This is a genomic window from Rhodococcus sp. IEGM 1370 (genome assembly GCF_033142325.1).
Lineage (GTDB): Bacteria > Actinomycetota > Actinomycetes > Mycobacteriales > Mycobacteriaceae > Rhodococcoides.
This window is the reverse complement of sequence record NZ_JAWLRY010000012.1, coordinates 1-57,671: the sequence shown is the minus strand read 5'-3', so window position 1 is coordinate 57,671 and position 57,671 is coordinate 1. Positions and strand designations below refer to the sequence as shown.

Annotated in this window: 45 protein-coding genes (1 of these 45 running past the window's edge); 9 read left to right on the top strand and 36 right to left on the bottom strand. The window is 64.4% G+C overall.

Annotated elements, in window-relative coordinates; all coding sequences use genetic code 11:
- Positions 1-5,574: the 3' portion of a MobF family relaxase gene (gene mobF, locus R4P47_RS15770; RefSeq protein ID WP_317785148.1), read on the top strand. The gene continues 636 nt to the left of window position 1, outside the view; the window shows 5,574 of its 6,210 coding nt (coding positions 637-6,210); its start codon lies beyond the left edge, outside the window; the stop codon is at positions 5,572-5,574.
- Positions 5,575-5,694: 120 nt separating this feature from the next.
- Entirely contained in the window at positions 5,695-8,307 is a 2,613-nt protein-coding gene (locus R4P47_RS15765; RefSeq protein ID WP_317785147.1) for a DEAD/DEAH box helicase, read from the top strand.
- 104 nt (positions 8,308-8,411) lie between these two features.
- On the opposite strand, the gene R4P47_RS15760 is transcribed toward R4P47_RS15765, so the two are convergent.
- The 7 genes from R4P47_RS15760 to R4P47_RS15730 form a co-directional block, all read right to left on the bottom strand.
- Positions 8,412-14,468, bottom strand: coding sequence for a helicase-related protein (locus R4P47_RS15760; RefSeq protein ID WP_317785194.1), 6,057 nt, complete (start codon positions 14,466-14,468; stop codon positions 8,412-8,414).
- A 125-nt stretch (positions 14,469-14,593) separates the two neighbouring features.
- Positions 14,594-15,208 (bottom strand): hypothetical protein, encoded by a 615-nt coding sequence (locus tag R4P47_RS15755; protein ID WP_317785146.1) that lies wholly within the window; start codon positions 15,206-15,208, stop codon positions 14,594-14,596.
- 284 nt (positions 15,209-15,492) lie between these two features.
- Complete coding sequence (locus R4P47_RS15750) at positions 15,493-15,969, bottom strand: DUF4913 domain-containing protein (RefSeq protein ID WP_317785145.1); 477 nt, start codon at positions 15,967-15,969, stop codon at positions 15,493-15,495.
- The gene (locus tag R4P47_RS15745; RefSeq protein WP_317785144.1) at positions 15,966-17,861 is read right to left on the bottom strand and encodes a type IV secretory system conjugative DNA transfer family protein; all 1,896 of its coding nucleotides are present in this window, start codon (positions 17,859-17,861) and stop codon (positions 15,966-15,968) included. Before R4P47_RS15745 ends, R4P47_RS15750 begins: the two co-directional genes overlap by 4 nt.
- Positions 17,855-18,517, bottom strand: a complete 663-nt coding sequence (locus R4P47_RS15740) for a TraI DNA relaxase (RefSeq protein ID WP_317785143.1) — start codon at positions 18,515-18,517, stop codon at positions 17,855-17,857. The genes R4P47_RS15745 and R4P47_RS15740 overlap by 7 nt, the downstream gene beginning before the upstream one ends.
- 253 nt (positions 18,518-18,770) lie before the next feature.
- Entirely contained in the window at positions 18,771-19,247 is a 477-nt protein-coding gene (locus R4P47_RS15735; protein ID WP_317785142.1) for a hypothetical protein, read from the bottom strand.
- A gap of 103 nt (positions 19,248-19,350) precedes the next feature.
- Positions 19,351-19,713, bottom strand: coding sequence for a hypothetical protein (locus R4P47_RS15730; protein ID WP_317785141.1), 363 nt, complete (start codon positions 19,711-19,713; stop codon positions 19,351-19,353).
- Positions 19,714-20,290: 577 nt separating this feature from the next.
- Here R4P47_RS15730 and R4P47_RS15725 point away from each other — a divergent pair.
- Positions 20,291-20,581, top strand: coding sequence for a hypothetical protein (locus tag R4P47_RS15725; protein WP_317785140.1), 291 nt, complete (start codon positions 20,291-20,293; stop codon positions 20,579-20,581).
- Positions 20,582-20,926: 345 nt separating this feature from the next.
- Here R4P47_RS15725 and R4P47_RS15720 read toward each other — a convergent pair whose 3' ends face one another.
- Positions 20,927-21,793, bottom strand: coding sequence for a hypothetical protein (locus R4P47_RS15720; protein ID WP_317785139.1), 867 nt, complete (start codon positions 21,791-21,793; stop codon positions 20,927-20,929).
- Between the two features lie 202 nt (positions 21,794-21,995).
- On the opposite strand from R4P47_RS15720, the gene R4P47_RS15715 reads away from it, so the two are divergent.
- On the top strand, positions 21,996-24,812 hold the full coding sequence (locus R4P47_RS15715; protein ID WP_317785138.1) for a DNA methyltransferase: 2,817 nt from the start codon (positions 21,996-21,998) through the stop codon (positions 24,810-24,812).
- Positions 24,813-25,003: 191 nt separating this feature from the next.
- Here the strand turns inward: R4P47_RS15715 and R4P47_RS15710 are convergent, their stop codons facing one another.
- Together R4P47_RS15710 and R4P47_RS15705 are read right to left on the bottom strand one after the other, a co-directional pair.
- Positions 25,004-25,447 carry a hypothetical protein gene (locus R4P47_RS15710; RefSeq protein WP_317785137.1) on the bottom strand — a complete coding sequence of 148 codons (444 nt, stop codon included), beginning with the start codon at positions 25,445-25,447 and terminating at the stop codon, positions 25,004-25,006.
- Between the two features lie 434 nt (positions 25,448-25,881).
- Positions 25,882-26,217, bottom strand: coding sequence for a hypothetical protein (locus R4P47_RS15705; RefSeq protein WP_317785136.1), 336 nt, complete (start codon positions 26,215-26,217; stop codon positions 25,882-25,884).
- Positions 26,218-26,437: 220 nt separating this feature from the next.
- Here R4P47_RS15705 and R4P47_RS15700 point away from each other — a divergent pair, with 220 nt between their 5' ends.
- Positions 26,438-26,806 (top strand): Lsr2 family protein, encoded by a 369-nt coding sequence (locus tag R4P47_RS15700; protein ID WP_317785135.1) that lies wholly within the window; start codon positions 26,438-26,440, stop codon positions 26,804-26,806.
- Between the two features lie 27 nt (positions 26,807-26,833).
- Here the strand turns inward: R4P47_RS15700 and R4P47_RS15695 are convergent, their stop codons facing one another.
- Complete coding sequence (locus R4P47_RS15695; protein ID WP_317785134.1) at positions 26,834-27,784, bottom strand: DUF2971 domain-containing protein; 951 nt, start codon at positions 27,782-27,784, stop codon at positions 26,834-26,836.
- Positions 27,785-27,955: 171 nt separating this feature from the next.
- On the opposite strand from R4P47_RS15695, the gene R4P47_RS15690 reads away from it, so the two are divergent.
- Complete coding sequence (locus tag R4P47_RS15690) at positions 27,956-28,318, top strand: hypothetical protein (protein ID WP_317785133.1); 363 nt, start codon at positions 27,956-27,958, stop codon at positions 28,316-28,318.
- Between the two features lie 70 nt (positions 28,319-28,388).
- On the opposite strand, the gene R4P47_RS15685 is transcribed toward R4P47_RS15690, so the two are convergent.
- The 19 genes from R4P47_RS15685 to R4P47_RS15595 form a co-directional block, all read right to left on the bottom strand.
- Positions 28,389-30,779, bottom strand: coding sequence for a DNA topoisomerase III (locus R4P47_RS15685; RefSeq protein WP_317785132.1), 2,391 nt, complete (start codon positions 30,777-30,779; stop codon positions 28,389-28,391).
- Positions 30,780-30,850: 71 nt separating this feature from the next.
- Positions 30,851-31,423 (bottom strand): hypothetical protein, encoded by a 573-nt coding sequence (locus R4P47_RS15680; protein WP_317785131.1) that lies wholly within the window; start codon positions 31,421-31,423, stop codon positions 30,851-30,853.
- Positions 31,420-31,566 (bottom strand): hypothetical protein, encoded by a 147-nt coding sequence (locus R4P47_RS15675; RefSeq protein ID WP_176460136.1) that lies wholly within the window; start codon positions 31,564-31,566, stop codon positions 31,420-31,422. Before R4P47_RS15675 ends, R4P47_RS15680 begins: the two co-directional genes overlap by 4 nt.
- A 75-nt stretch (positions 31,567-31,641) precedes the next feature.
- Positions 31,642-32,040, bottom strand: coding sequence for a hypothetical protein (locus R4P47_RS15670; protein ID WP_317785130.1), 399 nt, complete (start codon positions 32,038-32,040; stop codon positions 31,642-31,644).
- Between the two features lie 36 nt (positions 32,041-32,076).
- Positions 32,077-33,708 (bottom strand): M23 family metallopeptidase, encoded by a 1,632-nt coding sequence (locus R4P47_RS15665; RefSeq protein ID WP_317785129.1) that lies wholly within the window; start codon positions 33,706-33,708, stop codon positions 32,077-32,079.
- Positions 33,705-34,070, bottom strand: coding sequence for a transposase (locus R4P47_RS15660; protein WP_317785128.1), 366 nt, complete (start codon positions 34,068-34,070; stop codon positions 33,705-33,707). Before R4P47_RS15660 ends, R4P47_RS15665 begins: the two co-directional genes overlap by 4 nt.
- A complete protein-coding gene (locus R4P47_RS15655; protein WP_317785127.1) occupies positions 34,070-35,917 on the bottom strand; it encodes an ATP/GTP-binding protein in 1,848 nt (615 codons plus the stop codon). Before R4P47_RS15655 ends, R4P47_RS15660 begins: the two co-directional genes overlap by 1 nt.
- Before the next feature lie 51 nt (positions 35,918-35,968).
- Complete coding sequence (locus R4P47_RS15650) at positions 35,969-37,474, bottom strand: SCO6880 family protein (protein ID WP_317785126.1); 1,506 nt, start codon at positions 37,472-37,474, stop codon at positions 35,969-35,971.
- On the bottom strand, positions 37,471-37,827 hold the full coding sequence (locus R4P47_RS15645) for a hypothetical protein (protein WP_317785125.1): 357 nt from the start codon (positions 37,825-37,827) through the stop codon (positions 37,471-37,473). Before R4P47_RS15645 ends, R4P47_RS15650 begins: the two co-directional genes overlap by 4 nt.
- Complete coding sequence (locus R4P47_RS15640) at positions 37,824-39,401, bottom strand: hypothetical protein (RefSeq protein ID WP_317785124.1); 1,578 nt, start codon at positions 39,399-39,401, stop codon at positions 37,824-37,826. The genes R4P47_RS15645 and R4P47_RS15640 overlap by 4 nt, the downstream gene beginning before the upstream one ends.
- Positions 39,389-40,225: a hypothetical protein gene (locus tag R4P47_RS15635; protein ID WP_317785123.1), complete on the bottom strand. Its 837-nt coding sequence runs from the start codon at positions 40,223-40,225 to the stop codon at positions 39,389-39,391. The genes R4P47_RS15640 and R4P47_RS15635 overlap by 13 nt, the downstream gene beginning before the upstream one ends.
- Positions 40,222-40,860: a hypothetical protein gene (locus R4P47_RS15630; protein WP_317785122.1), complete on the bottom strand. Its 639-nt coding sequence runs from the start codon at positions 40,858-40,860 to the stop codon at positions 40,222-40,224. The genes R4P47_RS15635 and R4P47_RS15630 overlap by 4 nt, the downstream gene beginning before the upstream one ends.
- Positions 40,861-40,913: 53 nt before the next feature.
- Entirely contained in the window at positions 40,914-41,180 is a 267-nt protein-coding gene (locus R4P47_RS15625; protein ID WP_094721955.1) for a hypothetical protein, read from the bottom strand.
- Positions 41,177-41,368 (bottom strand): hypothetical protein, encoded by a 192-nt coding sequence (locus tag R4P47_RS15620; RefSeq protein WP_317785121.1) that lies wholly within the window; start codon positions 41,366-41,368, stop codon positions 41,177-41,179. Before R4P47_RS15620 ends, R4P47_RS15625 begins: the two co-directional genes overlap by 4 nt.
- Complete coding sequence (locus tag R4P47_RS15615; RefSeq protein WP_094721958.1) at positions 41,365-41,655, bottom strand: hypothetical protein; 291 nt, start codon at positions 41,653-41,655, stop codon at positions 41,365-41,367. Before R4P47_RS15615 ends, R4P47_RS15620 begins: the two co-directional genes overlap by 4 nt.
- A gap of 38 nt (positions 41,656-41,693) precedes the next feature.
- Positions 41,694-42,332 (bottom strand): DUF6668 family protein, encoded by a 639-nt coding sequence (locus tag R4P47_RS15610; RefSeq protein ID WP_094721985.1) that lies wholly within the window; start codon positions 42,330-42,332, stop codon positions 41,694-41,696.
- A gap of 32 nt (positions 42,333-42,364) precedes the next feature.
- Positions 42,365-44,077: a cutinase family protein gene (locus R4P47_RS15605; protein WP_317785120.1), complete on the bottom strand. Its 1,713-nt coding sequence runs from the start codon at positions 44,075-44,077 to the stop codon at positions 42,365-42,367.
- A gap of 5 nt (positions 44,078-44,082) precedes the next feature.
- Positions 44,083-44,982, bottom strand: coding sequence for a hypothetical protein (locus R4P47_RS15600; RefSeq protein ID WP_317785119.1), 900 nt, complete (start codon positions 44,980-44,982; stop codon positions 44,083-44,085).
- A gap of 91 nt (positions 44,983-45,073) precedes the next feature.
- Positions 45,074-46,330, bottom strand: coding sequence for a hypothetical protein (locus tag R4P47_RS15595; protein WP_317785118.1), 1,257 nt, complete (start codon positions 46,328-46,330; stop codon positions 45,074-45,076).
- Positions 46,331-47,395: 1,065 nt separating this feature from the next.
- Between R4P47_RS15595 and R4P47_RS15590 the strand changes: the two genes are divergently transcribed.
- On the top strand, positions 47,396-47,893 hold the full coding sequence (locus R4P47_RS15590) for a helix-turn-helix transcriptional regulator (RefSeq protein WP_094685989.1): 498 nt from the start codon (positions 47,396-47,398) through the stop codon (positions 47,891-47,893).
- A gap of 174 nt (positions 47,894-48,067) precedes the next feature.
- On the opposite strand, the gene R4P47_RS15585 is transcribed toward R4P47_RS15590, so the two are convergent.
- Together R4P47_RS15585 and R4P47_RS15580 are read right to left on the bottom strand one after the other, a co-directional pair.
- Positions 48,068-49,102, bottom strand: a complete 1,035-nt coding sequence (locus R4P47_RS15585) for a GAF domain-containing protein (protein WP_317785117.1) — start codon at positions 49,100-49,102, stop codon at positions 48,068-48,070.
- A 41-nt stretch (positions 49,103-49,143) separates the two neighbouring features.
- Positions 49,144-50,529: a cytochrome P450 gene (locus R4P47_RS15580; RefSeq protein ID WP_317785116.1), complete on the bottom strand. Its 1,386-nt coding sequence runs from the start codon at positions 50,527-50,529 to the stop codon at positions 49,144-49,146.
- Positions 50,530-50,741: 212 nt separating this feature from the next.
- On the opposite strand from R4P47_RS15580, the gene R4P47_RS15575 reads away from it, so the two are divergent.
- Together R4P47_RS15575 and R4P47_RS15570 are read left to right on the top strand one after the other, a co-directional pair.
- A complete protein-coding gene (locus R4P47_RS15575) occupies positions 50,742-50,954 on the top strand; it encodes a hypothetical protein (RefSeq protein WP_032370879.1) in 213 nt (70 codons plus the stop codon).
- Positions 50,955-51,250: 296 nt separating this feature from the next.
- Positions 51,251-52,996: a bifunctional DNA primase/polymerase gene (locus tag R4P47_RS15570; protein ID WP_317785115.1), complete on the top strand. Its 1,746-nt coding sequence runs from the start codon at positions 51,251-51,253 to the stop codon at positions 52,994-52,996.
- Between the two features lie 204 nt (positions 52,997-53,200).
- Here the strand turns inward: R4P47_RS15570 and R4P47_RS15565 are convergent, their stop codons facing one another.
- The 4 genes from R4P47_RS15565 to R4P47_RS15550 form a co-directional block, all read right to left on the bottom strand.
- Positions 53,201-54,373, bottom strand: a complete 1,173-nt coding sequence (locus R4P47_RS15565; protein WP_317785114.1) for an ATP-binding protein — start codon at positions 54,371-54,373, stop codon at positions 53,201-53,203.
- A 379-nt stretch (positions 54,374-54,752) separates the two neighbouring features.
- Positions 54,753-55,736 carry a hypothetical protein gene (locus R4P47_RS15560; protein ID WP_317785193.1) on the bottom strand — a complete coding sequence of 328 codons (984 nt, stop codon included), beginning with the start codon at positions 55,734-55,736 and terminating at the stop codon, positions 54,753-54,755.
- 535 nt (positions 55,737-56,271) lie between these two features.
- Entirely contained in the window at positions 56,272-56,904 is a 633-nt protein-coding gene (locus R4P47_RS15555; RefSeq protein ID WP_317785113.1) for an MBL fold metallo-hydrolase, read from the bottom strand.
- A partial coding sequence (locus R4P47_RS15550; RefSeq protein ID WP_317785112.1) for a zinc-binding dehydrogenase occupies positions 56,901-57,671 on the bottom strand: 771 nt, incomplete at its 5' end. The genes R4P47_RS15550 and R4P47_RS15555, both read right to left, overlap by 4 nt.

The window sequence follows — 57,671 nt, the reverse complement described above, 5'->3', positions numbered from 1 at the left end:
GCCGTCGCCCCGCGTGAAGTCTCGGAACAGATCGAAGCTGCACACGAGTCCGCGATCGCCGCCGCGGTGACGTACCTCGAGAAGCACGCGTGTTTCACCCGCGTCGGTACCGGGGGAGTGGCGCAAGTCGACGGCAACGGGTTGATCGCCGCACAGTTCACCCACCGCGATTCACGCGCGGGGGATCCGAACCTGCACACCCACGTCGCGATCAGCAACAAGGTCGCCGCCACGATGCCCGACGGCACCACCAAGTGGCTCGCACTCGACGGGGCCGCGTTGTACCGCAACAACGTTCCCGCCTCCGAGGTCTACAACACCGTCCTCGAAGCGCTGTTGCGTGAACGCATCGGCGTCCGGTTCACCGAGCGAGCGTCGACCGATCGCAGCAAACGTCCGGTCCGCGAGATCGACGGCATGGACGAACGTCTCGCCGAGCGGTGGTCCTCGCGCAGCGCCGCGATCAAACTCCGCACCGCAGAACTCGCACGCACCTTCCAGGCCGATCACGGACGTGAACCGACTGCCATCGAAGCGATCTCCCTCGCCCAGCAAGCGACGTTGGAAACCCGTGCCGCCAAACACGAACCGGTCTCGCACGCCGACCAACGCAGCGGCTGGCGAGCCGAAGCGATCGAGATCCTCGGCTCACAGAAGGCGCTGTCGGAACTGGTCTCCTCGATCACCGCGCACACCGCCGCCGAAGCGACGACGGACTTCGATCACGCCTGGGTGCGCGAGACCGCCGAACGCTCACTCGACATCGTCTCGCGGAAACGATCACGGTTCCTGCGGCACAACATTCGCGCCGAAGTCGTGCGGCAAGTACGCACCTTCGACCCACCGGCCGAGCGCATCGACGCACTCGTCGAGAAGGTCACCGACCTCGCGTGCGGGGACGAGTTGTCGATCGACCTCTCCGGTGCCGCCGACACCGACCCCGCTGCCGATATCGCCCCGGATGTGATGCGCCGACGCGACGGTGCCGATGTGCACACCCGCCACGAATCGCAGTTGCTCACCACCGCAGCAGTACTCGACGCCGAAGCGCGCATCGTCGCCCTCGCCGGACGCACCGACGGTATTGCGATCGACGACAAGCACGTCGAGATTGCGTTGCTCGAATCCGCAGCGAACGGTCTCGACCTCAACGCCGGCCAGCGGTCGCTGGTGCGCGCGATGGCGACCTCGGGAGCGAAAGTGCAACTCGCACTCGCACCCGCAGGCACCGGCAAGACCGCGTCGATGAAAGCACTGACGACCGCGTGGCAGAACGCCGCCGGCCGCGTCGTCGGGTTCGCACCGACCGCTGCCGCCGCCGCAGTCCTGCGTCAAGATATCTTGACGACTACCGACACGTTGGCGAAGTTCGTCGACATCACCCAACGCTTGCGCGAGGGCCGGTCGGTGACAGTTCCGCAGTGGTACACCGACATCGGCGAGGACACTCTCGTCATCGTCGACGAAGCGGGCATGACCGGCACCCTCGATCTCGACGAAGCAATCACTGCACTCGTCGAGCGCGGTGCAACGGTGCGGTTGATCGGTGACGACCAACAGCTCGCCTCCGTCGCCTCCGGTGGCGTGCTCCGCGATATCCACGACCGCATCGGTGCGTTGTCGCTCTCGCAGGTCGTCCGGTTCCGAGACCCGGCCGAAGGTGCCGCATCGCTGGCGTTGCGTGACGGCGACGAAGCCGCGATCGGGTTCTACATCGACCACGGACGGGTTCACGTCGGATCGATTGCGACGGCCACCGACGACGCCTACACCGCGTGGGCGGCCGATCATGCGGCCTGCAAGGACGCGCTCATGCTCGCCCCGACCCGCGAGCTCGTCGCCGAACTCAACACCCGCGCCCGCACCGACCGCCTCGCCGCCACTGGCAAGCGTGTCGGCCGGGAAGCTGTCCTCGCCGACGGTCTCATGGCGAGTGCCGGGGACACCGTCCGCACCCGCTCGAACGACCGTCGCAACCCGCTCTCGCAGACCGACTGGGTCCGCAACGGTGACCGCTGGATCGTCGAGAAAGTCGGCCGGGACGGCTCGCTCCAGGTACGGCATATCGAACTCGGACGCACCGTCACCCTCGACGCCGACTACGTCCAGTCCGCCACCGAACTCGGCTACGCCGGAACCGTGCACTCCGCGCAGGGCTCGACCGCCGACACCTGCCACGTCGTGGCCACCGGCGACGAAACCCGCCAGCTCGCCTACGTCGGACTCACCCGCGGCAAGCAAGCCAACCACCTGTATCTGGCGACCGCGTCGGACGGCGACCTGCACACCGCGATGACCGAACGCGGAATGCTTCCCCCGACCGCGGTCGACGACCTCCGCGAGATTCTGCGGCGCGACGGCGCACAGGTCTCGGCGCACTCGACTCTCGCCGAAGCCGACGATCCGCACCTCAATCTCTCGCCGGCGGCGCGGGCCTACGACTACTCGGTGGCCACCGGCTCCGAAGTGCACCTCGGGCCGGAGGTGATGGCCGCGATCGACGTTGCCGCCGAAGAAGAGGCACCGGGTCTGACCGACGAGCCCGCGTGGCCGACCCTGCGCGGACACTTGGCGATCCTCGGTGCACACGGACGCGATCCCGTCGAAGCCCTGCGCAGCGCCGTCCGCTCGCGCGAACTCGACACCGCCCTCGACCGCGCCGCAGTTCTCGACTGGCGTCTGGACCCGAGCGGCAAGCATTCCTCCGCCACTGGGCCGCTGCCATGGCTACCTGCCATCCCGACAGCAGTACACGATCTACCCGAGTGGGGTGCCTACCTCGACGCCCGCCAGGAACTGGTGGCGACGCACTGCGCACGCATCGCCGCCGACGTCGCCACATGGACACCGACGACTGCACCGGTGTGGGCGCGCCCGCTCCTCACCGACGAACCCGACCTCGAACTGCTCACCGATCTCGCGGTGTTCCGCGCCGCACACGACGTCGACCCGGCCGATCGGCGTCCGACCGGACCCGAGCAGCTCGCCGCCGCATCGGTGAAAGCGCAACGCAGCCTCGACCGCCGCGCCGCCGACATGATCGACACCGGAAACGATGCCGTCGCCCGATGGCGTCCGTTCGTCGACGAACTCGACACCCACATCGCCCGCGACCCGTACTTCCCGATCCTCGCCGACCGACTCTCCGCCGCCGCACGCGCCGGAATCGAAGTCCACACCCTCGTCCGCGACTCCCTCGCCACGTCGCCGCTACCCGACGAGCTGCCCGCTGCCGCACTGTGGTGGCGACTGTCCGGTGAACTCTCCGTCGCCGCGCTCGACGCCGACACCGACGGCGCAGTCCTCGAACCATCGTGGGCACCGGTACTGACCGAACTGCTCGGCTACACCGCCGCCGTCCGCGTCATGTCCGATGCAGCGTGGCCCTCGCTCGTGGCGACCATCGACGACGCCGACCCGACCCTGTGGACCCCGGGACAGTTGCTCGGGACCGCGTACGAGTTCCTGCACGGCGGCATCGACCCGGTCGATCACGGTGTCACCCTGCCCGCCCACGAACTCGCCACCGCCCTGACGTGGCGGGCCGAGATGCTGGTGCGCGAGAACCACCTCGCCCGCACCTACACCCCACCCACCGCCGAACCACTCTCGATCGAGGACGAGGAAGCTGCCCCTGTCGTCGACGAGGCGGTCTCCGACACCATCGGCGGCGAGCTGCCAGACGAGTTCGTCATCCCGGCACCACTACCCACCCAGGTTGCTGCGACCGACACCGTCGTCGACGGCTCGACCCCCGCGATCCCGGTCGACGCCGACGCGGACTACCTCGCCTCCCTCGACGCACTCGATGCCCCTGTCGACTACGACCAGCCGCCACCACCGGAGTACGACAGCGGCTACGACCAGCCGCCACCGGAGTACGACGGCGAGTACACCGGACTCGAACACGAGGCCGGCGCACCACTCGACATCGACGCCGCCGACACGATCGGCACCGCCGACGCCGAGGCCGATGTGTGGGATGCGTTGCGCTCGCAAATCGAGACGATCGAGCTGCCGTACCCGACGGTCACCACCGACGAACGAGTACGACTGCTTACCGCAGATCTCGACGACGCCAAAACCAGGTACCGGGAGCTGCGTGGCCGGATTTCCGACGGCACCAGCCCCGCACAGTTCCATGCCCGCACGATGCTCGCCGAGCTGCAGGAGCGAGCCGACCGGCAACGCCCCGCCCGGATCGCCATGCTCGACACCCGCCAGGAATGGACCGACCGCGAGTTCGAGGCCGAAGCGCTCTGGCATCACATCGACACCGTCATCCGGCCCGCAGTCGCCGCCGACGTCGCGGCCGCCGGGGACGACGACGATGCACGCGCCCTCGCGCAGCGCGGTCTCGACTGGGAGATCTGGCGCGCCGGTTTCGTCGACGACACCGCGACCGCCGCCCGCACCCGCGCGCACGAAGCCGCCGCGGAGTATGAGCGCGTCACCGCAGCCGACGGGGGAGAAGTCACCGCCGTCGACGTCACCACCGCAGGCCTGGCTGCTGAGAGCATCGACCTCGCCGCGCTCGCCGAGTTCAAGGCCGACGTCGACCGCACCGAAGCGATGCTGTGGCGGGCCGAACAAGCAGCGAAGCGTGCCGCGATGACCGACGCCCCGACCCCAACGCGGGTTTCGTTGGAGTCGATCGTCGAGGTCCTCGACGCACCAGCAGCCGACACAGTCGAACAGCTCGTACAGGAAACGACGGCACCGACCGAGCTGTCAGTGGAGGACGCCACCGAGCCCGTACCCGAGCCGCAACTGGTGCTCTCGCCGGCCGACGCCGCTCTGCTGGCCAAGATGCAGCAGGACCCGATCCGGCTCGTTCCGGACGCGGAACTGACAGCGTTCGTCGACCGCGCCGGACGAGGCCGCACCGAACCCACCGTCGTCGCCGACACCGAGAAGCTGTACGCCCGACTCGACGAACAAGCCGCAGCGATCGCCGCTGCGCGCGAACTCGCCACCGAACTACGCCGCGTTACCGCACAGTACGAGGCCGCACGCACCGAACACACGACACTCACCGAGCAACTGTCGACCGCGAAGCGGCGCGAGCGTAAGACCCTCGAACCCGCCGTCGACGACGCACGCCTACGGGAAGAACGCCTCGCCCGCCAGGTCCAAGACACTCAACGCGCCACCCGCGATGCCGCCGGACGTGTCCAGGCCCAGCGCACCGACTGGCCCGAGATCTCGACGAGAGCAGCTGATCCGAACCGCCGCGCTGCCGACCTTGCCGCCGCCGCAGTCTTCGACACCGCCATCACCGAAGCCGCACGCAGGCGGCGACTCATGTTGACCGCCGACCAACGCACTACCACTGAACGGCGTATGCGTGACCTGGAACAACGAGCAGTGTCGGCACTAGCGGTGGACGGTATTACGGATCTGCAAACGGCTCCTGTTCAGGACCACGCAATACCAAACGAGCGGCCCCGTGGGCTCGTGGCTGCACCGACACGCGCACCACGTAGTCGACACCCACTTTCAGATCGTGATCGTCCTATGCCGTCCAACAACCCTGAACGTGAACGAGACAGAGATCTGGACGCTGGTCCGTAGCCCATAGAAGCCCTGAAGCCCTGGGACCTCGGCCCGCGCTTGTCCAGACCGTTTAGCCTGTAGTTGACCGAGTCGTCGGCCTTCCGGCTGCGGATCCTTGAATGAAAGTGTGTGCTGGGCATGGTGTTCAAGAGCAGACCTCAAGCTGAAGAGATCTTCGATGATCCTGAGGCTCTCTATCTCGACCTTGCTTTGGTCAACGATGGGCCCGCGAACCTATGGGCTCATCAAGCTGACGTCGTTCGAGAATGGCACCGCGCACATTTGGACAGCCCCGATGTGGCGTTGGAGCTACCCACTGGCGCTGGAAAGACTTTGGTCGGAGGGCTGATCGGTGACTATCGCCGCCGCAAGTATGGGGAGCGAGTCGCCTATCTGTGCCCGACGCGGCTACTCGCGCGCCAGACGGCGGAAAAGCTGACGGAGTACGGCTTTCCGAACGTGCTGCTGATCGGCGAAGTAGTCGGGTGGAATAGAGCGGACCGTGCCCGGTACGAGGCTGGGCAGGCTATGGCGGTGAGCGTCTATAGCCATGTCTTCAACTCGAACCCCGCCATCGACTCGGCGCAGGTACTACTTCTCGATGACGCTCACGCCGCCGAGGGATACGTTGCGTCACCATGGAAACTCGAAATCTCACGAGATGACGGTGCCTACCTCGATGTGCTGTCCTCCATCGAAGAAGGGCTTGACCCGGTAGTCGTTGACCGGCTTCGAACGAATCTGCCGGATAGCGAGTACTACAGCACGGTCTACCTGGCGTCACCATTGGCGGTAGAGAGCAATATTCGCCAATTCGAGGCCACTCTGTCGGCTGCCGCAGCGTCGAAAAAACTAAGCAATTCAGCCAGGCACGCGTGGAAGTCCATGCAGTCCCACAGCGACGGATGCCTGGTGTACGTCTCGTACAGCAAGATTCTTATTCGACCGCTCGTAGCGCCGACGTACCATCACCCGGCCTACGAAGACGTTGGACGGCGAATCTATATGAGTGCGACCCTGGGTTCGGGCGGTGAACTGGAGAGGACATTTGGTCGGCGGAAGATCAAACGCATTCCGGTACCCAAAGGGTGGGAGAAAAAGGGGACCGGTCGTCGTTTCTTCGCTTTCCCGAGCCTGACAAGTGATCTATCCGTCGACGACGAGAAGCTCACCAGTTATGTCACAGACGCAATAGAAGAAGCAGGCCGCGCCATCATTCTGACGCCCGACAAGAGGACGGCTGATTTCGTCGCTGGTGCGCTTGTACCGGCCGGAACATCGGTCCTGCGAGCTGCCGACGTCGAGGATGACATGGGGGTGTTCGTCAATAAAACTGATGCCGTTCTCATTCTCAACAATCGGTACGACGGAATCGACTTGCCGGACGACGACTGCCGCCTCGTGATCCTCGTCGGACTCCCGGCTAACGGCGACCTCCAGGAACGATTTCTGCACAAGTCGCTCGGGGCGGTCGAGGTGCTCCAAGAACGGATCCGGGCACGGATTGCCCAAGGTTCGGGCAGAGCGACCCGAAGCACCCGCGACTACGCGGCGGTACTGGTTCTCGGCGATGACCTTGTGTCCTACCTGACGAATCGTGAGAGTCTGCAATCGTTCCACCCGGAAATTCAGGCCGAGCTGTCATTCGGTTACAAGAACAGCATCGACACCACCTCTGCCGAGCTCAGCGAACGTCTGCAGGCGTTCTACGACCATGGGTCGATCTGGGCAGCAGAAGATGCAAGCATCGTCGCCGACCGCGGAAAAGCGGTAAAAGTCGAGGCTCTCGGAACGAAAGAGATGCAGAAGGCAGCTCGCCACGAGATCGTCGCGTGCGAGGCCCTGTGGGATGGAAATTGGCGGCAGGCCCTTACTTCGATCGACACGGTCGTGGGCAACCTGAGTGACGCGCGGGGACCAAAGAGATACGCCGCTCTGTGGAACTACCTCGGCTTCTACACTGCCCGCCTGTTGTCGGAGCAGACAGGAGACACCTCGTTGCGAACCGCCGAACAGAAGTATTACCGCGATGCGCGGACCGCCAGTCGGGCGACCTCCTGGTTCTCCCACCTCCACTCTCCAGCCGAAGCTGGGGTGACAGCGCCGCTCACTCTGGACCCGGTCGACGAGGTGGCCATCGAGGGTATGCGCGACTGGGTCGAACTGACAGGACCGGACTTCGAGGACATCGTCGCGACTGTGAGGACGGATCTGCTCGGGGACAAGAGCGAGCCCTACGAAGATGCGCTCGTGGTGATGGGCGAGCTGGCAGGCGCAACCGAGAGCTACACCTACGACGACGACGAAGCCGACAATCAAGCCGCGCCCGACGCAGTGTGGATCTTCTCTGATCGGCAGTGGGTGGTGTGGGAAGCAAAGAACATGGCGGCGTCCACTGGATCTGTCGGCGCGAACAACGTTCGACAAGCATGTTCACATTTAAACTACGTTGAGTCAGAGCGTAATTCGGCGGCACCACCGGACTCGATCTGCCTGTTGGATACCCCGAAACCCAGAATCGAGCCGAGCGCTCGAAAAGTGGCGACATCAAACGTGTATTTGGTGCGACCACCCGCCGTCGTGCCCATTTTCGACCGCCTAGTAAGAGCGTGGCGAACGGCGCGAGCAGTCGGTGTGGAAGACGCTGACGAGGCAACCCTCGCAGGCATCTTTCGGGATCAGAATGCGCTCCCTTCGCAATGGATACCCGAGCTACGTGCCGACCCGATCGCGAGTTCGACGCCCGACTAGCGCAATTGCGGTGATCCGATCGTTGGCCCCTATGGTGAGGCCAACGATCGGATTACCGGTTCGGATAGCAAGTTCGCCAACCGAACACAGGCACATGCCCTTTACTACAGCTCTGGCCCGGTGTCACGAGTCGGTTCTGTCGGATCCGGTGGCGGGAGTTTCCGATCCCGGTCGGGGCGGCCGGTGCCGGGTTCGCGGTGTTCGGGTGGGGCGGACAGTCCGCGACGGGGCCGATCCGGGTCGATCGCATCGATGCTGGACGATGAAGTGCGCTGCAACGCTTCGACTTCGGCCTGGCGCATCATCGCGCGGACGTTGTCGGCGCTCCCCATCCCGAGTTCTTCGACGTACGCCGGGGTGGGGTTGAGCATCAGCGACCACCCCGGCTGCCGTCCCTTCGCTGCCGCGCGCTCGGCACGGGCAGCGTCCCGGGCGACGGCTTCGGGGCTGGTTTCTGCCTCCTTGATTTCGCGCCGTAGCCGGGCGACTTCGTTCGAGAGGTCCTTGAGTTGGACGGCTTTCGGGAAGTCGGAGAGCTCGACGAGTTCGAGGTCGTCGAGGCGTTGCTCGTCTCGATCGAGTGAGCGTTCGGCCTTCGCAAGGTCGGTGTCGACGGTGTACGCCATGTTCTCCACCCGTGTGAGTAGACCGAACGCGTGTTGGCTGCGGTCACCGTCTCCGATCCGCGGATACAGGTCATGCGCTTCGATTACCTTGGTCGACGACCCGAGCCCTGAGAACGACAGATACAGCGCACTGGCCTGTGCCGGGCGAGAGGCCTCGATCGGGAATCCGCTCATCTCCGCGATCACCATCGACTTGGTGAGCCCTTCGCCCTTGAGGGCCTGGTAGGTGCCCTGCAACGCTATGGCCATCGCATTCGCGGCATCGCTGCGTTTGTCGTAGAACACCCCACGAATGGTCATACCGGGCCACTGCTCGACCTCGCGCCGGCCTTTGAGGATCGGTGCTGCTTCGGTCAACTGGGCAACCCGCTGGCGTCCCCGCGGTACTTCACGTCGCAACCGGTCACGGTCGCGTTCGATGGAGCGTTGCTCGGCGAAATGCGAATCCGCCTCGGACTGGAGCTCCTGGAGCTGGGAGTCCAGCTCGATCTGCTGGATGTACCGATCGTCACCGGTGGCAAGGGCTTTGGTCATGGCCGAGTTCTCGGCGAGCGAATCGCTGTCGAGATCGACCACGCGCCGCATCGACCGGTCCGCTTTCTTGAGCTGCTCGATGAAGTGCGCCTTGCGGTGCACGGTCTGCCACATGACGGTGTCGAAGGTCTTCTCGGCGACGTAGTTGAACACCTTGACATGGGCGTTCTGGTTGCCCTGCCGGATGATTCGGCCCTCGCGCTGTTCGAGGTCGGCCGGTCGCCACGGCACATCGACGTGATGCAGCGCGATCGCGCGATCCTGAATGTTGGTGCCGGTGCCCATCTTCTCCGTAGACCCGAACACCACCGATACCCGTCCGGTGCGGCACATCTCGAACAAGCGGGCCTTCTCCGACGGCTTCGGGTAATCGTGGACGTAGGCGATCTGCGTGGGCTCCATTCCGCCGGCGAGCAACTCCTCTCTGATCCCGTCGTAGATCGACCACGACCCGTCGGCTTTCGGGGTGGATCGGTCGCAGAACACGATCTGCAACGCACCCGGTGCCGGGTGCGGTTCACCGGAGGCATCGAGGTAGGTGTTCTCGCTCGATTCGTTGTGCACCTGCAGGATTCGTTGCGCGACGATGTGCGCGCGCGAATGCTCCGGCGGGGCCGGGTCCATGTGCGCGACCCTCGGGTCGAGGGTCGCGTTGCGACCGTCGTTGGCGACCTTGAGGGCGTTGTCGAGATCAGGACGTTTGACGTCGGCGTGATCGGCCCGGTAGCCCAGATCGGCGATGAAGTCCTGCACTTCCAGCGCCGGGGTGAAGGTGACGTCGGTGTTGCGGCCACCGTCTTTGACGGGCAGGTTTGCCGGCACCTGATCGCGGGTGACGGCGTCGGTGTAGACGCTGGTCATACCGATCAGGTCGCCGACGTTGGTGAATTCACCGACTCGGGTGATGGCCCGCAGTCTCGATCCGGACGAGTTCAGCTCGACCCGTTCGACGGTGTCGGTGAACGTCGCTCCCCAGTCGTTGATCGAGGCGACCCCGGCGTCCTCGAGGAGATCCGGACGCAGGTAGTGCTGCATCACCCACAGCTCGGCGAGAGAGTTCGCGACCGGGGTGCCGGTGGCGAACGTGGTGACACGTTCGACGTACTCCTCCGGCGGGATGCCTTTGGTGATCGCTTCTTCGCGGCGCATCGACCGCAAGTAGTTCAGCTTGAGGTCCATGTCGGTGGCCCGGTGCGAGCCGTCGTTGGCGAGCTCGGTGACACCGGACGCGCGGGCGAGGTTCTTGAACTCGTGGGCTTCGTCGACGAACAGGTAGTCGCAACCCGACGCCTCGAACGTCAGCCCTCGATCCTTCCCGGCCTGTTCGAGGGCGGTCTCGAGTCTTTCCTCGAGCTTGGCCTTCATCGCTTCGAGCCGTTTCTTGGTCTGGCGTCCTTCGACATCGCCCAGATCTGCATCGATGGCCTCGACCTGGCCGCGAATGTACTCGGCCTTCGTGCCGGGATCGACCCCGATGGAGGAGAACGCCGACCGCGGCACGATGACCATGTCCCAGTCCTGCGAGGCGGACTGGGCGACGAGCAATCGGCGCCCTTCGGCGTCGGTGGCTGCCGATCCGGACAGGATCCGCGCGCCGGGATACCACTGCCCGGCTTCGCGGACGACCTGGTCGATGATGTGGTTGGGCACCACCACCCACGGCTTGTCCGCCAACCCGAGGCGCTTGAGCTCCATCGCACCCATCAAGATGGTGCCGGTCTTGCCGGCCCCGACGACGTGATCGAGCAGCACCGTCGGCTCGGAGACGATCCGGGCCGCGGCGTCGCGTTGGTACGGGTACGGCGAGTACTTCTCACCCAGGCCGGGGAAGGCCATGTGTGCACCCGAATGCACCGGCGCGACAAGGGAGTTGAACTTGTCGTTGTAGATGTCGAGGAGCTGTTCGCGGCGCACCTCGTCGGAGTGCAACGCCCACTGCCCGAACTCTTGCGAGAGCCGCCGCGCCTTCGACTGGGCGGCGCGGGTCGCGGCATCGTGAATGCCCGGTGCCCCGGCACTCTCGCGGAACTCTTTGGAGGTGGCGATCTCGATCGGGTCGCTGTTGAGCAGGTCGGTGAGTAGTTCCTGCCACTCGTAGTCACCGGAGCGCATTCCGGCGTTGCCGATCCCGCGGTCTTCGGCGGGCCGGTGCTCGAAGTTGTACTTCGTCGACCACGATCCCCGTTTGGGCACCAGGCCCCACTTGAGGTGCTGTTCGCCCACACCGGGGTAGGCCTCCACCGACACCGACCAGCGCCCCGATGCCCGCTCGATGGTGACCGGAACGTCGGCCGGTACTTCGAAGGTCTCGCGGACGAACTGTGTGTAGGTCTCGATCGGCACCCACGGCGCGCCGAGAGCGACATCGACATCGGTTTTGCGCGGCGGGATGACCGCGGTCAGGGCGTCGACGTTGGCTTGGTAGCGGGGATCGAGGGCGGCGATTTCTTCGGCGTCGGCGAGTTTGGTGCGGACGTTGCCCGACAGATACGTCGACGAGGACACCCACCGGGTGGGGTCGGTCAGCGTGCGGAAAGCGCGTCCTTCCATCTGGGTCTCGGCCTGCTCGACGGTGGTGCCGAGCAGTTCGGCGATCCGCCCGACGTCGAGGCGGGCTTGCTCGTCGAGGCTGATGGCCATCGCCTCGTCGACCGTCTCGGCGTGGTTGCGCAGCTCACGCGAGTGCAGGACGTCGGTGTGGAAGATCGCCGCCTTGCGGGCGGTCATGGTCTCCTCGTCGAAGTGCTCGAGGGAGAGTACCGCGGCGAACGTCGGGTCGGTGCGGATAGCTCGGCCGAGGTGGCTCTGCAGCTTGGTGGGCTGTCGCGGGTTGATCCAGGCATCGTCGGAGAGGCGGGCGTAGACGTCTTCGGGGATCTCCCCGGCATACGGATCTCCGGCAACTCCTTCGTCCTTGCGCCAGGTGTCGATCAGCTTCGCCAGAGCGGCGTCGTGCTGCGATTCGGTGAGGTCCTTGGGTATCGACATCTTGAACCGGTTGATCGGGCCGTAGCGGGCAACGTAGGCGTCGTATTGCTCACCGAGGATCTCCCGCAAGGCTTGCCGCTGGCTGGGGTCGGTGGGGCCGCGTTGGGCGTCGATGAGGGCGTGGGTGGTGTCGCGGAGCGCGAGTAGCTCGCCCCATTCGGCGACCTGCTTGGCTCCCCGGGTGTTCACCGCCTCCCAGTCGCGGGAGTTCCAGCGTTCGATGGTCTCCATCTGCGCGTCGTGCCGCAGCGTTCCCACCGCGAGCTCGTCCTGGGCCGGGCCGTTCCCGATCGCGAGCAGTCCGCGTTCGAAGTCTTCCCGGGTCGGGCCGAGGGTGTCGCGCCACGACGCGGTGAGCCCGAGCCCGTCGGCTTTCGCGACATCGACGATCGCGGTGAGCCGATCCTCGACCAGGGAAGCGAGGTCGACGTCGCTGTCGGTCGCGTCGACGGACAGAGTCTGGTTCCCGTACATCCCGTGCCCAACCCGTAGCTCACCGAGCACCCATTCCGGGTGATCGGTGTAGACGGCGTTGATCGGCACACCCTTGTCCTCGCCGGCATCATCGAGTGCAGTGGCGTTCTCGAGCTGCAGGAACCGCTCGGTCAGCGGCGCAGGCTTCACCCCGTCGGCGCGGCGACGCAACACGAGAATGTCGGTGACGACCTCCGTCCCGGCGACCCGCCGAAACGCGTTGGACGGCAACCTCACTGCCCCGACGAGGTCGCCGAGGGCGGCGATGTCGCGGCGGGCCCGCTGGTTCTGCGCGTCGAGGGTGTAGCGGGAGGTCAGGACGGTGACGTACCCGCCGGGTGCGGTCATCGCCAACGATTTGACGATGAAATGGTTGTGGATCGAGTGCTTGGCCTGGTTGTGGACCGGGTCGTAGAGCCGATAGTCCCCGAACGGAACGTTGCCGATCGCCGCGGTGAACGAGCTCGCCGGTGCGGTGGTCTTCTCGAATCCTTCGGCGCGGATTTGCGCCGACGGATTCAATGCCGCGGCGATCGCGGCAGTGGTGGCGTCGAGCTCCACTCCGACCATCTGCGCCGAGCTGGGGGCGTGGGCGATGAATGTTCCCGACCCGCAACCGGGTTCGAGGACTCGGCCGCCGGTGAACCCGGCCCGGATCGTTGCCTTCCACATCGCCGCGGCGATCGCCGGGTCGGTGTAGTGAGCGTTGAGGATGGTGCGTTGCGCCTGCGCCCATGCGGTGTCGTCGAGCAGGGACCGGATCTGCTCGCGTTCGGTGCTCCAATCGTCGCGGCGCGGGTCGAAGACCTGCGGGGTTGCACCCCAACTCGACCACCGGGCCAGCACTGCCTGCTCGTCGGCGGTGGCGTACCGATCCTGCGCGGTCACAGCCGCCAGCACCCGTAGGGCTTCGATGTTCGCTGCCACACGGGCTTTCGCTCCGGACGGCACCAGTATCTCGGTGCCGGGCCGGAAGTTCACGGGCTCGACATTCCACAGTCGCTCGGCGACCGTCTGAGTGTCGACCACCATCCCTTCGGTGGTGTCCGGGACTGCGATTTCAGGGGAGACGGAGACAGTCTCGGATACCGACGCAGTCGTCTCCGGCACCGGTTGTGCTGTGGGGGAGTCGGTCTCGACGCTGGGCGGGGGAGTGCTCTGCGCGGGGAGGAGTTGGTCGACGCGGCGGCCGTCGACGGCGATCAGGTGCCGACTCTGGTTGCCGTAGCTCACCGCCGCGGCGTGATCGTCGGGCCCGATGGTCTTCTGATTCTCTTCCGGAATCAACGACACATCGCCCGCACGCCGCAGCTCCATCAGCGCGTCGGTGACCTGGTCGGCGGTCAGCGTCCCGTCGAGGCTGGCGCGGATCCGCGCCAGCCGCACATACGCCTCGTCTTCACGCGCGAGCCGGCCGTAGGCATCGCGCACCAGCTCTGTCGGCGACGGAGCCGGCGTCGGTGCCGAAGCGTCGACGGCGATGTCCGGTGCGGGCTGGAGCTCGTGTGTCTGCCGGGATGCGGCGTCGTCGGCGAGGATCTCGGGATCGACCGGTGTCGGTAGCGGTGTGCCGCCGATCTCGGTGGCGTCCGGGTCGATCGGTGCGGCACCGTCGGCGTCGAACGAGAACAGATCCAGTTGGGCGTCGGATTCGCTGCGGCGGGTTACTTTCCGGTTGCCGCGTGCTCGGCCACTCTCTCGTCGAGCTGGCTGGTGAACGATGGATACAGCGGGTCGCTCTGCGATGTCGGGTAGGGCTCGTTGTCCTCGATCCTCGCCGCTATCAGATGCGCTGCGTAGTAGAGGAACTGGACCGGTCGGCCCTTCCACAGTTGGTCCGTCAGCCGGTCCGCTTCCTTGTCCGGGTCCGCGCAGTTGAGCGGGTTGCGCCAGCGCTCCGGATCGCTCTTGTGGACCTGAATCCGCGCCTGGTCCCGTTCCGCTTCGGCTTCCGGGCTCTCCTGGTCCGGTGGGTATGCCTCCATCTCCGGCGGGAGCTGGCCGTAGATCTCCTCGTTGATCACGAAGTCCGTCGCCTGTGCCCACGCCTGGTTGATCATCCCGACCTTCTCCATGTACGGGGGCGGCTGGCCGTTGTCGCGCATGTAGCGTTGCAGCACTTGCTGTTCCATGACGATCTTCATGTTGTCGATCCGCTCCGCGATCCGCTCGCTCTCGGTCTCGAGGAACGCCTGCTGATCGGTCGGGCTCAGCTCCTGCGGCAGCCCCTGGTGCTCCAAGTAGAGCTTCATTATCTCCTGCGTTATCGGGTCGATCATGGGTGTCACTGTCCTCTGTCTCGGCGAACAAATCGAGTTGGAAATCGTCGGAATCTTTGGCCACGGTGTGCGCTCCTGAAGTCGGGCGAGACGTCTGTGCGACCCGCACTGCCCGGGACCGGGCAGGGATCGTTAACGTCGTCGTCGGCCGGAGGCGCAATCCCCGGCCACATCGGACCTGGTGGGTCTAGCCGGACCCACCAGGTCCCTTCGGTCGATCGAATCGGTAGTTGTGTCAGGCTCCACCCGGATCGTCAAGATATGTTGACGATCCGGGTGGAGCGTCAGTCGAGCCCGTCGAACCAGCCCGCTGGGGGCAGAGTCAACGTTCGTCGTAGCGGCGGGGTCGTGACGTGCTTGTCTCTGCTGCACAGATACATCGGGCCACCGTCCGGATCGAGCAGTACGCGCAGCATCGGGTCGGCGTCGTGGATCCACCAGGCACTCGGAGCCCCGAGATTTTCGCTCGCTTCCGCGCCCTCCCACGCCAGCCACAGATCACGCAGGCGTCGCACCACTTCGTCGTGTCGCCACCACTCGGGACAGAACACCCGGCCGCTCTTACCGGCGGTGCCGCTGAGCTTGCGGGTGATCAGAGTCGCGAACCAGGTGTCGAACCAGTCGAACATCGACTCGTACTGCCGCTCCGGTGCCGACGGCTCCTCGTCCGGGCCGCCCTCCGCCGGATCGCCCTCCGCCGGGTCGAAGTCGTCGAATGCGGTCACAGGCTCCGCCGGGTCGAAGTCGTCGAATGCGGTCACAGGAACGGCTCCTCGTCGATCTCGGTGACCTCGTCGAGGTCGACTGCGTTCTCGTCGAGCAGGATCTGCGTCTTCTCGGGGATTCCGTATCGCTCGGCAGAGGCGGTGATGGCGTCGGCGTTCGGGCCGTCGGACCAGTACAACTTCTTCATCAGCACCGGCCGGTTTCCCGAAATCTGCACCAAGGCTCGGGTTTTCGGGATCGCGGCAAGGTCGTCGACGGTCATAATCGGTTCCTTCGACCAGGACTGCGACTTCGAGGTCGAGCCGCTATCGAACATGCCGCCGCTCCGTGAGGCCGACCAGCGTTCGACGTCGTGATCACCGACGAGCGCGGATAGGTCCGACAGGGTGGTCTTGTCCTTGATTCCGCCGCCGTACCAGAGGAAATTCGCGGCATCCTGGAGTTGCTTGACCCCGTCCTGGCCCCACACCTTCTGGGCCTGGGAGAGGTTCTGCACAATCGTCATCAGGCAGATCCCCTGCGAGCCGAGGTGGGAGTACCACGCCGGAAGCTCGGGAAGTCGGCAGACGTTCGCGGCCTCGTCGAGGATGCACAGCATCGGTACCGGCATCCGCCCGCGCGGGCTGCGGCGAGCGGTGCGCTGAGCGGCGTCGATGATCGACCCGATCAACGCCGTGGTCAGCGCCGACGACGAGTCCGGCCCTTCCTTCGACAAGGCGTACAGCGTGTCGGTGCTGGTCACGAACTCCTCGACCACGAACTCGCGCATCGAATGCGGGTAGCGCACGCCCCTGCCGATGTCGGTGTCGAGGACCGCGCCGAGTGAGACGTCCACGCGCTCGGGTGGGAGCACGCTCATCGCGTAGGTCTGCTCCTCGAGCAGGCCGATGAACCGGCGGGCCATGTCGTAGAGGCCGTCTCGCTGACGCGGGTTGAGGCCGCGCACCGATTGCAGCCTCATCGCGACGATCTGATGGTTGTGTTCCTCGAGGAGCATCTGGGGGAGTTCGTTGTCCTCGGCGGAGAGCCAGCCGTAGACGTGCAGCAGATCGCCGCCCGCACACGCAGCCGCCAGCATCATCTGTGCGAGCAATTCCTGTGCGCCGCCGTCGAAGTACGCATCGACGCGGGCCGAATCGTCCTTCGACGCGGCAGCGAAGTAGGAGGCGAGCTTGCGGGCCGCGACGATGGTGGTGATCCCGCGCAGTGGATTCCACCAGAACCCGTCACCGCCGGTACGTGGCCCGTCTGCGATCCCCTGCAGGTCGTACCGCCACACCCTGCCGAGAACCGCGCGGACACCACGGGTGAGGTCATGGCCATCGCGCTTGTTCGAGGTGAACAACGCCGCTCCCGGCGCGGTGCACAAGGCGTCGATCGCCATCGCGGCCGTCTTACCCATACGAGGTCCAGCCAGGGCGAACATCATGTCCTCCCACGACATGTACACCTTCTGGTTGCCTTGGACCGTGCGGCCGACGATGACCCCGATGTCGGCGTCGTCGAGGGTGTCGCGGTCGGCCAGATCCGAGCGCAGCGACTTCGCACGATCACGGGCCTGTTTGCCCGTCACCCCGGTCAGCTTCGACGTCGACCCCATCAGACGGGCCTTGGCATCGACATCGTTCTTCCCGCCGCGTGACACCCGAGCGGCCGCACCGACGCCGGCCAGACCGGAGCCAATGATCACCGTCATCACGAAGATCACTGTCGACACCGTCGGCCACGTCAGCGTCCCGCCGGCGACGGAGAACAGCGCCTGAAACGGGTTCCCGGGGATCGACTCACCGGTGTCGGTGAACGCGTGCCCGAGCCAGAGCGATCCGTATCCGAGGGCGATCAGCACGATCACCACAGAGATCGCAATCAGCGGGAACATCGACGACTGCGTGCCGGCACCCTTGGCGGTCGGCCTTTTGGTCACCATGCGTCCACACCACCCTCGACAGCCGCGTCGACGCCGCGGTCGAGCTCGATGACCTGGGCGACCCGGTCGGTGATGTCGACGACCGAACCAGACGACTGTTCCTGGCGCGGTGTCTCGCGCAGCAGGTCGACCAGCCTCAGGGGTTCGACGTCGGCAGAGGTGGAGGACACGTCGAGGGTGTGTTCGGCAATGTCGTCGAAGTCGAGGCCGTCGAGCTCGGCGGGTAATTCCAGAGCATCCATCGACAGACCAGGGCGGAGCACCGCGTCGTCGATACCGTTGTCGACCAACCGTTCCCGCCACGCATCCTCGTGCGCAGCCGTCCGATTGACGGTGGCCTCGGCCCACTCCTGCTGAACGGGATCGGTGAAGGTCTGTGCGGTGATCAGCTCGTGCGCGACACCGGACGCGGCGAGATACGCTGCCGCCCGCACCAACGACACGTCGGTGTCGAGCAGACCGAACGCGCGACTGTCACTGCGCGGTTCGTACGAGTGGGAGCGACTGCGGATCTCCTCGCGGCGCACGTGCGCCCGATCGGGCAGGCTGCGGCGGCGAGCGGCAGCCAGGGTGGCGCGGCGACCACGTTCGTAGGCGGCGGCAGCGATCTGTGAACGGCGCTGCAGCTCGGCGGTCGAGACGGTGCGAGCGGTCACCGACGGTCACCACCGTCGGCATGGGACGGGGCTTCAGATGTGATCGTGGGGAGCGAGTGAGGAATCGACATGGAGGGCCTTCACTGGGAGCGTCGGCCAGCCCACAGCACAATCGCACCGACACTCGAAAGAGGTGCGGTGCAGCGCTGTTGCTGGATGGACGCTCGACCGTGACCCTCATCGACGGTCGAACTCTCTCACCATAACGTACGTGCCGAACCTGGCGCGAGCGTTCGCGCTCTGCCTGCAACTGTCAATAGACCCCGCGCACTTCGGTGAGATGCCGTTTGAGGGTTTCGAGCTTCATGACATCGGTCTGAAGCTTGGTGAACGCCCCGTGCAGCGTCTTCGCGTTTTCGCGGTCGTACGAATGGAAAAGCGATGCGCCGCGAAGGTCGTCCCCGAGCGGGCCATCCAGATCTTGCTGCGCCTCGTTGACGTCGAAACGAATAGCTTCGACCTCCGTCTCGAGGGTGCGCACCCTTCGATCGACGACTCCGAGCTGGTCGGTGTAGAGCTTGAGAATCAGCTGCTCGACCTGCGTCCAGCTCGGAGTGTGAGCAATGTGCATGTAGATGTGTCCACGTCGGGATCTGACGACTCCGTCGACCAGTGCGCGCGCAGCAACGAGTTCCTGCAGAACCTGCACCCGGACCCCACACTCTTTCGCTGCCGACGACAAGGTGACGTACTCCGGGTTCTCGCGCGGGTCGACTTCCTCACTCGGCATGGGCAAGAGCGTACGCAGAACGACGAGGTGCGCCGACCGGATTTCCGGTTCACAGGAGTCAGAAGCGCCGATCCCACAGCCGGACCATGGGACCGGCCGGGCATCAGTCCTTGTGGTCTTTGCTGACGTAGCGCCAGCCGCCAGCTCCAATAGCGAGGGCCGCAGCTCCGCCGATGAGTACACCCCACCCGGCCGATAGCGCCGCCGTGACAATGCCCGTCACCACAGCGAAGATGCCGAGCGTCGATACGACCACCCACATGAAGGTGATCAGTCTGGATTTGCCTACGGTCCCGATCTTCACGCGCCCCTTCGTAAGGTCCGCTCCGATGCGTTGGACCTCGAGCTCGGAATGCTCTTCTCCGTCCCCTTCATCGGGCAGATTCACTACCTCGTCGGGGTCGAGCGGCGCCTCACTCGTGAGGTCGATGATCTCGAACTCGTCTTCGTTCTCGTAATCAGACATAGATGGCCCTCTCCGTTGACCTAAACGCCGTAGTGCAATGTGCAATCCGGCGGTACTCGCAGAAGGCCCACTTTACCTGATCAGCGTCCTGTGTGCACGCAGTTCGTATGCGTATCGTGCGCATCCAAGGATCACCAGATATGCGAGAAATACTTAAATACCTATTGCGAGGGCGCACCTGCTGCATGTATCTTCAATGGAGTCAGTGCGCAGATGGAACACATCCAGCGTCGCAAGGTGCACATATCAGGCGTACTATTGGCGACACGCAACCGCACTGATGTCATCGGGAGTTGCCGCCCCCGATGGTTCGAGAGTCGCCCGGATGCGAGCAGAGGAGGTCGTGATGGCTTGGAGCATCTTTTGCCGTCGTCGTACACGCTTCGTTCATGCGAGGCCGGTGATCGATGTGCCGGTGCATACCGCTCGGCACAGTGGTCTCGTCCTCCCGGCACCGGGAGGACGGCATCGCAACGAGTCGGCTCGCGCATCACCGATGAGGTAAATCGTCGAAGCTGATCCTCTAGCTCCAAACACCCAGAAGCTCCAAACACCCAGATTTGAAGGTAGAAAACTGATGACACGCCAACCTGCCGCCATTGATCACGGGCCCGTCACGTCGCAGGACAACGACGGGGAGCCGCAGGAACGCACGACACCTAAGAACGCGCGATTGACTGTGAACCTGATCGGAAAATCGAACGAAGCCCTGTCCAGGGCTTCGGATTTGAGCGGGTACACCAAAACTGAGGTCATCAACAAGGCTCTGCAGCTAATCGAGATGACTTTCGCAGCTCAAGATGCTGGTGGTGGAATCTGGATTCAGGACACGTCACGTAGTCAGCCGGAACGACTGCGTATTATTTAAGCCCTCAGTGGTGCCGCCCGTTGCCATAGATGGCGTCCCCTAGTGCTGTTGCAAGCCCTGGTAGCCACCGTCCCGCTTATTCGCGGATTCATGCCGTTGATTGAAGAGTGCTCGCAGGCTTTCCTCATGATTCGCGTGGCTATTTGTGCCAAATAGAGCTCTAGGATTGCTTGTACAAGCGCAGTTCCGTTAGCTGGAGTGACGGTGGTTGCTACGCGATCATCGTCACCCTGGCGCACCTCTGCTGAGCGCAAGGGAAGTCCTGCATGGAGCACCCGCTAGTTTGTCCGGCACTACGCAGCGAACTGGTGCCGTCGCAGGTGGTGCGCATGATTCGGGGGATGATTACTCATCTTGGTCGAGCCTCCGAATAATATTTGCCAGCAGAATCACAGTGTCGGCGCTGATACCCGCGTCGCGTCTGGTGGCCGTTGAAGAATGCTTTACGCGATGCGCTAGCGCCGCAGCTTTTTTGGTCAGTCCACGTATATCTTCGTTGGTCGGCCCCGGCAAAGTGTCCTCGATATAGCGTTCGATTCTCATGTTGGTCTTGTCGACGGGCGGCTCCGTTTCCCCATCGCGTAGGTGCACTTCTGCGCGGTATACCGTCCTAGACAGCGCTTCCAGCACGCCTACGCAGTTGGTTCCTAGCGCACGGTAGTCCTGCGGTGTCGAGGCCGTCTGAAAGCGCCTGCGGAGTTCCCTGACTTCTTCGTCCACGGCCGGCCATCCTGTCGCCGAATGTGGTGAAGCGGGCTCAGCAAGAGCATCGAAGGTCTTGTCCTCCATCGCGATCAAGGTTGTGAGGATTGGATCCATCAGCGCTGAGACCATCTCACGCCTGGCTTGCCATGACCCATATCCGTCGTTCTTGTTCCAATATGTCCGAAAGGTTGCGAAGTTTCGGAACGGAGGCTCGAACTCGACTCCCAACCGAGCACAGGCCGCGCGCAGCGCAGAGAGGGCAGCTGCTATTTGCTTGTCGTCTAGTTCTTCGCCTCCTCCAGTGCCATAGGCGGTCAATTCACTGTCGATCAGCTCCGACAGAGCGATTGTGACCTCCAAATCGGTCTTCCCTGGGACAGGACCGCGACGCAGTTCGTTCATCATCGCCATGTCGAACCTACGTTTGGCGGACCCTGCGCCCCACGGATCGTCAAACGACGAAGTGCCTGACGATGAAACCACGGTGAAAAAGTCGTCTGGGATCACAGGAGAAGTGTCCCATTGGTTCGGCCTATGGCTGAGTTGGGGAACCGCTCGAAACGGGGACTCGAAGTCGTTATAGCCGTCAGCTCGCCCAATGGCGGTATCGCCGGTATGGCTTGACGGGCCAGCGCCGAGCTGGCGCGCCCCATCATGGTGCAGCGGCCAAAGACGGTCAGCCGTCGAACAGAGCCTCTACGCTTCGAGAGTGCCGTCGGATAAGGAAGCTCTCAAAACGTTCGTTGAGTACCGCCACACCCACTTGTCAGGCGATGAGAAGGGGGAGTCGCAGGTCTTCCTCGACAGACTGTTTCAAGCGTTCGGCCATGGCGGTGTTCGAGAGGCCGGCGCAACACTGGAGGGACGGATCCGCAAGATCGGCGAGCGCGGAACCTCGTTCGCCGATCTGATCTGGAAGCCGCGGTGCATCATCGAGATGAAAAAGGCGGGCACAGACCTGTCTCTGCACTTCCGGCAGGCATTCCGGTACTGGATGGAGGCAGTACCGAACAGACCGCGCTATGTGGTGTTGTGCAACTTCGACGAGTTCTGGATATACGACTTCGACCAGCAGATGGAAGCGCCCGTCGATTCGGTCCGGCTCGATGACCTTCCGCAACGACACGAGGCACTGGCATTTCTGCTGCCCGAGCCTGAAGAACCGATGTTTCTCAATGACCTCGTCGAGGTCACACGCGAGGCAGCGGCCAAGGTGTCCGGGGTGTTCCGGTCGATGAAAGACCGCGGAGTCTCCAGAATCGACGCTCAACACTTCGTCCTCCAGTCGGTAGTGGCAATGTTCGCCGAGGACATCGGCCTGTTGCCGGATAAGTTCTTCACTCGCACCGTCACCGACGCCGCGACGGGCGGAGACGCTTACGACCTGCTGGGGTCCCTGTTCCGCGAGATGAACAGCCCCGGACGCACCGGCGGAGGAGCGTTCAAGGGCACGCCCTACTTCAACGGCGGACTCTTCGAGAAGATAGTTCCGATCGAAATGACCGACGACGAACTGGTAGCGATGAGGTCCGCCGCCTATACCGACTGGGCAGAAGTACGACCGGAAATCTTCGGCACCCTGTTCGAGACGTCCATGGCCAAAGGCGAACGTCACGCTTACGGGGCGCACTTCACGTCGCAGGCCGACATCGCCCATGTCGTGACTCCGTGCATCGTCGACCCGTGGATGGCGAGGATCGAAGCTGCCAAGTCCATGGCCGAGCTGGAGCAGATCCGATTCGATATGGGCAAGTATCGGGTCCTGGACCCCGCGTGTGGATCGGGGAACTTCCTCTACGTCGCCTACCGAGAGATGCGGCGTCTGGAAGCAGAGGTAGTGGCGCGAATAGACCAACGACGCAAAACCAAGGACAAAACCCAATACGTCTTTTCCTACGTGACGCCGGACCACTTCCTCGGCATGGACAACAACCAGTTCGCAGTCGAAGTCGCCAAGGTCACGATGATGATGGCCAAGAAGCTCTCGGCCGACGAGCTCGACGAAAGCGCCGATTCGGCGCTGCCGCTGGACAACCTGGACAAGGTCATCACATGGGGCGATGCCCTGTTCACGCCCTGGCCGACGGCCGACGTGATCATCGGAAACCCGCCCTACAACGGACGGCGGAAGATGACGAGAGATCTGGGCGCGGACTACGTGGCCCGCCTGGACGAAAAATACCCGTCCCCCGGGGTATCGGACTTCGTCACATACTGGTTCCCACTTGCTCACCGGGCACTTCCTGACGGAGGCAGGGCAGGATTCGTTGCGACGCAGGCTATTCGAGATGGGTCTTCCAGGAAAGCATCCTTGGACTACATCGTTGATCACGACGGGGTGATATTCGATGCAGTCTCGTCGAAGTCCTGGTCGGGCGATGCAGCGGTCACTGTATCGATCGTCAACTGGATGAAGGGATCCGATCACGCGCCGGAGTCGAAAATGCTGTGGCTCGACAACGGAAATTTGCGCCTGCCACTGACAGCGATTCCGGCATCGTTGAGACCGTCAACCGATGTCGGAAAGGCCCAATCGCTGCTGGTGAACAAGAAACCAAAACTCATCTTCCAGGGACAGACATCAGGGGCGATCGGTGCGTTTCGTCTGGGTCCCGATGAAGCTGCCGAGATGGATCAAGGGTCGTTGCAGTTCATCCACCCCACGATCGGTGGTGACGGGCTACTCCATTCGCTGGCACCGACGGCATTTCTGATCGATCTACCCCACACCGACGCAGTCCAGGTCAAACGTCAAGCACCCAAGGCTCTAGCGCGATTGCAGCGAATGGTCCTCCCGGACCGGCAAAAGGCGGCCGACAAGGAAGCTGCTGCGAACGCTACGGTGCTCAAACGTAATTCCGCGGCGCGCGTCAATTGGCACAACAAGAAGTTCCTGAACACGTGGTGGCAACACGCCTACCGGCGCTCCGACATGCTCGACCAGATCCAGTCGCTGACCAGATATATCGGCACGTCACGAGTAGCAACCGAAAAGCGAATGTCGGTGTTCCAGTTCATCGACACGAGCATTCGCCCGGACGATTCGATGACGGTCATCGCGTTGGACGACGACTACTCGCTGGGCGTGGTGTCGTCTGCCCTGCACCGAGCATGGTTGGACGAGCGTTGTTCGAAATTGGAATCACGGCCGCGTTATACGTCGACCACGGTGTGGGACTCTTTTCCTTGGCCTACCCTGCCTAACGACCTCGATGTAGCGCGCGTTGCCAGCATCATGGCCAAGATCACCCTGTACCGGGCTGAACGGCTGGCCGAGGGGATCACGCTGGGAGACCAGTACGACGCCTTGCGCACTCCCGGCAAGTCGAAGCTACGAGATCTGCACATGGAGCTCGATTCTGCCGTGGTCACCGCATACGGCTTCAACCCTGATGAAGATCTCCTCGCGCAGCTTCTGGCCCTGAACCTCGCCGCTGCGGTCGATCCCGAGGTAGCGACACGCCCCGGAGGGCACGGTCGACCGGGGGTCTACACAACCGATTACAAACTCAAACCCAACGCCTGAGTTGAACGTCCGTTGGAACCTCTGACGTGTATTGACAGTTTATCGTGCAGTACACTCAGGTTGATGGCCGCCGGCGCCGGTGCGGCCGTCCTCTCCGCGCGGTGAGCGACCGCCATGTGTATTAGAGGTGTATTTCGTTGCGACCAAACGTGTTTACAGTTGCGTCCCCGGGCCAGCCGTCCGGGGAGTTGTCAAAGCCCAAAGCGGCCGACCTGCTTCAGATGAACCAGCGCGGCATCAGTCTGCTCCTGGACTCGGGATATTTGCCCGACCTCGAGATTAGTCGCATCATGCGGCTCGCTGGTAGGCCGATCCTCGCGACCGATGGCAATCAGCCAGTTCTCCGTCAGGCCGCAGCTCGCCCTGCGCCCGTCGACGAGCGTTCTGATCCTTCGGGGAGACGCCGCGCATTCGTCGGAGATTCCGCTCAACTGAGCGACATCGACGTCGTAGAAGCGGATCGAATGTGGTGGAGAAGTGATCCTGACACGGTGTGCGAAGCAGAGCTGTTGCCGGTCACTCTCGCAGGGTTTCCCGTGACGGTTCTGAAAATTCTCGGTGCTGACGGTGGCCCGGATCGCGTCGTGAGACCGAAGAAGGCCGGTGGCAGCCGCGAATTCGTCGAGGTGCGTCACGCGTACAAGGCAGAGTTGGCCGGCCGTGTCCGCCAACTGGGGTCACCTGAGCTCGACTACATCGCCCCGAACCTGTCTCTGGCAGAGCAGGAAACAGTGCGAATCTTTCTCGAAAGTCGATCTACGGCGCGGTCAGGCGGTCCGATTGCATACTTGCCCAAGCGCCCCTAGCCAGCGGGCCCGACTGTAAGGCCGAGATGCACCCCGCAGTCATCGATGGATTGCGGGGCCGTCGCCGATCGAATGAGTGCGGATCGTCGAGTAGGCAGGACGCGAGTCTAAATGACACTGAAAATCATTGCCGATAATATAGATTATGTCAGGTCGGAGCCGAGAATCGTTGTCCGGCAGATAATTTCGATCATACCCGCTCGTGCGAAATTACTGGCGCGATGTGGGCCTACCGCCCGACATGCAGCGGATTCTCTGGGACGTCAGGAATCGAACGAGCTGTACATCACGCGCGCGGTCATGGTGCCGGCCGCGTCGTTGAACGCGCCAAAAGCCGCCTCGAGCAACTCGTAGGCAGGGGCCAACTGAGTCTGCTCGATCTTCGATACCGATGAGACGGTCCATCCGATCAACCCGTCGTGTCCCGGAATCGGCTTTCCGAAAAGATCGACCAGGGCCTCGCGGCGGTATCCCATCTCCACGAGGTCGTTCTCGGTGTACCAATCGTCTCTCGGGTCATGAACGTATTCGTCCGTGATCCTCTGTAGCTCCTCCACGAGCCGGTCGTTGTCCGTCGATGGTGTCGCGGGTTCGGACATTCGGATCCTTTCCTGTGAGTCGCACGTGTACGAGCTACATCGGAGTGGACGATTCTATCGTTGCTCGCATCGACTGCTCAATGCGTGTTTCTAGAACCGAACGGGGATCGAGGCGCGCCCCTTCCGACGGTGACAGGGGGTTGCAGCGCGGCAGCTCGTTTGTGGCTAGGCTGGATATTATCGAATTCGTGACATTGTGTGATCGAAAGGTTTTGTGGCTGTGGCCAAACGAGTGACAACCCAATTGATGGACGATATCGACGGGTCGGTCATCGGCGACGAATCCGGCGAGACAATCGAATTCGCGGTCAACGGTGTCGAGTACGTGATCGACCTGAAAGCGAAGAACGCCACCGAGTTTCACAGAAAGCTCGACTACTACATCGAGCACGCGACACGGGTCGGTGGCCGCAAGCGTAAGCCCTCCCCCGCCGGCGCGTCGACGCCCGCTAAGCCCGGGACACCGGCCTTGCGTGATCCGGCGCAGACACGCGCGATTCGGCAGTGGGCGGCCGACGAGGGGCACCCGATCAGCGACCGCGGCCGCATCCCGGCCCACATCGAAGAGGCGTTCAACGCCGCTCACTGAACTCTATTCGGAGGCGACGTGTTGATCTCAGCCCCTGAAGGGGGCTTTCGACCGTCTCACGCGTGTGCCTGAGGAGCCGATCTTGTCCAACAGACGCTTTACGGCATCCACACGCAAGCTCTGCTCCGGTCCGGGACCGACGACGATGTCGGATATGGCTGGCCCCGCATCATCGGACAGCTGAAAGAACAGCTTCACGTAAGGAACCACCCCTAGTTTCCCCGGCCGAAATTCTGGATGCTCCATCCCGTGGTCCTTGGTGATGAGTCGCCACTCAGATTCTTCGGCGAAGGCCTTGTGCTTGACCTTTGCCAGTTGCTCAATACTGCCTAGGTAGAACACATCCGGCCACGACAATGTCTTTTGGCCTCTCTCGACTGCTTCGAGATCCGCAGCCATCTCCGAGGCGGTCTCCATCATGAGATGCCGTGCCTCACGCCGTCCGTACTTGACCTGGTCAGGTCCGCCCAAGAGTTGGTTGGCAAACAGGCCGAAAGGGTCCCCGTGGTCGTGGAGCTTTGTGTTCACCTCGTAGAACTTGGTCAGTGTGGAGCGCGCGAACCCGAGTGCGAACCCTCCACCGCCGTCTCCGTACCCGCGCCATTGGCTGAGCAGGTCACCCTTGGATGCGCTGGAAAAGCAGGTGACGAACGGTGTAGCCGGGTGGGCGTCTTTGTGCCAGGTCATCTCGAATGTGCCGGCGCGTACGGTCCGGGCGAGTTCGAGCAGACGCTCGGCCACAGCGGGTGTTCGTGCCGTGTCGCGCGCCTGCTCCTCTAGCTCCGAAGCCAAAAGCTTCGTGCCGAACCGAAGCTCTTTCGTATCGTTGAGATACCGTGCGTCCGTTGCCCATAATGATCCGTACCGTGCGTTCCGAGGTGCGCCGTCGAACTCGACAGGATTGCCCAAAATGCCGAGCAGGCCAGCGGAGTCCGTGTAGTGGTACAGAGTCTCAGGTAGGTCGATGGATCGAGGCATCGGCCAACACTATCGTTGTGGTGGAAAGGTGTTCGATGGAGAGACGGTGTGTGCGCAGGGTCGGACACGACTGTTGACGGAACCGGGGAACGGAAGATGGGTGCACAGTATCGATCGCATCGGGGTCGTCTCTGACCCCGATCTGTCCGGAGAAACGCTAGATTGCCCCGTATGAGCGAGAACGTCGGCGTGGCTGCGGTGCCCGATCACGTGCTCGATGAGCTTGCCGAGGTTCTGATCGACAGGATCGATCAACTCCTCGATCGGGTGACCGATCGGGCTGTGGGCGCGCCGCCTCCGGGATCGGCGGCGTGGGAGTTGGAGTGGAGTGCCCGAGACACAGCGATCGGACGTGCGCGCGTGGCCGAACGGTCGCGTGTACGAGAGGAACTGGCGCGTCGCGCGTGCGCCGGACTCGGCATCGCCGAAGGTTCCGCACCGGCGGTGCCGACTCGGCACGCTCCCCCGGTCCGACCCCGCCGGACGAAGCCAGGACGTGTCCGCGTCGACGAGGCACAGCTGACCTTCTTCTGAACCCGCCGCTCGAACTCGTTTCCCGATGGGTGAGGCGTGCGACACCGCTGCTGTCCTGCGGCGCGCCCGTTTACCGACGCACGGTGCGTTTATTGGTGCCTGCGGTGGATTTGCGGTCCTCGAACTTCAGCTTGAATCCAAATGTCTTGCTGCCCTGGTAGGTACCTGCGGCCAGTGCGCCCTTGGCCCGGTACGTCTTACCTGTCTTGCTTGAGGCGTCGAATTCGATGGTCTCCCCGGCCAGCAGCTTCTCGAGTTCCTGCTCGGTGAAGTCCTTACCCGGCCAGTGGTCGTTGGCACCCCATCCGCGGCCTTTGAACGTGACCGACTTGCCCTTCCACACCCCGCTGACCAGATCGGTCCTAGGTGCACGCTCTGCGAACTGCGGGTTGAAGCTCACGTGTGGGTACTGCTTGCCGTCTTTCTCCCTTACGCCTGGTTCGAGCTTTCCCTTGCAGGTGAACGTCTTTCCCGACTTCGCACTCGTCGCGACGATCTCGATGACCTCACCGGCCAGCAGTTTCGCCACTTCGGAGTCGGTGAACCGGTGGCCACCGAAGACCCGCTTGGCGCGGGTCACGACCGTGCCTGCGTGGGTGAAATGCAGCTCCGGTGGCAGCTCGATCATCTCCACCGCTTCTCGGGTCACCCCGGCCTTGCCCATCCGTGCCGTGAGCTCGCCGGACAACGTCCTCGCATTCGCCGTCATCGTCTCGAGGTCGCGGCGCACCAGGTCCGCCACGAGGGACAGATGGTCGGCTGCCTCGCCGGTTCCGGCCTCGATCTGCGCCATCTGCTCGAAGACCTGCTCGGTGATCGTCAGATCCCCGATGTGCGTGCCCGGCAGGATCCGATGGTTGAGTTCACCGATCGCGCTGAGGGTGATCTTGCCGCGCTTCTCGATCATCAAGGCCTTGCCGCCCGAGTTGTTCGTGACCTCGGCATAGGTGCTCGTCCGGGTCGCGCCGGTACCTACGCTCCGCTTCTCGAGCTGTTTCATCAACCATCCCATCGTCGGATGCGGCGGCCGCGGCGGGAAGCCCTCGTGGACGAACGGGTCCGCGACAGTACCCAACGCCGTCGCACCAGTGGGTTGCTCGTCGCGCTCGCGGCCGTCCTCCTCCTCGACGACGAACACACCTTTCCATCCGAGCACTGCGGGCACATTCAGCGAGCCGACGAACCTCGGATACTTCTCGACGTGGCCGCGATGCTGGTCGTACTCGTAATCGGGGGCGAGCATCGTTAGGTAATTCTTCGCGAGGAGCTCGTAGATCTCCCGACCCAACTCGCCGTAGGCCTTCTCCACTGCCGCGAGGCTCGGCGGTACGTTGGGCCCCGGACGGTTGGCACCGTGCGCGCCACCGGACTTGATATGGCTCGTACGTGGGCCGCGATGACTCAGCGCCGCCGGATCCACGCCCACCACACCGGCGATCGCGTCGACCGATGGAAGCAGCTCGTTGAACTGCTCGATCGAGATGAACTTGTCCTCGGTACGCGGGTAGGACACCACCTGCGCCTCGTACATCTTCTGATAGGTGTCGAGAACGTTCTTCGCCCCGAAACCTTTCTTCGACAACAGAGACGACAGTCCGGCCAGGTCCATCAGTTTCGGCGGTCCCGTTTTCTTGCGTGTGGTCCCGTCGTGGACGACCGGTGACGACTGAAGGCCGCCGGGAACATCGTTCTCGTTCTCGAATCGATCGACCTCGGGGTCGGTGTACGTCACGCCGTTCTCGTCCCGAAACCGGTTCTCGTAGAACGCTTTCTTGAGGTATCCGTTGTGGGCGTCGAGTCCGTCACCGACGATTACGACCATTGCGGACTTGAGTCGGCCGTTGCGTAGCACGGTGGTCGCGCCCGCGGTCTTGGTCGCGAGTCTGGTGAACTGCATCGAGAGCATGTCCCACTTCGACCGGAAGTCGGCCTTGCGGTAGTCGCCTTCGGCGGCGATCGCGGTGACCGGGCGACGGGCTGTGAAGGCCTTACGCAGCGATGCCGGTGTCTCGTCGAGGAACTCCATGCGTTCGAGTTTCTTGTTCTCGAGGCCCAGGTACTCTACGATCTCCCAGCCGAGGAGTGAGCCTTCACCGGTGGGATCGAGATCGGCTGCATTGCAGATGCTCTCGCAGCCCGAGAGGGTCGTCCTGAGTTCGTGGAGCAGGCTTTTCGCGTCCGGATCGGTGACCAGCTTGCCGCCGGACACCCGGCGCCGGATCTCTCGCTCCCAGCGGAAGTCGTCGGCGTTCCACGGTAGATGTTCGAGCTCCCAGCTCTTGTACTTGTCGGTGAGAGGCGCGGGCACCATCGCGGAGGGGTCTTTCAATTCCAGCAGGTGGCCGCGAGCGTGGACGATGACGTACTCCGTGCCTGCGAACGTGCCACTCATGCCGCCCAGTGCTGCGGCGAAGTTACGTGCTGCGGAGGGTTTTTCGGTGAGGATTCCTACTTTTCCCATGACGATAGATCCTTCTTCTCTGCGGTGCGTGCGGCGTGTGGTCGGCGCGGGTGTTGCCGGTGGTGAGTCGGCTATAGGCCTGCGCTGACGAGGCGATAGTTCGCGACTTTCCAGCCGTCGTCGGTGAGTTCGACGTCGACGGCTCCGGTGTAGCCGGTGAACGGGGTGATCTCACCGCTGCGGTGTTGGACGACGCGGTCGATGACGACAGCCACGGTGGCCTTGGCGTCGCCGTCCTTGTCGAGGCTCTCACCGTCGAGATTTACGCTGGTGTCGGGTCGGGCGACGGCGGTGACGATGTCGCCGCTGCGTGCCCACGCCGACCATTCCGGGATCGGTTGCGGCGCTGGATCGGGTGGTGTGGCGGCGGCAGTGGCCATCGATCCGGTCAGATGTTGGCGTTGCCCGTGCATGGCATCCCAGGGCGAATCCTGCACTGCGGGTTGCCAGGTGTACACAGCGGACATCACCGCCGTCGCGACACCCACGGGGTCGGTGGCGGACGGGTCGATGGCGATCCCGGCGTCGGTACCCGGTGGTGGCGGTGTGTCCGAGCCGCGGAAGACGAACACGATCACAGCGGCAATGGCGACCACACCGACGATGCCGAGACACGCGAGAACGATGCCTGCTCTTCGGCTCATCTCGTAGTCTCCTGCGAGTCGGAGTCGTTCGCTGATTCAGCATCGGTGTCGCAGATCTGGCCCAGTGCAGCGGCTTTGGCGATGACTTCGAGCCAGTCGACGATCGGTGCGTCCGCTCGGCGGCTGTGGAGGATCTGTGCCATGTCTGTGCTCCTTGGTCTGTGATGGTGCCAGTGTCCTGGTGGCCACCGACAACAAATGTGTGGGTGTGTGCAGCGCTAGCCGACGGTGGGGACTCCTGCTGCGGCGATCACGCTGACCGTCCAAATCGCCCACATGACGAGCGCGGTCGCCGCCAAGTGGATGGCTTTGCGGAGCGCAGTGACAGTCCAGTTCTGCGCTCGCGCAGAGGCGTCGGCGACAGCGACGACGCTGCCTATGGTCATCGCCGCGGTGACGACGATGACGGCCCACCAACCATGCGCGAGAACGTCGCGGGTCGCCGCGGCGCGGCCGCTGTCCTCGATCGTGGTGACCATCGACTCCAGGATCAATCGGGCGACGGGAACAGCCCATACCGTCCATACGATGACCGAGGTCAGAGCAAGGGCTGTCAGTGCTCGATGCCGGTCGTGGGACGTCAGGTGGTGGCTGGTGCGTGTCGGTGCGGTGCTCATGAGTGGGCCTTTCCGTCGAGCATTGGTCGGTGGCGGCTATCGGGCCAGGTCGTAGTCGGATGCGGTGGCGGTGATGGTGGTGACGTAGTTCTGGGTCTCCGAGTAGGGCGGGACGCCGCCGAACTGTTGGACCGCTCCGGGGCCGGCGTTGTATCCGGCGAGCATCAGCTCGACGGGATCGCCGGTGATGGCCCCGGATTCGATGCCCGGTCGCAGGGTGTCGGCGACCGAGCAGTTGTAGCGGCCCTGCGCCATGACGGCGTCGCCGATGTCGTTGGGATCCCCCTCCCCCGCAGCTCCGGTGACCACACCCTGATCGTCGACGGGGAAACCGAACGACGCCCACGTTCCGGGGAGGAATTGCGCATACCCTTCGGCCCCGGCCGGACTGGTCAGGCCCGGTGTGAAGCCGGATTCCTGTTTGAGCTGAGCGGCGAGGATCGCGGGTGAGAGCTCGCGGCACTGAGCGGCCGAGAGGGCGAGCCACGGCTCGAACTCGGGAGGGATCTGGCCGGCGGCGAGGTTCGCGTGATCACCGAGACCGGCACCGGGTGCGGTGGTGCAGTTCCCGGTCGCCTTCGGTGCGGATCCGCCGCCGCCGGGGACGGGCCCGTAGGTCTGGCCGGGTGCCGGTGCGCCGTGGCCGACGGTGGTGACGTGGACGTGGTCGAAGTGGTTCTGGGTGGGAGATCCCCTGTCCTCCATGGTGTTCGGTTCACCTTGGGAGGGGATGTATTCCTGTCGCCAGATCATGTATTCGATCTGGAGATAGTCGCGGTTCGCCCACAGGTAGTCCTTGACCTGGTCGCCGAGCGCTTTGCCTTCCTCGGAGGACCAGTTGTCGATCATGATGTCCGCGGCCCGGCCGGAGGGGTGGTCGTCGAATCCCCCACCGTCGGCCCGCCACCCACCGATGGTGGTGATCTGCGGGAACTTCGCGTGAACAGCGCGGGCGACGCGGACCGTGTCGACCTGAAAGTGCTCTTCGGAGCCGACATTGGCGGGGAGAGCCGCCATCTCCGCGGTGCCGCCGTTCGGGGCGGGCGAGGTCGGTGCGGTCGTAGACGGAGACGGGAGCGGGCTCTGGCCGGTCTGTCCGCTGCCGGGCTCGGCGGCGGCGGCGTAGAACGGCTGCGGGTCGATCGCGTTGTCGGGTGACCAGGGCCCGGTGTGGTACTCGAAGTGCAGGTGCGCGCCGGTGGTGTCGCCGTTGTTGCCTTCGTCGGCGATGTGCTGACCGGCGGTGACACGTTCGCCTGGCTTGACCAGGACACCGTCGGGGAACATGTGCCCGTACACCGTGGAGACGGTCTGTCCGTCGATGTTGTGCTCGAGGACGATCCACATCCCGAATCCGGTCGCGGGTTCGGCTTTGGTGACGATGCCGTCGGCGTAGGCGTAGATCGGGGTGCCGACGGGACCGGCGAGGTCGATGCCCTTGTGCATCGTTCCCCACCGTGACCCGAACGGGCTCGTCAGCTGCGCCTCGGAGGTCTTCATCGGCTTGGAGAACGACCCGGCCGGAACACCACCTGCAGCAGAGGAAATGCCCTTCCCGGGAAGACAATCGGTGGGCGCTTCCTCGCGGACACCGGTGGTGACGAACAGGACCACGAACAGCGACAGTGCGAGCACCACGCTCAGCGCGATCGCGCCGCCCTTCTTCACAGCGCAGCCGCCCCGAACGAGTGCGAGCCGTAGGACTGGGTGGTGATCGCACGCGGCGAGCAGGCGGCGAGTCGTTCAGTGAGAGTGCGGTTCTCGCTGCGGAGCCGCCCGATCTCGGCTTCGGCCGCCCGTAGCTTCGCGGCGACGTCATCGGACGCCGGAGACCGGGAGGATCCGAACTTGTCCTTGACCCACCGTGTCACGGTGTTCTCGTGCGCTCCGATCGCTCGAGCAAGGACTGCAACACATTCGGCGCGCGAGGCGTAGTTCTGGCGAGACTTCTCGTACTCGGTCAATACCCATTGCCGGGTCTCGGCGGGGAACTCGGCTCGCCGATGATCGCGGGGATCGTCGGCGCGCATCACCACGCACCGACTATCTGAGAGGCGTCCTCGTCGGCCCTGTAGGCATCTGCACCGTCGAGTTCGTGGTGCTGGCCGGCGAAGTACTCGGCGAAGCGGGCGTTGGTGTCGTGGACCCCGGTGTCGTATTCGACGTCGGTGAGCACGGTCTGGATGGGAATACCGGGGGTGTTGTCCTTGGCGACCTTGATCAGGAACTTCCCGCGCCCGATCGGATTGCGGACGGTGCGGCGTTCGGACCCGCGAAGCGCTGCCCCGCGCGACCAGGAGGTGACCATGCCCGCTTCGGCGGCGGTGAACTTCAGCTCCCCGGACAGGCGCTCGACCTCACCGATCGGCAGTCCCCCGCACACGACCATGCCGGCGCGGTCGATGAATCCCTTCGCGGTCTTGATATCGGCTTCGGTGGGCAGGGTTTCGAGGTCGCGGCCGGTGTGGGTGATCATCAGCAGCCCGGTCGCGTCGGTGCGGTTGAGGCGGGTGATCTCGTTGACGCGGGCGACCATGCCCGGCCCTGCGCCGATGACCTGCCACAGCTCGTCGAGGGCCATCAGGAACAGGCGCTGGCGGTCCAGGCCTGCGTCGGCGAGCAGGTGCGCCGCTTCCACGGTGCCGTAGGCGTCGGCCCAGCAGGAGAGCATCACCGCGGCTTTGAGGGTGGTATCTCCCCGGTCGAGGGAGGAGACGTCGATGCAGATCATCGGTGCGTCGAGGTCGATCGGTTCGGTGGTGTGGTCGGCGAAGATGTCCCCGAGCGGGCCGGAGGTCAGTGCTCCGAGGGCCTGCATCAGTTCGGTGATCGCCTCGCGGTAGCCCTCGCGGTCGGTCTTGTAGGCCGCTTGGAGCATGTCCGCCGACCCGGCGTCGATGCGGGTGTAGAGGTCTTTGAGCAGCGGCGGGTTGGTGTAGGAGAATCCGCCGTCGGCGTACAGCTCGCGCAGCGCGATACCGATCAGGGAGTTCTCGAAGGCTTTCACCGAGTGGGTGTCGTAGCGGATCAGCTCGACCAGGGCGCAGACGGCGTTGATCTGGCGGGTGGAGATGGTGATGGTGGCGACGTCGATCAGCTCGTCGAGCTCGGCGATGCGATCGGGGTCGGTTTCTGCGTTGCGGGCAGTGATCGCGCGGACGACTGCCTGTCCGAGGGCTCCGGCGGCGAGGGGGTTGAGGTGTCCACCGCCGTGGCCGAGGGTGATGATCTGCCCGCCGAGTAGGCGGGTGAGCTTGACGTATTCGCCTTTGATGTCGCCGGCGACGATCGGGGTCTGTCCCCAGCCGCACGCGCCGAGGAGGATCTTGCGGATCAGCGTCGATTTCCCCAGGCCGGGCAGGGACAGGACGAACATCGAGGGGTTGCCGATGAGCTTGTCGCGGAAGTACGCGAACGGATCGCAGGAGACGGCGTTGCCGGTGATGGCGTGCTGGCCGACGATGGTGCCGGCCGAGGGTGCGGCTGCGCCGATCGCCCACGGGTTGAGCCCGCACATCTGCACCGAGGTGGCTTCGTACTCGATCGGTGCCGGGACGGTGGACATGCGGCCGCCGCCGGGCCCTTTGAGGCCGCGTGTGCTCGACGACAGTGCGGCGCGCCACCACGGGTCCCCAGCGGCGTCGTGGACGGCCCGTTCGACGTGAGGGTGATCGTTGCGCCACCGTGCGAGGCCTATGCCGCGTCGGGAGTACTGGTAGGGCTCTTCGGCGTCACCGGTCGCGACGGCTGCGGCGAGCTCGGCGTAGTCGGTGTCGCCGATGATCCAGCGGACGAATGCCGACGGCCGCGCAGCGTCGGTCTCGACATATAGGTCATCTGCGTGTCCCAGGTCGGGGCGGTCGTCGGTCATGGTCATCGGGGAGTCTCTTTCTCACGCAGAGTGGGGGCCGGTGGGGGCGAGCAGTGTCTAGCTGCGGCGCACCAGGATCGAGGTGGAGATCTGATCGGGTAGCAGCACTCCGACGCCGAGACCGGCGACGAACGCGGCGTCTTGGAAGGCGAACGCGCGGCGCAGTCGCAGCCGGGATCGGGCGGCGAGGGATTCGGTGACGGCGGCGGCGTTGGCGATCTCGTCGACCGATCCGACGGTGATGGTCAGCAGTGCCGAATAGCGTTCGTATCCGGCGCCGGAGACCATTTCGCGGCGGGCCTGCTCGGCGATCTCGTGGCGCTTCTCCGACCCGGCGGAGGTGATCTTGTTTCCGCGAGAGTTGATCGCGTGCAGGGCGTCTCGGTGTTGCTTGTCGACCTTCTTCGCGGCGTCCCCGGCGGTGTAGGGGCGGTAGACGAGAGTGAGGCGCTTGCGTGGGAGGTCGTCGTGCGGCTGCAGGAGCGGTTTGAGGACGGTGTCGGTGAATACCGATTCCGGTGGTGCGGCCATCTCCCAGACGACCGAGACTCCGCCGTCGTGGCGGTAGTGTCCCCATTCGGTCTTGGCGCGGCCGGGGCCTGCGTCGTCCCAGTCGACGCCGTGATCGAGACCGGAGACCTCGAGTTCCTCGAAGTCGTTCTCGGTCGAGGGGTTGTAGGAGCGGTGCACGGCCGCGGTGATTTCGGCGGCGGTCATCGGCTGGGCATCGATCCCGGCACCGGAGAGCGACTCGTACAGATCCGGCAGGCGGCGGGCCAGTTCGGTGGCCATCTCTTCGGGGTCCTTCTGTCGCTCGCGGGTGGTAGCGCGGAAGGTGATCGACAGTCGTGCCAGGGTGCGGTGCCGACCCGAGGGCATCCGGACGGCGGACTGCTCGACGAACGACGCCGCCAAGGGCGGTGCGGTGGGGACAAGTTCGTGTTCGGCTCGCCGCGCCAATCGCAGCCCGGTCGCGGGAATGTTCTCCACCACCACCACGGCACCGACGATGTCGCCGGGCAGGCCGAGGTCGGCGAGGTAGACGCCCCAGTCGGCGGTGTAGAGGTCCTTGTCGCGCTGGACGATCGCTTCGTCGCCGCCGGGAAGGGCGTCGAAGATGACGGTGTAGCGGTGATCGTCGGGGTTGTGGATCATCCCGAATTCGTTGCCGTGTCGGTCGATTCCCATGTAGACCTTGGTGCGGGCGAGCAGGCCGGGGAGTTTGTAGCGGCCACCGGGGATCCTCGAGTGCGGTCCGGCGTGGTACTCGGTGGATTTGTCGATGTGCTTGCGCCGCAGCCATTGCATTCTCAGTTGTCCTGTCTCGTAGAGGGTTCGGCCGTTCGGGGCGATGACCAAAGGGGCGAGAACGAGTGCGCCGACGCCCATCAGCGCGAGTCCGACGACGAAGTTGCCGAAGATCAGGACCGCGAACGAGACTGCGAAAAATCCTGCGCCGTAGGCGATGACCTTCGTCGGTAGTCCGAATGCGAACGTGCTTTGCGGCCGGTTACCTGCCGAGTAGATCGGTGGTTCGTACGGGGCTTCGAGCTGCGCGGTCATCGGAGGTCACCGCGCGCGATCACTGCCGCCCCCGCGACGGCTGCGCTGACGACCACGGCGATCGATGCCAGGGCAGCAGTACGTGCGCTGATGTTCTGCCACCATGCGCACTGCTCGGCGGTCCCCCAGGTGTGGGCGGCGGGTGGCTGTTGCCCGGTAGGGGTTCTCACTCCGATGGCGGGTGCGAATTCGGCGGCGTGCTGTCGCCAGTCCGGTGCGCGGCGAAGGCGAGTGTCGGAGGTGAGGGCGATGGTGCGCGGGTCGAAGAAGGTTTTGACGGTGCCCTTGTGTGCGTGCGGGTCGAAGATGAAGACAGCGCGCTTGGGTGCGTGCGGTGAATTATGTTGCGTCATCGTTGGATCCGTCCGTGGTAGTTGCCGACTGCGCCTTCTGCAGCAGAGCCGAGAGCGGTCGAGACCGAGCCCGCGGTGCGGCCGACTGTGCCTGCGGTCTTGAGTGCCCCTGCCGCCCCGCGTAGGCCTGCCGAGGATGCTGTGCGACCTGCCGATGCTGCGGCCGAACCGGCTCTGCGGGCTGCGCCCATCGGCCCAGACGATGCGCCCGCGTGCGAGGGACTCGATCCTCCGTTGTAGCGGCCCTGAAAACCGGGGGTGGAACGCGCGCCTGTGCCGTTTCCGCCTGAGGAACCACCTTTGCCGCCGCCACCGGACGATCCGGCGACGGTGTTCGCCGCTGCCCCGAGGGCGCGGGATGCCGCCATTCCGCCGGCCCCCATCACTGCGCCTCCTGCTGCGCCGAGCGCTCCTACTTCCCGCCCACCGGCGGAGATGGATTCTGCTGCGGGCGCGACGATCTTGATCAAGGTGGGTAGGCAGAATCCGACGACGGCCAGGAGGACCGAGCCGATGATGACGGTCGCGATCTGATCCGAGCTCGACGCCGAGGACGCCCAGAACGCGAACAGGTACAGCAGCGTCGCGACCGGCTTGAACAGGAGAGCGCCGAGAGTGAAGGCGATCATCGACTTGTAGGAGCTGCGACCGGTGCCGGTGGCCGACGCTGCTGCGGCGAGCGGGATGACGGCGACGACGACGCACAGCACGGCCTCACGGATCAGCAGTGCGATGAGCTGCGCTACCGAACCGAGGAATGCGAATCCCGCGCAGGCGAGCGCGAGGATCGGGCCGAGGCCGGTCTTGTCGTCGAATGCGGTGATGGCAGTGATCTTCTCGTCGAGGTTGCCGCCGACGAATTTCTCCAGCGCGTATGCCGAGGCGATGTCGCCGCCTTGGTGGAACATCAACACCAGAATTGGCAGAAGTGACACGGTGACGACGGTGCGGACCAACATGGTCGCGGTCTCGGTGGCCCCTTCCATCACCGCTTGTTTGCGGGCGATCGCGAGCTTGATCATCGCGATGATGATGGAGGCGAACAAGGCGACGACGGTGAACCCGGAGATGATGTTGCGTAGGCCCGACATCGCGTTCTCCGCCGCGAGGCCCGGTATGCCGGAGGACATCCAGAACGTCATCACCGATCGGAATGCTTGGGTGTTGCCTTCCATCACCGATTTGGCGAAGTCCCCGACCGGGTCGCCCCAGAATGTCGAGAGTGTGGAGTCGACGGCGGTGGAGAACGCGTCACCGGGATGATCGCTGAAGGCTGAGTCCAAGCAGAAGAACTGGTCGGCGGCATCGCGTCCGCCGACCGCGTCCAGGAATTTGTCAGCAAGCCCGCCTTCGACGATCGCATCCGATCCGTCGGCCAGGCATTCGCGGCGTTGCTGCTGAAAGTCGTTGCCGTCGGCGTCGGGGTTGATCTGCTCGGTCAGATTCGGTGCTGGGGCGGGGGTGGGGTCTTGAGCGTGGGCGAGCCCGCTGGCCCCGACGACGGCGATCAGCGACAGTAGCGCGATGAGGATCGCGCGGGCGGCGATGGCCGCTGCGCGCGTCACAGTGCCCACCGGGTGAAACCGTCGAGCGAGTTGTACGGGCCGAATGATGCGGGTCCGGTGGCTTCCCGGGCTTTCCATGTGCCCTGGTCCCACACCATGTTCAGTCGCAGGCCTCCGTAGACCGGTGATTGCATGCGCTGGCCGCTGTCGTCGACGTCACGAATCATGGCGAGTTCGACGACGGTGAAAGTATCCGTGCAGGAGAGGATTTTGAATGCAACCGGTGCCCGCAGTGCCACAGTGCCGGTATTGATCGGCCGGTTCTCTTCGACTGCTCGTGCGTCCTGGCCGACGACGTCGCTGCCGTTCAAGATCAGCTTGTCGCCTGCCTCGATAGCAACCTGTCCTCCCGCGAGTGTGCGAGGCAGGATGTTGGCGGCGGCCAAAGCCGCTCCCTGCGGGGTGCGGGTGTAGCCGGCGAGGACCAGCCCGTCGATGTACGACGGCCCATCCGTTTCGGAGTACAGGGTCGAGACACCGAAGTTGCGTTGGATCATCATCGACTCTGGGGACGTCACCGGTCGGCCGTCATTGGTGCATTCGACACGCGGGCCGGTCGGCTCACGCTGCGGCAATGGTTGGCCGGCAGGGTTGTTCGGGACCATCACAGTGCGCCCGGACAGGTCCGCGTCGGGAACACCGAAGCCTTCCGCGCCGGTGTCGAGCTCGGAGTCACCGGGGGTAGGTGCTGCTGTCGTCGGCGGTGGACCAGCGGTGGTCGTCGGGGTGTCGTCGTCGTTCATGTTCGGGATGATGAACACGATCGCGCCGATGATGGCGATGACGACGATCGCAGCAACGGTGATCAGGACGGTACGTAGCCGACGGTTCATGGGGTGCGCTCCAATGTGGTGTAGCCGTCGAGGTTGTCGATCTCGATGGCGTCGATGTTTTCCTCGGAAGTGGGTAGCACGATCCGCCAATCGCCGTTGATCCATTGCAGCGCGACAGGATAGGAAAACAAGTCGGTTCCAGTCCCGATGGTTTGTGCCACCGACACCCCCGCCGAAAGCGGATCACTGGAGTAGTCGGTGACCTCGAACCCGACGAACTTCGGTGCAGTGTCGGCCGGGACCGATCCGGAGACGGTGACGGCGGCGCGTGCGGCCGCGAACTCGTCGCGCCCGGGTCCGGGTGCAGTGACGGTGTTCACCACTTCCGGCCACGCGCGGTCGTCGGCGACGGCAAGTGCTGTCTGACCGTTGATCGCGGCCAGCACCGCCCCCTGTGGTGTCTGGGAATATCCGCTGCGGTTCACCGATGTTCCAGCGAAGGGCCCGTCGACCCGTGAGGTCGGCACCGATACCCCTGCTACCTCGCGCCAGGTCAGCTCGGCCGGGGCGGAGCGCAGATCGGGTGTTGCGTCCGGGGTGGCGGTCGGTGTGTCGTCGTTGCCGGATCCGCACGCAGTGAGTGCGAGGACGGTCGCCGCTGTCGCGGCGATCCGGAGTGTGCGGGAGACGGTCATCAGGTGAAGCCTTTCGGGTCGAATGCAGTTCGGGCGCAGCGAATGTGGGTTTGTCAGGCGAGGACGGCTTTGGCGATTCCGGATGCGGAGCCGATGATGGCGGCGCAGATCAGGATTCGGGCCAGGGTGGCGTCCTCGACGACTTGAGTGCCGGTGGATTTGCGTTGGTTGACGAACATCGCCCCGCACACGAACAGTGCTGCGATGCAGGTGATGATGGCGAACCAGAGCAGCCACGACAGGCCTTCCATGATCGGCTGCCAGACCTCGTCGGGCCATTCGACCGGCTCGGTCGGTGGTTGAGCGAGCACGATGGTCATAGCAGGATCACCCCGGCAACGGCGGGGGCACCGACGCCGAGCGATATCGCCAGCCCGTGCAACAACATTCGTTTCGTGTCCGTCTGGGCCACAATGGATTCGGAGCTGCGCCCGGAGATGGTGCGGTGGCGCGCCAGTCCTACTGTGCACACCACCATGCCCCACAAGGTCCAGTTCAAGGCGGTCATAGGACGAGCATGTTGACCAGGCCGGCTGCCGCGCCGATGAGGATAGATCCCGCCAATCCCCACACCAGTCCGGCGCCGTTTTCGTTACCGCCCGAGACTTTGGCGACGGCCAGTTTTGCGCCGCAGACCGTCAGACCGCCGACGGCACCGATGATGCAGATCCAACTCAGCCAGGACAGCAGCTCGAGGATCTTGTCGCCGGCCCCACCACCGGGTGCGGTGGGGCTGACGTCGCCGATGTTCTGCGCCAGAACCTCGGTGGCCGACGCGGCGAGACTGGTGATCATGGTGTGCTCCTTAGGTGTTGGTGAAAGGTGGGTGTGGTTCAGTGGCCTGAGGCGATGCGGGCGGCGGTGAAGATTTCCCGTCCGATCACGGCGAGGTCGTGGTGTGGGCTGGTCGTAGAAGGGGCGGGAGCCCGCATCCGCCCGGGTGGGGGTGGGTCGGGTTCGGTGGGGGTCCAGATCGCGAGTTCGTTCTGTCTGTGGGTGCGCAGATCCTCGACGTACGGGACTCGCCACACCGCTGGTGCTGCGGAGGCGACGACGTCCGCCCATCGGCGCAGGGTCTTGGGGAGTGGGCCGGGGGCGTCGGGTACCAGGACCAGTCCGAGGAGAGTGCAGCCACCGGTCAGGCCGGCGGCCGATTGCAGGAGCAGGTCGTGCGCGGCGTCGAGGCCGGCGCGATCGGTGCGGCAGACGACGACGACATTGCGGTGCCGGTCGGCGGCGGGCCAGCCCCGGCGGGCATCGCCCGCCGGGGCCCAGATCTGGGCGAGTGTGCCTGCGCCGGAGCGCCCGTGAGCGGCGAGGAGCCACATCACGGGCGGGCGACCGTGGACTGCGACCGGGTCGTCGTGAATCGGTGCTCGGCGTTCGGGCGGCGGTGTCCGCAGCCCTGCCGGGGTGACCGACAAGTCGTCGTCTCGGTAATAGTCATGGTGCTCAGCTGGTTGTGCGGCCATCTCGGGCGCACCTCCTTCTCCGGCGTTCTCGGTCACCGAGTGGTGGTTGGTGAGACGGTGGTCGGCACAGCGGCAGAAACAGAGGGGGTCGTCGTGGTGGCCGCTGTGGTCGTCGTGGCGGTGCCGGTTGCTCCGACGGTGGCGTGGGCGGCGAGGATGCTTCCGGCACTGCGGACGGTGTCGGTGGTGGCGAACAGCGACGCGCCTTGTTTGATCACTGCCCCGACCTTGTCGGCGAGGCTCTGATCGCCGGTCAGGTCTGCGGCGAGCGCGACGATCCACCGCACGGTCAGCTCGACGGGGGTCTCACCCTTGGATCCGACCGGAACACTGTCGTAGGAGCCGTGTTTGGTTGCGGTGTTCCAGTACGAGGTGTCGGTGACGAGCTGCGCGAGACCGGCGTTCTCGTCGATGGTGTTCGACACTTCCTGGAACGCGACGTCGACGGCCGAGTCGATCGTCGCCGGGGGCACGAGCTTGACCGCCGAGGACAGCACTTTGGTGGCGAGTATGCCCAGAGCTGCGGGTGGGTTGGTGAGCCCGACGGTGGCGAGCTGGCCGATGGTCTCGGGGGTGATGACGTCCTTGGCGACGGTGATCGCCGCGCCGATAGCCATACCGGCGATCTTGGTGACCGCGCCGACCGCTTCGTCGATCATCTCGTCGGTCGAGGTGGCGGAGGGGTCGGAGTACTTCGCCATCTTCGACAGCACGGTCTCCGATGACGAGTTGACCTCGAATCGTCCAGCCTTGGAATCGAAGTCGATGTTGTCGTTGATCACCGACGCACCGGTCATCAGCGCGGTACGTCCGACGGCGGTGGAGACGTCGGTGAGGATCCGGACGGGGTCGCGGGTGTCCATCGAGGACTGTCCGGCGATGGAGGCAACGAGCTTGGCCGCGGGGGCGTCGATAGGGGTGTCGCACGCGAGATCGCCTGCGGTGCAGTACGAGGCGACCCGGTCGGAGACTGCGCCGAATCCGGCGATCTTCGGTGTCGGTGCGATACCGCCGCCTGCGGGGGCGGCTGCGGCGACGGCCGGGGCGAGTTGGACGGTGTCCACGGCTGCGCCGCTCGTTCCCGGTGCCGGAGCGGGGGTCGATCCCCCGCTGGCGATGACGTCTTCGCCTTCGGCGCGGGTGGGGTCGGAGAACAGTGCTGCGCCGGCGAAGTGCTCGGCGTCGACGGGTCCGGTTCCTGCTCCGATTTCGCGGGTGACCTGGGAGGCGACCTCGCCGCCCTGGGAGTAGCCGGAGAGGAAGACCTTCGTGCCGGGGCAGCGTTCGGCGATGTCGGAGATCATCTTGGTGGTGTTCTCGACGCCGATGTCGACGGACTGGGCGTACGGAACGGCGGAGCGGTCCCCTGGCTTGCCGCCGAAACTTGCCGGGTACGGGACGTAGCTGCGTTCTAGAGCGGGCCCGTCACCGGAGTTCGCATCGCGCATTGCGGGCACGGTCAGCCGGGAGAAGAAGCCGGAATCGGCGTCGGGAGAGGAGTTCTCGTCGATCTCGGTGGTACCGGGGACCACCACGAGATGCAGCACCGGGCAGTCCCCGCTGTCAGTGTCCGGTGGGGTGGGTGTCGCGGACGGCTGCGCGGCCGCGACACCGCTCGCGGAGACCACGATGGTCACTGCGGCGGTGGCGGCGAGCAGGCGCACGGTCAGGCGGCGAACCTGGTCGATGGGTGTGTGCACGGCTTCTCTCTTCTTCGGTGGGATCCAGCGGATGTGCCTGGTCATGGGGGTCAGCGGGAGACGATGGCGGAGATGAGCGTCGTGCCGTCCTGCTGCTTGGTGGTAGTGATCCGTTGGCGACTCATGCGCCCGTCGATGCCGGGCCCGCGCTCGACGACGGTGACGTCGTAGATCCCGGCGTCGATCGGGTCGGCCAGGACACAGAACTCGATATCGGGTTCGAGCTGGTCGATCCCTGACTGGAGGCGCTGCGCGGACGCCATCACCGCATCGGGTGCACCTGCGGCGCGGGCAGCGGCCCCGTCGCGGTCGAAGTAGAAGGCCTTCTCGAACCGCCAGATCGCCACCGCACCGGGGTCGTCACTGTCTTCGGTGACCGGGTCACCGTCAGCCTGGCCCCGGCACCAGGTGACATCGGCTGCGGCCGCACCGGCCGCCGCAGGAGCGGTCGAGGTCGGAGCTGCTGTGGTGGTGACGATCTCGTCGGGAAGCAGTACGGGCGTTGGTTGCGGTTCGTCGCCGAATCCGGTGAGCACCAGCCCGGCTCCCACTACTCCACCGATCAGGACCGCGAGTGCGGTCGTGACGGCGACGGCGGAGCGGTGGCGTCGCCACCATGACTGTGGAGCCGGTCTGGGTGCGGTGTAGGGGCCTCCAGCGCGAAGTAGAGAGGTCCGTTCGTCGAAGGAGCCGTATGCATCCGTTGGCTGGGATGCGGGGCCACGGTCAGGGTGGTCCACAGCGATGTCGTCGGTAGGGTGCTCGACGAACCAGTCGTCGTCCGGATCGGTGTCGGCGGACTGGTGCTCGGTCAGTACTGTCAGTCTGCGCTCGGTTGGATGGTCGGAAGCTGCTGCGGCAGTCTCGGTCTCGGCAACGACCGGGTCGGCGAACCAGTCGTCGGTGCCGTGGTGGGTGTCGGCGTCGGTGGTGCGGTCTCGAGGTGCCACAACAGGCCTTTCCAAGGGTCGAGGTGAGGAACGAACGGGGTCGAACCTCCGGATACAGCCCGGCCACCAGAGGTCGGGCTGCACCCGGAGGTCAGATCGCGAGGTTCAGACCCGCCAGTGCTGCTTTCGCCTGGTCGAGAACGGGCGCGGCGGCGGTGTTGACCGCCGCTACGGTGTCCGCCACGGCAGGCTGCTCGAGCACCGTCGAGGTGAACTGTTGGACCTGCTCGTAGGCGGGTTCGGTCCACCCCTGGACCGCCGTGGCGGCCTGGTCGACGTCGGCCGGGGCGAGGTTGAGGCTGCCCTGGATCTGGTCGACGGTGGTGTCGATGGCGTTCTGCACGCTGGGGGAATCGACGGTCAGGGGTGCAGCAGGGGCCGCCGGAATGCTTTCGGGTGCCGGAAGCGGTGCGGGTTCTTCGATGAGCTGCTGCTCGCCGCCGAGGACGGTGGCACCGAGGATGCCGCCGATGACTGCACCTGTGCCGGTCAGGCCCAGCACGATCGGTGCCGAGAGGGCAGCGCCGACTCCTGCGCCTGCGAGTGCGGCTGCGCCGGGGATGAAGACCCATCCGACCGGTCCGCCCCAGACGATGGCTCCGGTGCCGGTGGTGGCTGCGACGCCGAGTCCGCCGCCGATGGCGGCTGCGGTGCCGGTGATCACTGCGGCAGGGGCCACGGAAGCGGCAAGGCCGACAGCGCCGCCTGCGACGACGCCGGTGATGGTGCCCGCCGCGATACGGTCGGCGCGGGATGCGTCGGCGAATCCGTTGTCCACGAGCCAGTTTCCGCCGTCTGCCTGGATTGCGGCTCCGGTGTTGTTGAACTGCTCGACCAGGTTCGGGTCGAGCAGGTTCGGGTCGTACGGCACGAGCTCGCCGCCGACGAGGACGTAACCCTCGGGTGCGTCGATCGGTGCAATGACCTTGCGCTGCACAGTCGGAACCGGCGGCGGGGGCGGCGGGGCCGCCTGCAAGGCGGGCGGTGCGTCGGTCGGCGCGGCCTGCGGCGCGGGAGCAGGCTCGTAGTAGGTGTTCTGGTACGAGGACTGCTGGTTGCCGGACCGGTAGTCGTCGTAGCTACGCCACTGGGACTGCTGCACCTGAGGTGAGGCCTGGTAGCCGGGCAGGAACTGGCGTTCCTGGGTCGGGGCCGGCGGCGGCGCGACGGGGGTGGTGTCGGTAGTTCCGGACTGGGCGGTGTCGGGTGCGGTCACGAAGTCCTGCGGTGCCGCGTGTGCGGTTGCGGTGCCCCATACCAGTGCGACGGCGACGGGCACGGCAGTGAGAACGAGTGCCCGTTCTCTGCGGCGGCGGTGACGTCCGCCAATTCCTTGCTGGGGAGACATGTGTGGTGGTGCCTTTCGTAAGTCGCTGCGATGCAGCGGTGTCGGGCGGGTGTGACAGGAGTGGTTGATGGTGGAACCACCACCGTCCGCGCTGGGAGAACGACCGAAAACGAGGGTCAGCCTTCGGGTGATCCCCCAGCGCGGACGATGGGTGATGCCTTGGGAGTGGATGCCAGCGTGCGTCCGTTGCACGCTGGCATCCACGAGCGCTCAGCCCAGCAGGCCGAGCCAGAACCAAAGCTGCGAGAAGATCCAAGGCATCGGTCGTATTCCTTTCTGTCAGTGGAGTTGTGGAATGTGGTCGATGTCCCGGCGGGGTCGCGCAGTTCGGCACACGATGAGGTCGAAGCGTCACCACGCGACCCTCACGCCGGTCCACCAACTGAGGGGCTACACGGGAGCCTCAGTGCAGTGAGTTCGCCGCGTAGACCCTCGCGACTGACGCCTCTTCAGGCGTCAGTCGAGATTGAGGGGGACTAGGCCACGTGGCTGAACAGCGGAGACCGTGGAAGTGGTTCCAGGAACGTCGCATTGGCGTCAGTCCATTCACCAATCACCGCGCCCGTCTCTTCGCAGAGCAGCCTGTGGTGACTGTGGTGGGGCACGGCTGGGAGCGAACACACGGCCAGGCCCGCAACACGGTCGTTGACCGAGGGACAGAGGGCGGTGCCGGGATTGCAGGTGGAGCCCGGATGTAACGTTCGCGGTTGCGCGACAGATGTCATAGGTGTCTCCGATCCGATTGCGGTTCTGCTAGATCCGCATAGGCTGGGAGAGCCCCTGCGGATACAAGTTGGGCCCGATATTGGGGCTTTGTTCTGTAGGTGGAGGGGACTCCGGATGCGTTTCGGGACGACCAATCACGGCGCATCTGGAGTCTGCTAATTCGAGTCAATCTGTGCCAGTTGGCTTCTCGCTTCCTTTGGCGTATCAGTGATGCGTAGACGCTGCGGTTGATGCGGTGTGCGCCTGTAAGCCGAATCTTGCTCTGTCGACGCCCAGGGGCGAACCGCAATCGCATCGTCTAAACAACTGTGTCTATACACTAGCATCGAAACATGCTTTATGTGCTACCGAATTGGGACAAGTGGCATCGTGTCCTCTCGTGAGGTTCCATCGGTGAGGCGTCGGTTGCGTGGTTTCGCACCTGACAAGCTGCGGGCACGACGAATTGAACTCAAGCTGAGTGGTGCCGAGGTTGCGCGCGTTCTCGGAGTGGCTTTGACGACGTACTCACAGTGGGAGCGAGGCCAGTCCCATCCCCGCATAGACACTCTTGCTCGATGCGCTAAGGAATTCGGCAGCGAGATCAGCGATTTCGTCTCAGTGCCGGAGGACGAGGAATACCTCGGTGATCTGCGAATATCCAGGGGGCTGACCCAAGGGATGCTCGCGAGCGAAATCGGCGTCAGTAGCCAGTACATCGGGGCGCTCGAGCGCGGGCAGAGCAAGCTGAGCGCGCCGGCCGCCCGCCAGATAGCGGAAGCGCTGGGGTACCCGGCGCAACGGGTCAGCGAGGCATACGAGCGTGTGCGGAAGCGGCCACGGGGCGAACCGGCCTGACTGGGGACCTGACTCTGGATCGACATTCTGGCTCCAAGACGCGTGCTTGTTAGCCACGTGAAATGTGTTCCACGTGGTGCTCAAAGGCTGCGTCTGAGGGCCATGCGGCCGACAGGAAATCTTCAACTCTTCGGGAAGAGCGGAAGGTGCCGAGGGCGAAGCTATCACGATCAGTTACGTAGTGGGAACCTCGAGCACCTGCTCGGAAGGTTGTAGCGCGGGGAGCACCGCAAGGACCAGCCGGTCACCAAGCTGTCCAGGGTAGGGCCGTAGTTCGAGTCGGGTTTGCTGCCACTTCCAGCCGGTCGCGTCGCCGCCGTCGATTGCACGGACGCGGACATCAGCTGACACAGGTGACGCATCGTGAGTCCACTTTTCTAGAGCATCCGACAGTGTCGCTCGGTCGTCGTCGTGCAACACGCCGCAGCCGCTCGTGAGGTCACGCCATTTCACCCAGGTTGGAGCTTCCGGTAACCACATCGTCAAAATCCCGGTTCGGCCGTCGAATACAGCGATGCGTGTGCCACCGCTCTCGAGGCCGCTCGGCATTCCCAGCTCAGCCAACGTCGGCTTGTCGGGTTCCGTTGCATCTGTCACGTCGTGCCATAGCAGCCTGAGGCCGACGTTGGGAGGGTCAGTTCTCCCCCTCCCCCAGCAATGCCAACGCATGATTCGGCCATCTGCGTGGAGAACGGACATCGGGCCCTCCCACTTCTGACCGTGGGTAGGGACCAGCGCCTGGGCGAACAACTCCTCGGACCCATCGAATTTGACGGCCTTGGCGTTGTACTCAGCCGGGGTTCGTTCCGGCACGTGATCAGCAGCAGAGACGCCGGACATCGCGGAAGCCTCGACCGTCTGCTCGATGACGGTGCGTTCGAGTAGCCAGGCTATTCCGGAAACGATGCGCACAGGATCGGGTTCGACCTCCGGGTCCCCCACCCAGACCTGTATGCCGTGGGTTTCCCCTGACGGCCCCAGAACTGGTACTGCGCGAATGCGAGCTTCACGCCGACGGCCTTTGAAGAGCACATCTTGCTCGGCGCAAGAACTGCGTGTGAGTTCCAGAAAACCATGCAGATCGAACTCAGGCCCAGGTGACAAGCGATCGATTTTGGTCCAATCTCGGACCTTCCCCCCAGTACTGATGACTGTCATCTGTCCTGGAACCAAGGTTTCCACCAGGTGCCAGCTATTCACGATGTCCACAGGTTCCCCTTCCTGATCGACCTAGACCGACGACGGTACAGTCACGGCCGCCGCGAAACAGAAAGTCTGACGCCATGTGGCCTCATTGTCACGGCTTCTCGCACGTCGAGCTGGTAATCGGGGTCTGCCCGAATCTCGTACCGACGAGCGATGGACGCCAACGCAAGCACCGCCTCGTGTAAGGCGAATTGGCGACCGATACACGCTCGCAGACCAGTACCCCAAGGCTTGTATATACGGCGGTTGGTGTCGCTGGCCTGCCCTGTGGCGAACCGGTCGGGGTCGAAGGTGTGTGCCTCTGGCCCCCACTCCGGTGAGCGATGCAGCTGTGGAAGGAGAACAAAAACCCATCCCTCGGGCACCTCATACCCGCCCAGCGAAGTTGCTCCGCGCTCACGTGCCTTGCGGAAGTAACCGGGTGCAGCGGGCCACAGGCGGAGAGTTTCGTCGACGACATGTCGTGTCCGTCGCAGCTTGGGCACATTCTCGAACTCGATGTCGGTGCCATCAGGAGCGACGGCATCGACTTCGGCCCGTATCCGCTGCATCTCATCGGGCCGGGTGCTCAGGAAATGCAACGCAAAGGCGATGGTCGATGCTGTTGTCTCGTTCCCCGCGATTAAAAAAGTGATGATCTGATTCCGGATGTTCTCCAGTGTCAGTCTCTCGCCCGTATCGGGGTCTGACGTATTGAGCATATGTTCGAGCAGATCCGGAGACGTTTTGCTGGAATCAGGCTGGGCCATTCGCTGTTCGATCAGGGAGTCCACAGTGTGGCGTATGAACTGGAGGTCCTCATCGTGCTGCCTCGTCGCCCTTCGTCCTAAGACAGAGCGGATGATCGGCACATCGTTCGATGACTTGTTCACATAGTGAAGGACGCGAGCGATGGCGTCCGCAAAGGGTACGGGCTGGCGAAACGAGCCGAAATCATGCGACAGGGCGCAACGCCCAATCACGTCGAAGGTCAGTTTGGAGCACTCGTCGTAGGCGTCTACCGGACCCGATCCGCTATCCCACGAGGTCAGAAGTTCGTTGACTGATTCCTGCATGGCGTCGTGGTAACCGCGCATGGCCCCTTTGCTGAACGCCGGCCCCAGCACAGCATGCGCGCGATGCCAGTTCGGCTCCGAGTTGAACGCAGTGAACAGACCGTCTTCGCCGATGGCGCGTAGCTTGCGATGTGGCAGGGCAAGAAATTTTGCCCAGTACTTCTCGTCGTTCACTTCCGCGACAAGCTCCGGGTCCGAGACCACCACGAGCCGGTGACCAAAAATCTTGCGTTCGTAGATCCCCCCGAGCTCAGAGGCCATCGCCATCTCTTTTTGAACAGGCTTGGCCGTATCGAGGCCAACGATGTCTCCGGCAAACGGCAGTCGGTAACGCGGGTGAGGCAGAGTCTTCGAGATGGTGTGGGCGATCTCCATGCCAGATAGTGTCCCCCACGTCGACAGACACTGGTCGACGGCCATTATGTGACGCCTGCTGCGAGTGCGGACCGGTCAACGCATGAAGACGTTTGAATGACAGAGGTGTAATTCCTGATGACTTTCTCGGCGTGTCTCAACGCTTCGAAAATGATTCTGGTTCAGGATAGACACCGGTTGGGACCGCGGAAGTAGACGAAGGAGGCCGTGCCATGCCGATGCCCAGTAAGGGTGACCGGACGTCGCTGACTGTCCGACTGCCGTCGGAGCTGATTGACACGCTCAAGGCGCAGCGAAGCTCGGCTGGCGCGACATCTCTGAGTCAATACGTCGCTGATCTGATCGCGATTGCCAGCGACCGCGAAGATCTTGCGCGCGAACTAAATCGCGCGCATGAACAGGGGGTACTGCCCTTGACTGCGTAGCCGTCTCGACCTGAATCGACATTCGGGTCTTAGTCCAACTAAATCTACGCAGCACCTTGAAATGACAAAAACCCCCGGCGTGCGGGCCGAGGGCTTCTGAAGTCAGAGAAGCGAGTGACTAGCTCGCAACTCGTTCTGTGGTGCTCTTCCCCGAAGGGACTGTCTTGGCGGACATGTCTCAGGGTACATCGTGCCCTGAAGTAGGTACAAGATTGAATGCTCGTGTCGTCCATCCGGATGCGACTGCGGACCGGCTGTGGCATCGATTCGCACCGGCCATTGCTGCCCGCCGATCGATGAGGCTATACGACCCGACGACGCGTAAATACGTGTCCGCGGGGCCGCTGACGGTCAAAAGGCCGGCACTGCCAGCAGCTGTGCCGTTGTTCTCACGTGGGCGCGCCGGCGTCGTTGCCTTGGACTTCGACACCAAACACCACGGCCACGCCTCCGTTGCCGCTGACGTGACGCGTCTGCAGGCGTGGTTGTCCGACTGCGGTGGCCGCGCAGTAGTCGACGAATCGACCAGCGGCGGCCGACACGTGCTGATACCACTGGCACCGGGAAAAACGGTCACCGCCGACGAGATCCGGCCGTTGTTGCGCCTTCTCTCAGCGCGACTTCCCACGTTGGACATCACACCGATGACCAACCACAAAAGCGGATGCATCACCGTGCCGGGCTCGCAGTGCAAAGAAGGTGGCTACCGCACTCTCGTCGACCTCGACCCTGCGGCAGCGTCCGACATCCTGACCGTCGGGTCCGATGCCGGCACACTCCAGCGGCTCGAAGCACTGCTCGGAGGAACGGGCCGCACGGTCACCAGCCCGATCGACGCCCACATCCGAGCCGAGACGTCGGCAGAACGCGTCCTCGGCAGTAGTGATGACGCTCGGTTGCATCCGCGTTTCTGCCGCTCCGCCCCGCCGCCGCGCTGCGTCCTCGACTTCGCCCGCACCGGCCGCATCGACACCCGCCGCTGGCCCTCACGCTCGGAAGCACGCCAGTCCGTCATCACCCACGCCGTCCTCTCTGGTGCCAGCACCGCCGACATCCTGACCCGCGTCTCCGGACCTGCCTGGGCGGGTGTGCGTGCCGCGTACGCCCGCTACGCCGAACCCGAACGCGCTATCCGCCGCGACGCTGCCCGCGCTCTCGACTGGGCCGCATCCACCCTTCCCGATCCAGTCCGGGATACCGGGCACAAGCAAAAGCACACAGGGGGTACCTACGATCCGGTACTTCGTTCATGGCTTACCCACGCTCAAACCTGGGTCGCTTCTGAGTTTCTTCATCGGCGAGATCGATGGACTACTCATGCAGTCGTTCAAGCCTTGGCGTGGGCTGCGGCAGTGTCAGGGCAGATAGTCGAAGGTGTTCCCACTGTCGGTGTCGGCGGGCGGTCACTGTCCATCGCCGCCGGCATGCTCCCGGAAACTACGGTGTGGTCAGTTCTGGAGCGGCTGCGGGACATGGAGGGCTCCCCGGTGTTGCTGATCGAGCGTGGGGTAGGTCAGAACCCCGACCGGTACGCATTGGTACCTACATACGCGGGACGAGCGACATGGATCGACACTTCGTCAGGGCCAGCAGAGGTCGAGTCCGTACATCCGGCGTGGAGCGTTATCGGCTGGCGTCACCGCGTCCTCTACGACGCAGTCGTCGCCGCAGCAGAACCCCTCACGCCGGACGAGTTGTTCACCGCAATCGGGGTCGGACGCACCAGCGGATACGAGGCCCTGTTGGATCTGCGCGTCGCCGGTCTACTGACGGTCGAGAACGCCCACATCGGTGTCGGGCCGGTCGAACTCGACGACATCGGCCATCGTCACGGCCTCACATCGGCCGTTCGTGCCCGCATCGTGCGCCACCGCGCCGAACGCATCGTCTGGCGAGAATGGCTCGCAGCGCGGGAGGAGGCACGCACCCCGCCCGAGCCGGATCGGGCGTTGTTCGCGATTGCTGACGATCACCCGGCCGACCCGCCCGATCACGACTACATCCTCGCCGTGATGGATACCGGCCCACCAGACCCGTTCTAACGCATTTGTATACCGGTCACCCATCTACGGCAGACCGTGAGCGCCGGGCTTTTTAGCATCGCTTGCTCTCACCCGCCCACCGCGCGGTTGCACGCTGCAGTGGTGGACCGAACTGGATTCGTACACCGACGTCGCTGTGTGATGCCGGTGCTGCACAACCCGTCTACATGCTCGATTCGACCCAGTCCGACGTTCGTGTCGAGATCAGATGATCGGTGCGTTGGGTTGGCGGCGGATGAAGTCCGCCATCCCGGGGACGGTGAAGGCAACCAGGCCGCGGGCCGGGGACCAGATGAGACCTTTGCGTATGCAGGAGTCACGGTGCGGTGCCATCGACTGCGGGTTCGACCCGAGGGCCTCGGCGAGGGCTGCCGTCCGCGGAGTATCGGTTCCGCTGCGTGCAATGGCAACCAAATAGCGCTTTTCTGCTTCGGTGGCCCGTAGCCACCTCGAACTGTAGAAGCCGGAATCGAGCGAAGCGTGGCCGGTGTCCACGGCGTCCTCGGCGTCGGCCAGTGTGAACGGGGACTGTTGGGCAGCCTGCCAGAGCTCGTGACCGAACACCTGAAGAAAGTACGGGTATCCGTCGCTCGCCGCGACGACGTAGTCGGTCGCTTCGACAGAGATGGCCTGGTTCAGCCTGGTGATGGGTGTGACGATCGCATCGCGAGCCTGATCGTCGGCGAGCGGACCGATGGTCCTGTAGTCGAACTGACGCTCGGCGTACGACCGCGCATCGGCCAACGCTTGCGCGAGGTTGGGCAGGCCTGCGCCACATACGAAAAACGGCCATTCACGCTGAGCTGCACGGTGCTGGGTAGCCAGGATCACCTGCAGGAGCGCCGGCTCGAGTTCCTGCATCTCGTCGATGAACAGCCCCAGTGCGGTTCCGTCCTTGCGGAGTTCCTCGGTGAGATCTTCGACGAGGTCCTCGAATTCGACCCCCAGGGTCGGCTTCTCGGTACCGGATGAGCGAGCGAGTTCGACGCCGACACCGAACGCGGTGGCGGACACCGAGAACTCTTCGGTCAGCTGCCGGATCTTGTTCGCTACCGGGCCGGCGAACTGACGACGACGGACAGCGCGTGAGATATCTTTCGCGATGCGCCGTCTCAGGGCTTCGGCACCTTCCACACTGGTCTGGGCTTCGACCTCGACCACCACCCAATTGTGGCGGCGAGCCTGGTCCGCCATGGTCGCCAGGAGAGTGGTCTTGCCGACCCCCCGAAGTCCCTGCAGCATCAAACCGCGGTCGTAGCGCCGCTGTTTCGCCCGCGCGATCAACAAGTCGAAACGTTCGAGCTCGGCGGTGCGTCCAACGAGTTCGGGTGGCCGGGTGCCAGACCCTGGTGTGAAGGGGTTCAGTCCGTACTCCATGCCAATAGACTATCGGATCGTATGCATGTGTATTAGAAAAACTCTTATATTTGTGAATACAATCTGATAGGACGAACGGCTCGGCGGAGATCGAGGCGCTCTACGTGAACAAGCCGACCCGGCGCGGAAGGAGTGCAGCGACACCTTTGCGCGTCGATGCCGGCTGATCGGCGGAGATTCGCTACAGCACCGTCAAGAGATATTGACGATTCATGGGATGTCGAGCCTGAGCCCGTAGGCACACGTCATCCGTCGCCGTCGCCGTCGTCGAGCTCAGGCGCTCGGCTCTCATCGTGGTGACGGGGCCTGTATCGGATTCCTGCGTGGATCAGTTGCGCGTCGGGTGGGTCTCGATGCGCCGGATCTCGAGCCGGCCGTGTCAGGTGCTTCTGCAGCTGGCGGATGAGTCGAGGAGTTGCAGGGTGCGTTCGAGGAGTTGCTCGATGCGGTCCTCGACGTCGTCGACCATGTCCGGTACATCGGCCAACGCCGTGTGGGCGCGGCGACGTGCCTCGACACCCGAGCGGTAGTACCCGGAGTCGAGCTCCGCAAGTACCGGCTCCGGCGCGGCGATCGGGTCACTCCGATCGGTATCGTCGGACGGTCTGATGGTGGGGCGACGCGGGGTGTGCAGTGGAGAAGCACCGGTGCGGTGCCCCGTGATCACCGCTCCGACCTCAGCGGCTGTCATCGCTGTGACCGGTAAGGGCAGGTGGCCCCACCGGTCGATCGGCACCGCGACCGGACCCGGGCAGTGAGGTAACGCGGTCATATCGGGAAGCGTGTTGCGCTGCAGATGTTCTGCCAGCAGCGTCGTCGACGGGTAGCGGTCGGAGAATTGTAGGACCGTGCGCCATCTGTTCCATATCAGCGCTGGCTCGAATTCGGTGACGTGGTCGGGGGCTATGCGGATCCGGTGCCTGCCCTCGATCCACACAGTGTCGCCGTCGGTGGTGATGTCTGTGCGGTCCAGTTCTGCAATAGCCCTGTAGGACAAGCCCGCTCCGGCAAAAACGAGAAGAACGGCGTCGCGTCGGCCGAACAGTGCAGCAGTTGATCCGGAGGTCGGCAGTCCAGCCGCGATGACCTGGTCCTGCGCAGCACGCCGAGTCGTTCGGTCCCTACGTGCCGAATCCAGTGCGATCCGGAGCGAGGTGATGCGTCCGGGAGCGGGCTGGCCGGCGTCGAGGTGAGCGCGGTTGATTGCGGAAACCCGACGCAACTGAACCGCGTCGCCGGCGGGGTTCTCGGCCAAGAATTCGGCCAGCGTGACCGGCGAGGCGGGTAGCGCCTCGACGTCGGCCGCGGCGCACCAGTCGACGAACAGCGACCACTGGTAGCTGTAACCGCTCACCGTGCTCATTCTCGGTGTCACAGATGCGACGGTACCGGGCTGAAAGGCCGACCGGATCGGGCACAGTCGCTGCGGGCGCTTGCCGCGAACCTGAAGCGTCTGCGGGTTGACGGGTGTCACTGGCGACGGTCGATGGCGCAATTACACCACCGGTCAGCGTGGTCACGATCGAACCAATTCATGTCCGCACCGCCTCAGGAGCGCGGCAATCGCTCGTTACGGCTGCGCCAACGCGCGTTGGTGCAAGCGACATTCGCCGACGAGGGCCGTCTCGAATCATGTTGCGCCACAATCCCATAGACTGGGAAAAGCATATCCGGGAACTGTCCATTCTTTGATTCGGAGATCCGGCGGTTCTGGGCGGGTGACGATCTGATCAAACCTGTCCCGTCGGTTCACCCACGGCGACGACGGACACCCGTTTATACGATCAACAGGTCGCGTGGTTGGCCACCCAGTGCTCCAAGAAGGCGCTCACCGACTGGAAAGGAGTCGCCGCCCATCGCTGCTTCCGGCGACCTCTATCCCTCCGACTGCAACCGCGTCAGCTTTCCCGTTGAATCCATTCTTCGAGGTGCGGGGACTCGTCCCCGATACTCGTTCCGTCTCCGTGCCCGGTGTTGACCCGGGTCTCGGCGGGCAACGCGAACAACCGATCCCGGATCGAGCCGATGATCGTCGGGAAATCCGAATACGACCGCCCCGTCGCCCCGGGCCCACCGGAGAACAACGTGTCCCCCGAGAACAACTGACCGGCCTCGGGCAGATACAGACAACTCGACCCCGGCGAATGACCGGGAGTATGCAACGCCACGATCTCCGTCCCCGCGACCGAGATCCGCTGACCGTCCTCGAGCACCGAATGCCCGATGCCCGGATGCGTCTGCTCCCACAACACATCATCGGCCGGATGCAACAGAATCGGCGCATCCAACTCCCCCGACAACTGCGGCGCGACCGTCACATGATCGTTGTGACCATGCGTACACACGATCGCCCGCACGTGCCGACCGGCGACCGCATCGACGATCGGACCGGCCGTATGCGCAGCATCGACGATCACCACCTCGTCGTCGTCACCGACCAACCAGATGTTGTTGTCGACCTCCCACTCGCCACCATCGAGCGCGAACGTCCCCGACGTGACGACCTTCTCGACCCGCAACTGCCCGCTCACAGGACCACCACCGAACGCAGCACCGTGCCCTGATGCATCTTCTCGAACGCCCCCTCGATATCACCCAGACCGATCCGTTCGGTCACGAACTTCTCGAGCGGCAACCGGCCCTGCTCGTACAGATCGACCAACATCGGAAAATCACGCTCCGGCAGACAATCGCCGTACCACGACGACTTCAACGACCCACCCCGGGAAAAGAAATCGATCAACGGCATCTCCACCGTCATCTCCGGCGTCGGCACCCCGACGAGGACGACCGTCCCGGCGAGATCGCGGGCGTAGAACGCCTGCTTCCAGGTTTCCGGGCGGCCGACGGCATCGATGACCACATCGGCCCCGAACCCACCGGTGAGCTCCTGGATGGCCTCGACCGCATCGACCTGCGAGGCATCGACAGTGTGGGTGGCCCCGAGTTCGAGAGCCCAGTCGAGTTTTTTCTTGTCGCGGTCGACGGCGATGATCGTCGACGCCCCCGCCAGGCGGGCCCCGGCGATCGCAGCATCACCGACACCGCCGCACCCGATCACGGCGACGGAATCCCCGCGGGAAACGTTCCCGGTGTTCATCGCCGCACCGAGCCCGGCCATCACCCCGCACCCGAGCAACCCCACCACCGCCGGATCGGAGTCCGGGTCGACCTTGGTGCACTGTCCTTCGTGGACGAGGGTCTTGTCGGCGAACGCCCCGATCCGGGACTGTCTGAATAACGGTTGATCCGGTCCTTGGTTCGACACGCCGAGCTCAGCTTGGTGGGAAGGATCGAC

What these genes read in the sequence shown, in the direction of transcription:
- R4P47_RS15650 (WP_317785126.1), bottom strand. Translation starts at nt 37,474, where the DNA reads ATGACCGCGCAGCTCGAAGCCCCGTACGAACCACCGATCTACTCGGCA.
- R4P47_RS15745 (WP_317785144.1), bottom strand. Translation starts at nt 17,861, where the DNA reads ATGGTGACCAAAAGGCCGACCGCCAAGGGTGCCGGCACGCAGTCGTCG.
- R4P47_RS15590 (WP_094685989.1), top strand. Translation starts at nt 47,396, where the DNA reads ATGTGCTACCGAATTGGGACAAGTGGCATCGTGTCCTCTCGTGAGGTT.
- R4P47_RS15685 (WP_317785132.1), bottom strand. Translation starts at nt 30,779, where the DNA reads ATGGGAAAAGTAGGAATCCTCACCGAAAAACCCTCCGCAGCACGTAAC.
- R4P47_RS15605 (WP_317785120.1), bottom strand. Translation starts at nt 44,077, where the DNA reads ATGACCAGGCACATCCGCTGGATCCCACCGAAGAAGAGAGAAGCCGTG.
- R4P47_RS15570 (WP_317785115.1), top strand. Translation starts at nt 51,251, where the DNA reads ATGAGGCTATACGACCCGACGACGCGTAAATACGTGTCCGCGGGGCCG.
- R4P47_RS15620 (WP_317785121.1), bottom strand. Translation starts at nt 41,368, where the DNA reads ATGACCGCCTTGAACTGGACCTTGTGGGGCATGGTGGTGTGCACAGTA.
- R4P47_RS15765 (WP_317785147.1), top strand. Translation starts at nt 5,695, where the DNA reads ATGGTGTTCAAGAGCAGACCTCAAGCTGAAGAGATCTTCGATGATCCT.
- R4P47_RS15630 (WP_317785122.1), bottom strand. Translation starts at nt 40,860, where the DNA reads ATGACCGTCTCCCGCACACTCCGGATCGCCGCGACAGCGGCGACCGTC.
- R4P47_RS15730 (WP_317785141.1), bottom strand. Translation starts at nt 19,713, where the DNA reads ATGTCTGATTACGAGAACGAAGACGAGTTCGAGATCATCGACCTCACG.
- R4P47_RS15670 (WP_317785130.1), bottom strand. Translation starts at nt 32,040, where the DNA reads ATGAGCACCGCACCGACACGCACCAGCCACCACCTGACGTCCCACGAC.
- R4P47_RS15635 (WP_317785123.1), bottom strand. Translation starts at nt 40,225, where the DNA reads ATGAACCGTCGGCTACGTACCGTCCTGATCACCGTTGCTGCGATCGTC.
- R4P47_RS15565 (WP_317785114.1), bottom strand. Translation starts at nt 54,373, where the DNA reads ATGGAGTACGGACTGAACCCCTTCACACCAGGGTCTGGCACCCGGCCA.
- R4P47_RS15660 (WP_317785128.1), bottom strand. Translation starts at nt 34,070, where the DNA reads ATGCGCGCCGACGATCCCCGCGATCATCGGCGAGCCGAGTTCCCCGCC.
- R4P47_RS15610 (WP_094721985.1), bottom strand. Translation starts at nt 42,332, where the DNA reads ATGGCCGCACAACCAGCTGAGCACCATGACTATTACCGAGACGACGAC.
- R4P47_RS15755 (WP_317785146.1), bottom strand. Translation starts at nt 15,208, where the DNA reads ATGATCGACCCGATAACGCAGGAGATAATGAAGCTCTACTTGGAGCAC.
- R4P47_RS15680 (WP_317785131.1), bottom strand. Translation starts at nt 31,423, where the DNA reads ATGAGCCGAAGAGCAGGCATCGTTCTCGCGTGTCTCGGCATCGTCGGT.
- R4P47_RS15625 (WP_094721955.1), bottom strand. Translation starts at nt 41,180, where the DNA reads ATGACCATCGTGCTCGCTCAACCACCGACCGAGCCGGTCGAATGGCCC.
- R4P47_RS15695 (WP_317785134.1), bottom strand. Translation starts at nt 27,784, where the DNA reads ATGCCTCGATCCATCGACCTACCTGAGACTCTGTACCACTACACGGAC.
- R4P47_RS15595 (WP_317785118.1), bottom strand. Translation starts at nt 46,330, where the DNA reads ATGTCTCCCCAGCAAGGAATTGGCGGACGTCACCGCCGCCGCAGAGAA.
- R4P47_RS15675 (WP_176460136.1), bottom strand. Translation starts at nt 31,566, where the DNA reads ATGGCACAGATCCTCCACAGCCGCCGAGCGGACGCACCGATCGTCGAC.
- R4P47_RS15725 (WP_317785140.1), top strand. Translation starts at nt 20,291, where the DNA reads ATGACACGCCAACCTGCCGCCATTGATCACGGGCCCGTCACGTCGCAG.
- R4P47_RS15705 (WP_317785136.1), bottom strand. Translation starts at nt 26,217, where the DNA reads ATGTCCGAACCCGCGACACCATCGACGGACAACGACCGGCTCGTGGAG.
- R4P47_RS15575 (WP_032370879.1), top strand. Translation starts at nt 50,742, where the DNA reads ATGCCGATGCCCAGTAAGGGTGACCGGACGTCGCTGACTGTCCGACTG.
- R4P47_RS15690 (WP_317785133.1), top strand. Translation starts at nt 27,956, where the DNA reads ATGAGCGAGAACGTCGGCGTGGCTGCGGTGCCCGATCACGTGCTCGAT.
- R4P47_RS15615 (WP_094721958.1), bottom strand. Translation starts at nt 41,655, where the DNA reads ATGATCACCAGTCTCGCCGCGTCGGCCACCGAGGTTCTGGCGCAGAAC.
- R4P47_RS15735 (WP_317785142.1), bottom strand. Translation starts at nt 19,247, where the DNA reads ATGCCGAGTGAGGAAGTCGACCCGCGCGAGAACCCGGAGTACGTCACC.
- R4P47_RS15560 (WP_317785193.1), bottom strand. Translation starts at nt 55,736, where the DNA reads ATGAGCACGGTGAGCGGTTACAGCTACCAGTGGTCGCTGTTCGTCGAC.
- R4P47_RS15645 (WP_317785125.1), bottom strand. Translation starts at nt 37,827, where the DNA reads ATGACGCAACATAATTCACCGCACGCACCCAAGCGCGCTGTCTTCATC.
- R4P47_RS15655 (WP_317785127.1), bottom strand. Translation starts at nt 35,917, where the DNA reads ATGACCATGACCGACGACCGCCCCGACCTGGGACACGCAGATGACCTA.
- R4P47_RS15580 (WP_317785116.1), bottom strand. Translation starts at nt 50,529, where the DNA reads ATGGAGATCGCCCACACCATCTCGAAGACTCTGCCTCACCCGCGTTAC.